This is a genomic window from Paenibacillus hemerocallicola, from assembly GCF_006265175.1.
In the GTDB taxonomy this organism is placed as follows: domain Bacteria; phylum Bacillota; class Bacilli; order Paenibacillales; family NBRC-103111; genus Paenibacillus_AB; species Paenibacillus_AB hemerocallicola.
This window is the reverse complement of record NZ_VDCQ01000010.1, coordinates 1-57,671: the sequence shown is the minus strand read 5'-3', so window position 1 is coordinate 57,671 and position 57,671 is coordinate 1. Positions and strand designations below refer to the sequence as shown.

Sequence of the window (57,671 nt, the reverse complement as noted above, 5' to 3'; positions counted from 1 at the left end):
GAGCAATATCGCGCTGATCGGTCCTACCGGAAGCGGGAAAACGCTGCTAGCCCAAACGTTGGCCAAAATATTGAACGTACCGTTCGCTATCGCGGACGCGACTTCGCTCACGGAAGCCGGCTATGTCGGTGAAGACGTGGAAAATATTTTGCTCAAGCTGATTCAGGCGGCGGATTACGATGTGGAGAAGGCCGAGAAGGGCATTATTTACATCGACGAAATCGACAAAGTGGCGCGCAAGTCGGAGAACCCTTCCATTACCCGCGACGTGTCGGGCGAAGGCGTTCAGCAAGCGCTCCTCAAAATATTGGAAGGTACGGTTGCATCCGTTCCGCCGCAAGGCGGGCGCAAGCATCCGCATCAGGAGTTTATCCAAATCGATACGACGAACATCTTGTTTATTTGCGGCGGAGCCTTCGACGGCATCGAGCAGATCATCAAACGCCGTATCGGCAAAAAAGTAATCGGCTTTAGCAGCGAAGGACACAAGACGGACCTGAAGCCGGGCGAATATTTGTCGCTCGTGCTGCCGGAGGACTTGTTGAAATTCGGTCTTATTCCGGAGTTCGTCGGCCGTCTGCCGGTCGTTTCCACGCTGGAGCCTTTGGATGAGCCTGCGCTCGTGCGCATTTTGACCGAACCGAAAAATGCGCTCGTCAAGCAATACCAAAAAATGCTGGAGATGGATAACGTTTCTCTGGAGTTCACTCCGGATGCGCTCGATGCCATCGCCAAAGAAGCGATCAAGCGGAACACCGGTGCCCGGGGATTGCGCGCCATTATCGAAGGCCTTATGCTGGATGTCATGTTCGAAGTGCCATCCCGCGACGACGTATCCAACTGCGTCGTAACGAAGGAAGTCGTCATGGACAAAATTACGCCGGAATTGAAATTGAAGGACGGCAAGGCCGCCCCTTCCAAAAACAAAAAAGAAGAAAGCGCGTAACGCGCTACTACTACTTACCGACCTTCCTCCAATCCGTCCGAGGCCCTTACGGGGACCCAAGACCGGAGCGGAGGATGTTTGGTATCATGGGAGAGCCGAACATGTACCATCGCACCGAAACGAGATCCGTCCAAGTAGGCAATGTGACTATCGGGGGAAGCAACGACGTCATCATGCAAAGCATGTGTACGACGAAAACGGCGGACGTCAAAGCGACGGTGGCCGAAATACTCCGGCTGGAAGAAGCGGGCTGCCAAATGGTTCGCGTTACCGTCAACAATAAAGAAGCGGCCGAAGCGATCAAAGAGATCAAGAAGCAAATTCATATCCCGCTCGTGGCCGACATCCATTTCGATCATCGTCTCGCGCTGGCCGCAATCGAGAACGGGATCGACAAAGTGCGGATCAATCCGGGCAACATCGGCCGCAGGGAAAAAGTAGAGGCGGTCGTTAAAGCTTGCAAGGAGCGAGGGATCCCGATACGGATCGGGGTAAACGCCGGGTCGCTGGAGAAGCATTTGTTGGACAAGTACGGTTATCCGACGCCGGAGGCGATGGTAGAGAGCGCCTTGTTCCATATCGGCATACTGGAGGAGCTGGACTTCCACGACATTATCGTTTCGCTGAAGGCCTCGGATGTCCCGATGGCGATCGCAGCCTATACGAAGGCGGCAGCGGCGTTCAGCTACCCGCTGCACCTCGGCATAACGGAAGCAGGCACCTTGTTCTCGGGAACCGTGAAAAGCGCAGCCGGTCTCGGTACGCTGCTTCATATGGGGATTGGCTCGACGATCCGGATTTCTTTGAGTGCCGATCCCGTCGAGGAAATCAAAGTAGCCCGCGAGCTGCTGAAAACGTTCGGTCTTATTACGAATGCCGCTACGCTCGTTTCTTGCCCGACATGCGGCAGGCTGGATATCGATTTGTTCTCGGTAGCGAACGAGGTCGAGCAATATATAGAGAAGCTGAAGGTGCCGATCAAAGTATCGGTGCTCGGCTGCGCCGTCAACGGCCCTGGTGAAGCGAAGGAAGCGGACATCGGCATTGCGGGTGCGAGAGGCGAAGGAATGCTGTTCCGTTACGGGGAAATGATCCGCAAAGTGCCGGAAGCGGATCTCGTCAGCGAGCTGAAAAAAGAAATCGACAACATCGTCGCGGAATTCGAGCGCACAGGTACGATCCCCGGGCGCCGGCACTAAGCTCGATTCGCGTTGGGATAGAAGAACCGCAACGGTGTGCTAGCTGGCTATTAAAATGGATGAATAGTGAACCGAAAGGTTACTACTCGGGTGAAGGTTTCCTTATCAGAGATGACCTTTACTAGGCGGACAGGACGGGGAAACGCAGCTGTCATAGGAAGCCCGGGCTAACGGACAGGAGCAAACGCTATTGGGGCGAATGCCCTTCTTCGATCCGGCTAACGGACGGGAGAGCCGTTATCGGCTCGGAAACGGGCCGAAAAAGCGCCTCGTTTCACTTAACACCTAAAGTTACTAATTGTGAATCCAAGTAAGTTCGTAAACAAGAACTTAGTCCGGATGAGCAAAAAACAAATAATCGAGAACGGCGGAGGCGAGAGCCTCCGTTATTTTATTTTGTCCGGCCGATTCAGTCAGCATTTTGCGGTCGTACGCACTGCTGATGTAGCCCATTTCCACAATAATCGCGGGTGTCTTGGAATGCTTCAGCAAATAAAACGTTTTTCCGAGATAGGGAGCGGACGACGTGCCGTAAACGGCGTTTAGCCGATTCGAAAACAGGTGGGCGGCGACGTAGCTCGACTGATTGGATTGATACAGTACACCCGGACCGCTTGCGGACGAATTTTTGGACCAGTTCGTATGCAGGCTGATCGTAAGCTTCGGTTTAAGCGCATCGATAACCAGCTTCCGTTGGGATAAGTCGCGCAGATGGCGGGAACGGGTCCGGTGCCAATCGTTATCGTCGCTTGGAGCGAAGTCTCGGGTTCGGTTCAAGGCGACGCGTATGTTCATTTCACGCAGTTTATCGTACAGCTTTTTGCCGACGATCAAATTCAAATGCTTCTCCAGCAAATCCCCGTGAGACGTTCCACCGTCAATTCCGCCATGGCCGACATCTATAAGCACGTCCACTGTAGAAACGGACGGTGCCGGATCCGCGTAGGCCGTACCGCTGGACATCAGCAAGAGCGACAAAGAAAGGCAGGCTAACCAAACCATTGTAATTTTGCGGCGTATCATCGTCGTGCTTCCCTCCTATCCGGATATCTTGACTATGTATGGTCGGAATGCGCTTCGAAGCCACATCGTCACTTTTGGTGGATGCAGATAGGTTGGCTTAAACATTTTCTTCTCATTCGCCGATTAACGTTTCTGACGCAGGGTAATACTACCATGTATGTGATAGTAAAGCAGTCAGGAGGGATATCGAATGAGTTTAAGCATTATCCTCATGATCATCCAGGTGTTCTTTGCCATCGTGATCGGGTTATATTTTTGGAACTTGCTGCGCAATCAGCAAACGAACCGGACCGCGGTGGATCGCGAATCCCGCAAAGAAATGGATAAGCTGCGGAAGCTGCGTTCCATCTCGCTCACGAAGCCGCTTGCGGAGAAGACGCGTCCGACAACGATGGGGGACATTATCGGTCAGAAAGAAGGGCTGCGGACGCTGAAGGCGGCTCTGTGCGGCCCGAATCCCCAGCATGTGATTATATACGGCCCTCCCGGTGTCGGTAAAACCGCCGCAGCGCGTGTCGTACTCGAGGAAGCGAAGAAAAACTCGGCATCGCCGTTCCGGTTTGACGCCAAATTTGTAGAGCTGGATGCTACGACCGCACGCTTTGATGAAAGGGGCATCGCGGATCCGCTCATCGGTTCCGTTCACGACCCGATCTACCAGGGTGCGGGAGCGATGGGAGTGGCCGGTATACCGCAGCCTAAAGCCGGCGCCGTGACGAAGGCGCACGGAGGAATGCTGTTTATCGACGAGATCGGTGAATTGCATCCGATTCAAATGAATAAATTATTAAAAGTGCTTGAAGATCGCAAAGTATTTCTGGAAAGCGCCTATTACAATTCGGAGGATACGAACATTCCGAATTACATTCACGATATTTTCCAGAACGGTCTGCCCGCCGACTTCCGGCTCGTCGGGGCGACGACGCGGACGGCGCAAGAAATACCGCCGGCGATCCGATCGCGCTGCATGGAAATTTTTTTCCGCCCGCTGCTCCCCGACGAAATTGCCCAGATCGCCCGCAACGCCATAACGAAAATCGGCTTGAAGGAAACGCCGGGGGCTATCGAGGTTGTGCAAAAATATGCGACAAACGGGCGGGAAGCGGTCAACATCATCCAGCTTGCCGCCGGGATGGCCATGACCGAGCAGCGCAGCGAGCTGACCGCGGCCGACGTCGAATGGGTCGTGAACAGCAGCCAGCTGACGCCGCGTCCGGAGAAGAAGGTACCCGCCCTGCCGCAGATCGGATTCGTCAACGGATTGGCCGTATACGGACCGAATATGGGGACTTTGCTGGAAATCGAAGTAACGTGCATCCCGGCCTCTGCACCGCGCACCGGAACGTTTACGATAACGGGCGTCGTCGATGAAGAGGAAATGGGCGGCGGCTCCAAGACGCTTCGGCGCAAAAGCATGGCGCGCGGCTCGATCGAGAACGTGCTGACCGTTCTGCGCCGCTTGGGCATGAGCCCTTACGATTACGACCTGCATATCAATTTTCCCGGCGGCATTCCGATCGACGGACCGTCCGCAGGGGTATCGATGGCAACGGCGATCGCATCGGCCATCCGGCAAATTCCGGTGGATAATACGGTGGCGATGACCGGGGAAGTTAGCATTCACGGCAAAGTGAAGCCGGTAGGCGGCGTCGTCGCCAAGGTGGAGGCGGCTTTTCAGGCGGGAGCGACGAAAGTCATTATACCGAAGGAAAACTGGCAGGAAATATTCGGGGGCTTAAACGGTTTGCAAGTCATTCCGGTCGAAACTGTGGAAGAAGTGCTGCATCACGCTCTGGGAATCGGTAGCGGTGAGCTTTCCTTCAACAACGTGGCGAACGGAGCGGACGTTTTGGTCGCATCGCCGCTGCCATACTTGCAGGCGCGCGAGCCGCGTTGAGAACTCCCCAAAAAGTGAAGTAGACCTGCGAGGTTTACTCCAATTACTTTTGGTGGGGTCCGGAAAAAGAGGAACCGGGAGCAAGAGGTCTGAAAAAGTTGAATGTTTCGCCATGCAATAGACGGTCCCAATCGTTTGCCGTACCCCGCTTTTCGCCTAAAACGCCGAACGGGGTGCGGCAAATTGGTGTTTTAACCGCACTTTTGATAAAATGTTGGGGAATCCCCCCAATAACGAATGGAACATGTCAAGACAGCCCACTATAATTTGGGGACCGTTCTTAGAGAAAGCAACATAACATGCTTACGATTAAGCTTTCAGGAGGTGCAGGAGCATGGGTCCGAATAAGCCGAAGATGCGCCGATTGCCGCTTCTTCCGTTGCGGGGGCTGCTTGTTTACCCTAGCATGGTGCTGCATCTGGACGTTGGCCGGGAAAAATCGGTCAAAGCACTGGAACAGGCGATGGTGGACGATGAAATGATTCTCCTCTGCTCGCAGTCGGAGATTAATATTGAGGAACCGCAGAAGGACGATATTTACCAGGTCGGAACGATTACCAAAGTCAAGCAAATGCTCAAGCTTCCTAATGGAACGATCCGCGTGCTCGTGGAAGGCGTCATGCGGGGCGAGATCGTGGAGTATGTAGCGAATGCCGATTACTACGAGGTGACGGTCAAGGAGCTTGCCGAACAAGTGACGACCGACTCGGAGATCGACGCACTAATGCGTACGGTGCTGAGTCAATTCGAGCATTACATCAACTTGTCGAAAAAGGTAACGCCGGAGACGCTCTCCGCCGTATCCGACATCGAAGAGCCGGGTCGGCTGGCAGACGTCATAACGAGTCATTTGTCGCTCAAAATCAAAGACAAGCAGGAAATACTCGAAACGGTCGAAGTTCGGCAGCGGCTGGAAAAGCTGCTCGGCTTTTTGAACAACGAACGCGAAGTGCTGGAGCTGGAACGGAAAATCAACCAGCGCGTCAAAAAGCAGATGGAGAAAACGCAGAAGGAATACTACCTTCGCGAGCAAATGAAGGCGATCCAGAAGGAGCTCGGCGATAAGGAAGGACGCGCCGGCGAGGCGGAGGAGCTTCGTTCCCAGCTCGAGGAAGCGGGAGTTCCGGATAAGGTGCGGGAGAAAATCGAGAAGGAAATCGACCGTCTGGAGAAAATGCCGGCCACGTCCGCCGAAGGGGCGGTCATCCGCAACTATGTAGACTGGCTGCTCGCATTGCCTTGGTCGAAGCGGACCGATGACGACTTGGATCTCAAAAAAGCGGAAGACGTGCTGAACGACGACCACTACGGCTTGGAGAAGCCGAAGGAGCGGGTACTGGAATATTTGGCCGTCCAGAGGCTTGTCCAGAAGATGAAGGGACCTATCCTATGCCTCGTCGGTCCTCCGGGTGTCGGCAAGACGTCGATCGCCCGCTCGATCGCCCGTTCCTTGAACCGCAAATTTATCAGGATTTCGCTCGGCGGCGTCCGTGACGAGGCGGAAATTCGCGGTCATCGGCGCACGTATGTCGGTGCGATGCCGGGAAGGATCATTCAAGGCTTGAAAAACGCCGGCAGCAACAATCCGGTCATGCTGCTCGACGAAATCGACAAAATGGCGATGGACTTCCGCGGAGATCCGGCGTCCGCCTTGCTGGAAGTGCTGGACCCCGAACAAAACGGAACTTTTAGCGATCATTATATCGAAGTGCCTTTTGATTTATCGAACGTCATGTTCGTCACGACCGCGAATGCCGTTCATAATATTCCCCGGCCGTTGCTGGACCGGATGGAAATGCTGTACATTCCCGGCTATACGGAAATCGAGAAGCTGCAAATCGCCATCCGTTACTTGCTGCCCAAGCAGGTCAAAGACCACGGCCTGACGGAAGAGCAGCTGCAGACCGACGAAGCGACTCTGATGAAAGTGGTCCGGGAATATACGCGGGAGGCGGGGGTCCGCAATCTGGAGCAGCAGATCGCGACAATTTGCCGCAAATCGGCCAAGGTGATCGTTTCAGGCGATCAGCAGTCCGTCACGATTACGACCGACAACCTGAAGGACTATCTCGGCCCGTCCAAATTCAGGATCAGTCTGGCCGATCAGGAGGATCAGATCGGAGCTGTCACCGGTCTTGCCTGGACTGAAGTCGGCGGCGATACGCTGGTTATCGAGGTTACCGTTATGCCGGGGAACGGCAAGCTGACGCTTACCGGGAAATTGGGCGACGTCATGAAGGAGTCGGCCCAAGCCGCATTCAGCTATACGCGTTCCAAAGCCGGGCAGCTGGGCATCGCCCCCGATTTTCACGAGAAAAACGACATTCATATCCATATACCGGAAGGCGCGATTCCGAAAGACGGACCTTCCGCGGGGATTACGATGGCAACGGCTCTCATATCCGCGTTGACCAATATTCCTGTCTCCAAATCGGTGGCCATGACCGGGGAAATTACGCTGCGGGGCCGCGTGCTTCCGATCGGGGGACTCAAGGAAAAATCGTTGGCGGCGCACCGGGCCGGCGTCAAAACGATTTTGCTGCCCAAAGACAACGAGAAAGATTTGCAGGAAATTCCGGAGACGGTCCGCCAGGAGCTGACATTTATTCCGGTCCATCATATGGATCAAGTACTGGAGCATGCGTTAGTGCGGCCGGTTTCGATCGGGTGATGGGAGAGGGGGAAGCCAGATGAATGTAACTCAGGCGGAGTTTATTATAAGCGCGGTCGGGCCGGACCAGTATCCTGAGGACGGGCTGCCGGAAGTCGCTTTGGCCGGCCGTTCGAACGTAGGGAAATCGTCGCTTATCAACAAGATGATCCAACGCAAAAACTTGGCCCGAACAAGCTCGAGTCCGGGTAAAACGCAGACGCTGAATTTTTATAGAATCAATGGGGAGCTGTATTTCGTCGATTTGCCCGGCTACGGCTATGCAAAGGTGTCGAAGAAGCAAAGGGAGGAATGGGGCAAGTTCATCGAATCGTATTTGCTGAAGCGGGACCGGCTCCGCATGGTCATCATGCTGGTCGATGTAAGGCACCCGCCTACGCGGGACGATGCGGCGATGTACGATTGGCTGACCCATTACGAAATTCCGATCTGCGTCGTGGCCACGAAAGCGGACAAAATACCGCGCAGCCGGTGGCAGAAGCATATAAAGCAGGTAAAGGAAACGCTGCTCGTTCGCGGCACCGATTCGGTGGTCCTGTTCTCCTCGGAGACGGGATTGGGTCGAGACGAGCTCTGGGGCCTGATTCTGGAACGTACCGGGCAGCGGCAGAACGGAGAGGGCGAAGCGGACTGAGCAAGTCCGTTTCTTTGTCTGCAAAAGAATAAGCGGATACAAAAAAATGTTGATATGCATGCGCGATTGCGGGAAGTTGGGGAGCGATACGGAGAGATCGAGACAACTTTTCGAGAGGATTGCGTATTGTTGCCGATTTTTCTGAATTTTGCTTGTTTTCAGCGAAAAAAATGCAGGAATAATGGTCGGGGATATAGTATAATAAATTAAGGTAAGACAGATGAATCCATCGGGACGAACATGAGGAATAGGATGGATTCCGGGTTTAAAAAAGAGAATCGAGGGATTTTTATGGCTCAGCGGTTAGCGACGGAATATGTCAAAACCTGCTTGACTTTAACGGAAGCCGAAATGATCCAGTTTATCCAGCTATTTGACGGTGAAGATGTGTTTCTCGAAGCGAAGGTGACAGACAATGGCAACCGGGAGATCGTGCTGCGGGACGATTCCGGCGAAGAAGTCGTATTGACGTTTGAACGAAGCCGGGGCCGCTACGTATGCGAAGGCTCGTGCAGAGTAAGCGATCCTTTGCTCGCAAATTTGATCCGCAAGGCGGTATCGCAGTTTAAGGGCGATGCCATCGTGAACCGGATATACCCGGCCTTCACGATGAAGTACGTGTACAAACGAGGCTCAGTCGTACAAATATCCGAGATCGTATCCGGTAAGCATAAGCTCGTTTACGAATACAAAGACACAGTTGGACAATTTGAACGGTTGTATCGGAAGCAGCATGTGGAACAGCAAATTTCCCAAGTATATTCCCGGATCGACGAGCTGCTTGACGAACGTAACCGTTCGGATAGCTTGGTCGGTCAACGGAACGTGGATGAACAGTTGGCGCGGCTTGCGCATAAACTGTTCGAATTGGAAGCTTAGACGTTATAACTTAGAAAACAAAGGAGCCGAAAGGCTCTTTTTTTTGTATGTGCGCCCAGCTAAGCCCGATTCCCTGCGTCGGTGCCCGAAAGGGGTTCCCGCCATAGGAAAGCCGTGAATGCGGCTTGGAAGGCTTTCTTCGCGGCTGAGCGGAACAAGTATTTCCTTTATTTTTTGTGAAGGGAACGATTAGTTCCCCTATTTCCCGCGAAGGGCGGGTGAACAGCGCAAACGGAACGTTTAATTCCTCTATTCAAGTAAAACGGCTCTCAAACGGCCTGCATTCGGCCAATAAAGGAAATCATTGTTCCTCTACGCACATTTTAGCGGCTCCCCGACGGAATAGCGGAACTTTTTGTTCCGTTTTGCTTGATCGGACAGCCGTCAGCGACCGGGGATGCGGGCCGCAACCGTCATTTTCGATGCCGATTCGATAAGGGGAACGGTTGTAAATAAAGTCCAAACCCGTGTTTGTAGCCTGCGGCCGCTATCCCGTATAATATAAGAAAGTCAAAAAATGAAGTTCCGTTGTGTTTCCTGTAACGATGCATGCTAAGCTAATACAGGGGGGACTGGAGATGAAATGGCTGGACCTGCTGCGGGAAGGAGCTTCCCGTGCGGCCGACAAGGCGCAGCGAACGGTAGAGGTGACGCGGACGAGCGCGCAAATCGCCGGCAAACGCAAGCAAATACGGAACGTGATGCGCCAAATCGGCGCTTCCGTCTACGAGGCATACAAAAACGGAGACTTTACGGCATCGGGTCCGGAGGTTGTCCGGTTATCCGCGCAGATTGAAGAGATGGAGCGGGAGATCGGGAATCTCGAGCTGGAGCTGCAGCGGTTGAACCGGGAAAAAACTTGCTCATGCGGCAAAGTAGTGCCCTACAATGCGCGGTTTTGCCCGGATTGCGGCAAGCGGTTCGAAACGGCGCCGGAGACGATCAACGCCGCCTTGGAAGTGGAAGGGAGTCTGCGCTGCGTGAAATGCGATGCGGAGCTGGAGGCGGACGACCGCTTTTGCATCCGCTGCGGATCCGATCAGAGCGCTTTGTCGAGGCAAGAATAAGCCGACGGGGACAAGAGTAGCGAAAAAAGCTTGGGAAATCGCTTTCAAGCGGGCTCCGCCGCGCACATAACCGCCCGTTCGCACATACTGTGACTACGGGACTTAAGCAGAAATAGACGCTTTTTGCTCCTTAACAAAAAAAACTATTGCATTTCTGGGCAATAGATGTTATTTTTATTCTCGTTGAAAACAATATAGGAACCAGGATTCACTCAGGACATGTAATGTTGCGAGAGATTATTCCCTCGAGAAGTGAATGACGTAGGTCCTAGCGGATGAAATCCAACAATTTTATTCCTAGGAAGGGGGAACCGGAAGATGGAATATTCAACTTTCGGAAGACACGTTGCTGTTGATACTTGGGGTGCTGATTTTGAGCTGCTGAACAATGCGGAATGGCTGCAGGCGCAAATGGTAGAAGCGGCGGAAGTTTGCGGTGCAACGGTATTGTCCGTGCAAGCGAAGCAATTCGAACCTCAAGGAGCGACCGTGTTGGTTTTGCTTTCAGAGAGCCACATCTCTATCCACACGTATCCTGAGAAAGGATTCGCGGCCCTGGATTGTTACACGTGCGGGGAAACGGTAGACCCTCAAGCGGCTATCGATTACCTGGTCTCGGTATTGAAGCCCGAGCGCACTTATGCGAAGAAATTGATTCGCGGACTTGGCGAGCTTACGGTTGAGACGCCAATCATGAATCAAGCGGTATTGGTGAAATAACGACAAGAAACGCAATAAGCCCGGCTAGAAAGCTTTTCTAATACAAATGGACCGATGACCATGGGAAACCATGGTCATTTGTTTTACGTTCGTCCCATACAATGGAACGGGAAGGATGGTGCGTATGGGACGAAGAGCCGGTTGGAGAAAATTCGGAATATGGATCGTGCTGCTGTTGCTTATCGTCTGGCCGATATACCGGATATTCGGATATATGAGCCAGCACAGCGAGTCTTACGACGCTTCTCTGCTGCTGTATCAGGTCGCTCAGTTCCAAATCGAGCTGTTGAACAGCTCGATGGCGGAAGCGGCCAAGGCGAAGGACACGAAGGAGCTCGATTCGCTGCGCGTCTCGGCCTATTCGGCCAACTACACCCACGAACGGCTTGTGCTGGCCGTCGGCGGGAACGAGCTGACCCCGCTGCATTCGATCGAAGCGCTCGTACAGTACGTCCTGAGGCTGCAAATTGCCGGTGAGCGCGTCCTCAAGCCGGAGGAGAAGGAGACGCTTGCGAAAGCCGCGCAAACGTTCAAGGATATTTACGAGGGCTACGGCAAGCTGCTGACAAGCTCGGGCAAGCCCGTCTCGTCGCAAAACGACAAGCTGGCGAAGCTGGACGGAGAACTGGCCGAATCGTTGAAGAAACGCCTGCTGCGATAGCGCGAACGTTGAATACGGAACCCATATTCCGATCACACTACAGTTAGAAAGAATCACTCCGAATATGTCCGTCTGTGTCATCATTTATTCAAACTTTAGTTCTTTTCCGTTTGTCGAACTATGGTATAATGGGAAAAGATTTTAGACAGCCGGAAAGGCAGGTGAACGAGATGCACATCATTGCGGTAGGACTCAACTACAGGACGGCTCCCGTCGAAATCCGGGAACAGTTCGCTTTTGACGAAGGACTTCTTCCTCTTGCGCTGCAGCAGTTGAAAGAAACGAAGAGCATACTGGAATGCGTCATCGTGAGCACCTGCAACCGGACGGAAATATATGCCGTCGTCGACCGGCTGTACATGTGCGGCCACTATGTGCGCAATTTTCTGGAAAACTGGTTCCGGATTCCGCGCGAGCGGATGAAAGATTATTTGTATATTTATGAAGATCGGCGGGCAATCGAGCATTTGTTCCGGGTGACGAGCGGGCTGGATTCGATGGTAATCGGCGAGACGCAAATTCTCGGTCAAGTCCGGGACGCCTTCCTGAAGGCGCAGAAGGAAAAGGCGACCGGCACGATGTTCAATATGCTGTTCAAACAAGCGGTGACGATGGCAAAGCGGGCGCATTCCGAAACGTCGATCGGCGAAAATCCCGTGTCTGTCAGCTACGCTGCGGTCGAGCTCGGCAAACGGATATTCGGCGATTTTCGCGGGAAGACGGTGCTTATCGTCGGCGCCGGCAAAATGAGCGAGCTGACGCTCAAGCATTTGACGGCAGGCGGAGCGGAGAAGGTCGTCGTCGTCAACCGGACGTTCGAGAAGGCGGTCGATCTGGCTTCCAAAATGAAGGGGACGGCACGTCCGATCGATCGGTTGAACGACGAGCTGGAGCAGGCGGACATCGTTATCAGCTCCACGGGCGCACCCGGTTACGTACTCAATCGGGCAGCGGTAAAACAGGCGATGCGCGGGCGCAGGTCGCGGCCGTTGTTCATGATCGACATCGCCGTTCCCCGCGACATCGATCCGGAGATCGCCACGATCTCCAACGTGTATTTATACGATATCGACGATCTGGAGCTAATCGTGGAGACGAATCTTAACGAACGCCAGAAGGAAGCGGCCAAAATCGGCATCATGATCGATAAGGAAATCGAGGCATTCGATCAATGGTACAAGCTTCTAGGAGTCAGTCCGGCGATCCGGGCGCTGCAGCAAAAAGCGGTCGCCATTCATGACGAAACGATGAGCAGCATGCTGAACAAGCTGCCGGAGCTGGGCGAACGGGAAGTGAAAATTATTCGCAAGCTGTCGAAAAGCATGCTCAACCAGATGATGCGCGATCCGATCATGCGCATCAAGGAGCTAGCCGGCGAACGGAAGGGCGAGGAAGCGATCCAAATGTTCACGCATTTGTTCGCCCTGGAGGCGCTGCTGGACGAAGCTAGGGCGGACGAGGAGGCGGAGCAAGCCGCAGGCAAGGCGGCTGCCGCCGAACGGAAGAAGGAAGCCTTGGGCGGATCGGAAGAGCGCGAGCGGAAGCCGCTCGTAGCGCTGGCAGCCGGAGAGCTGCTGGCCGGCACTTGAGGCAATGGATCCGATGCCGGCGAAAACGTGGATTTACGATGCGATTTTATATATATATGCCCTGAGCCTGCTGTTTTCTTTCTCCGACGTGGCGACCAAAAACCGGAGTGCAAAGCGGATGGGAACGGGGCTGCTTGCATTTGTATGGCTTCTGCAAACCGTATTTATCGCGATCCGGGTGTACGAGCACCAATACATGCCCGTATTGACGATGTTCGAGGCCTTATTCTTTTATTGCTGGATGCTTGTTACCGTTTCGTTCATGATGAACTGGTTTTTGCGGCTGGATCTGCTCGTTTTTTTGATCAACTTGGCTTGCTTTGCCATCATGGCGCTGAATTTCTTCAGCGATCCCGCCGTGACCCCGATCAGCGAGCAATGGGAGGCGAAGGACGAGCTCGTATTTATCCATATTACGCTCGCTATCGGCAGCTATGCGGCGTTTCTGGTCGCGGCGCTGCTGTCCGGCATGTACTTGTTCATGCACCGGAAGCTGAAAGGAAAGCAATGGACCGCGGTCATGACCCGATTTCCGAGCCTGGACAAAATCGAAGGTTATACATACCGCGCCGTGCTGATCGGCATTCCGCTCCTGATCCTGTCCGTGGTGCTCGGCATGACCAAGGTCGTGCTCGAAGGGGATATGCATTTATTGGCGGATCCTAAGGTACTCAGCTCCTTGTTCAGTCTGGCGGTGTATGCGTTTTATTTGCTCCAGCGCATTTCGGGCAAGCAGCCGGGATATATGCTCGCATTTTGGAACTTGGCCGCGTTTACGGTGGTCGTGATCAATTTTTCGTTGTTTAACCTGTACTCGGGGTTTCATCATTGGATTTGGATGTGAGCCGGCATGCGATCGTTTTACCCGATCATGGCCGATCTGTCCGGCAAACGGTGCGTCGTAGCCGGCGGAGGACGGGTCGCCGAAAGGAAGATCGGCGGGCTGCTCGAGGCGGGCGCCGACGTTTGGGTGGTCAGCCCCGAAGTGACCGGACAAATCGCCCGGTGGGAAGCGGAGGGCCGCGTAACGGTCTCTCGACGCGAGTATGCGAGCGGAGACGTCGACGATGCCGTACTCGTATTCGCCGCGACGAACAACCCCGAAGCTAATCGTAGAATCGGCGGGGATGCCGTTTCTCTCGGTCTGCACGTGAATGTCGCGGATACGCCCGAGCTGTGCACGTTCGTCGTTCCGGCCGTATGGCGCCATGGGCATTTGCTGGTCGCGGTATCGACGTCCGGCACGAGCCCGATGGCGTCTTCGCGCATTCGCGACAGAATCGAAGCGGCGATCGGCGACGGGATCGACGCTTTTCTCGAATTTGCCGGGGAATACCGCTCGCTTGTATTACGCAAGGTCGGCGATCCCGATTTCCGGAGGCGGCTGCTGGCTGAGCTATTCAGCGACGAGGCGCTCGACGCGGTCCGCTCGGGCTCGTGGGACGAGCTGAGGAGCCGGATGGAAGCCGAGTTGGACAAGGCGGTACTCGGACCCGGCTGCGACAATAATGGGAGGTGAACGGGTAAAAAGATGCGAACCGTAACGGTAGGGACGCGCCAAAGCGCGCTCGCTTTGACGCAAACGAATCAGGTGATCGAGCAATTGAAGCTGCTCGCAGGCAATGCCGGCATCGAATGCCGGTTCGAAATCAAAAAAATCGTCACCCGAGGCGATCAAATATTGGACGTTACGCTTTCCAAGGTCGGAGGCAAGGGGCTGTTCGTCAAGGAAATCGAGCAGGCGCTTCTCGACGGCACAATCGACATGGCGGTTCACAGCATGAAGGATATGCCGTGGGAACGCCAAGAAGGGCTCGCTATCGGAGGCACGCCGGTCAGGGAAGATCCTCGCGATTGTCTCATCACGCGTGGCGGCGTCGCTCTGGCCGATCTGCCCGGAGGCGCACGTGTGGGCACGAGCAGCTTGCGCCGCGCTGCCCAGCTTCTGGCATTTCGCCCGGACCTCAACATCGAATCGATACGCGGCAACATCGATTCGAGGCTGCGGAAGCTCGAAACGGAAGGGTTCGATGCAATCGTTTTGGCGGCGGCCGGCTTGCACCGGATGGGCTGGAAGGATCGCATTTCCGAATATTTGTCTCCGGATATTTGCATTCCTACCGTAGCGCAAGGCGCGCTTGGCATCGAATGCCGGGCTGACGATACGTTCATGTTGGATCTGCTTGGAAAATTCGAGCATGCGGACACCGTGCTCGCCGTGACGGCGGAGCGTCAGTTTCTCGGCCGGCTGAACGGCGGCTGCCAAATTCCGATCGGCGCCCATGTGACCGTCCGCGACAACCCGGCCGGAGGACGGCTGCTGGAAATGACGGCGGTCGTCGGTTCGCCCGACGGAAGCCGACTCATCAAGGAGTGGGGACAAGGAAGCGACCCCGTGAAGCTGGGAGATCTGCTCGCGGACAAGCTGATCGCCCAAGGGGCGGACCGGATAATAGCCGAGCTCGGGGGATGATGGGGCGATGAACAAGGGGAAAGTTTATCTCGTCGGCGCCGGTCCAGGCGATCCGCTGCTCATAACGGTCCGGGGAATGGAAGCGATCCGGAGGGCGGACGTCGTCGTCTACGATCGGCTGGCCAATCCGCGTCTGCTGAAGCAGATGAAGCCGGGAGCCGAGAAAATATTCGTGGGCAAGCTGCCCGATAAGCATATGATCAAGCAGGAGGAGATCAACCGCCTGCTCGTCGATTTGGCTCTGCAAGGAAAGACGGTGACCCGGCTCAAGGGTGGCGACCCGAGCGTGTTCGGACGTGTCGGCGAGGAAGCGGAGCTGCTCGCCGAGAACGGAATCGGCTTCGAGATCGTTCCCGGAATTACGTCGGCAATCGCGGTTCCCGCCTACGCGGGCATACCGGTGACGCATCGGGACTTCACCTCCTCGTTCTCGGTCGTGACCGGGCACGAATATCCGAACAAAACGTATTCGAACGTCAATTGGGACAATTTGGCCCATGCGTCCGGAACGATCATTTTTTTGATGGGTGTCGCCAACATCGAAACGATTTGCAGCCAGCTGATCGATCATGGCCGCGATCCCGGAACGCCCGCAGCGGTTATCCGGATGGGGACGTGGATGGAGCAGCGAACGGTTACCGGCACTTTGGCTACTTTGACGGATCTAGTAAAAGCCGCCAAAATGGAGTCGCCGGCGATCATTATCGTCGGTGACGTAGTCAAGCTGCGCGAGAAGCTGGCCTGGTTCGAGAAGCGGCCGCTATTCGGCAAGCGGGTGCTCGTCACGCGTGCCCGCGAGCAGGCAAGCGAGCTTGTCAGGCTCATCGACGACCAGGGCGGCGAGGCGGTCGAGTTTCCGGTAATCCGCATTCGGCGTCCGGAGCGAGAGGATATTATCCGGACACTGGACGAGGCGCTAAGCAATCTCGAACGATACGATTGGATATTGTTCACGAGCGTCAACGGTGTCGAGTATACGTTCGGGCGAATGGCCGAGCTGCGGGTAGACGTGCGGGCGATGCACCGCGCCAAAATCGCCGCAGTCGGACCGAAAACCCAGGAAGCGCTGCTGGCCCGCGGCCTGATAGCCGATCTGGTGCCGCACAGCTCGTTTCAGGCGGAGACGCTCCTTGATCTGATGAAGCAGTTCGTCCAGCCGGGCGAGCACGTGTTTTTTCCGAAAGGAGACCGGGCCCGTCCGGTGCTGGCGGAAGGTTTGAGCCGGTTCGGCGCTCGCGTAACCGCAGTGGACGTGTATGAGAACACGTTGTCGCTCGAGGGCGGAGAAGAAACGCTGCAGATGCTTCATGAGGGGCATATCCATGCGGTTACCTTCACGAGCTCTTCGACGGTAACGAACTTGCTGGAAGCTCTCCGGACATTGGGAGAGCCGGACCCGGTAGGCTTGTTGAACAAGCTCGAGTTATTCTCGATCGGACCGGTGACGACGGAAACCGCCGCCAAGGCGGGGCTAATCGTCCGGGCAACCGCGGCGGAAGCGACGGTCGCTTCTCTCGTGAACAGGATCGTCGGCTTCGACGCGGTGACGGAATAATTTTGGAAGGATGATATAGCGATGGCTTTTCCTACAATTCGCAACAGGAGACTGCGCACATCGGCCGCGCTGCGCAATATCGTGCGGGAAACGCGGCTTACGGCGCACGATTTCATATATCCGATTTTCGTGACGGAAGAAACCGGCGTCAAAGCGGAAATCGGCTCGATGCCGGGAGTGTACCATTGGTCGCTCGACCTGCTCGAGCAAGAAATCAATGAAATCGCCGCGCTAGGCATTCAGGCGGTGTTGCTGTTCGGCGTACCCGATCATAAAGACGAAGTCGGGTCGGAGGCATACGGCAACAACTCGATCGTGCAGCGCGCCACGCGCAAAATCAAGGAATGGCAGCCGGAGCTGCTCGTCGTAGCGGATACATGCCTGTGCCAATTTACGAGCCATGGCCATTGCGGAGTTATACATCACGACGAACGGACAGGGCGGACGGACGTAGACAACGATACCTCGCTTGCCCTGCTTGTAAAAACGGCCGTCTCGCAGGCGGAAGCCGGAGCCGATATCATCGCTCCATCCAACATGATGGACGGCTTCGTGCAGGCGATACGGAGCGGACTGGACGAAGCGGGCTTCGAGCACGTGCCGATCATGTCCTATTCGGTAAAATACGCCTCCGCCTTCTACGGGCCGTTCCGGGACGCCGCCCACTCCACGCCGCAATTCGGCGACCGCAAGACGTACCAGATGGACCCGGCCAACGTACGCGAGGCGCTGCGCGAAGCGGAGAGCGACGTCGTCGAAGGAGCCGATATGCTGATGGTCAAGCCGGCTCTCGCTTACCTGGACGTTCTGAGGCTGCTGAAGGAGCAGTTCGATCTGCCTGTCGTGGCCTATAACGTGAGCGCGGAGTATTCGATGGTGAAAGCTGCGGCCATGCAAGGTTGGCTGGACGAGAGAGCGATCGTGCTGGAGACGCTTCTCGGCATGAAACGCGCGGGTGCGGACATCATCATTACGTATTTTGCCAAAGACGCGGCTCGCTGGCTGCAGGACAATTAATACCGCTATTAACGATCCGAAATCGGTCCCGAGTAGACCGGTTTCGGATTTTATTTTTGAGCCGGAACGTCCTGGCTTTGTTCTCATGACAGGCTTGCAAAAGTTTCAACTTCATGAAAAGGGGTACATAAAAGGAGAAGCGGTAAAGCCACAAAGCGACCACACACGGCGCTATGGACAAGCCGGCGACTACCGGATCGCGGGAGACTGTCACCCCCCCGGCAATCCCATTCCAATTGAAGGAGGCAATACTTATGGATAACGAAAAGAAGCTCGTAGGCGTGTTTACGGACGAACAGGAAGCGATAAGGGCGATTGAAGGCTTAAAGCGTCAAGGATACAGATCCGACGAAATTTCCGTCATCACCAAAAATCGCGACGATGCGAGGGTCGTAGAGGAAGAAACCGGAAGTATGGCTCCGGAAGGAGTGGCTACCGGTGCGGCGGCAGGCGGGATGCTGGGAGGCGCCGCGGGCTTGCTGGCCGGGATCGGGGCATTGACCATTCCCGGGATCGGGCCGATATTGGCCGCGGGGCCGATCGTGGCGACATTGACGGGAGCGGCGGTTGGCGCCGGAGCGGGATCCCTCGTAGGAGGCTTGATCGGACTCGGCTTCTCCGAGACGGATGCGCGGCAATATAACGAGTACTTGGACGAAGGCCGCATTCTGGTGCTCGTGCCTTCGCGCAATGAGCATGATCATGACGTATACGATACGTTCCGCAGCAATAACACGCTTAACGCATCCACCTACGAAATCGATGCCGGAGCGACACCGGGCGGAAGCAGAAGCCGATATTGAACGAAATTTGAAACTCAGTTGGATATGTGAAAAGGGCTCGCCGGCGCATTCCGGTTGAGCCCTTTTTATGACGATTCCGTTATCAACATACGGTCCCTCCGAAGTTTCTATGCTTACCGGCCTGAAGTCGCGAACCAGCCCAAGACGCCGACTAGAAAGACGACGCTGAAAAACAAATAGCTGAACGTGCGCAACGGCTTAGGCAGCGAGCTTTGCCTGTTTTCGGCGGTATCCTCAACTGTGTTCCGTTCCTCATCGTTAGGGTGCAACCGGGTTCCTCCTTTCTGAGTAAGCGTTTTCATTCCCCCTTGTTATAATAAACGCAGCAGCAGGCGAAAAGTTTCAAAAAATAATCGGGCTATTCGACAAAACTTTCTTTTTGTCATAGTTTTGTCGGATTATAGGCGAGTCCCGAGTTGTTACCGCACCGGAAATCGGGCATAATGAAAATTGGAAACGGGAGAGTGCTCCCAAAAGCGCGGGTAAGAAAGAGGAGAGTCGGATATGGCTTACAACGATACGTTCATCCGGGCATGCCGCAAGCAGCCCGTAGATCGGCTTCCCGTCTGGTATATGCGCCAGGCCGGCCGATACGATCCCGAATACCGCAAGATCAAGGAAAAGTATTCCCTGCTCGAAATATGCCAGCAGCCCGATTTGGCCGCAGAGGTAACGTTGATGCCGGTCCGCAAGCTGGGCGTCGACGCCGCCATTTTGTATTCCGATATTATGAATCCGGTCGCATCGCTCGGCATCAAGTTCGATATCGTCGCCAATGTAGGTCCGGTCATAGACAATCCGATCCGGTCGGCGGAGGATGTCCGCAAGCTGCGTCCGATCGATGTCGACGGCGATTTGTCGCATATTATAGAAACGATCCGCATACTCGACCGCGACCTGGAAGTGCCGCTGATCACGTTCGCCGGCGCTCCGTTTACGATCGCGAGCTACTTGATCGAAGGCAGACCGTCCAAAAGCTACATCCGGACAAAGGAAATGATGTACGCCGAGCCGGAAGTATGGTTCTCGCTGATGGACAAGCTTGGCGATATGGTCATCGCCTATTTGCGCGCCCACATCGCTGCCGGCGCCAAAGCGGTCCAACTGTTCGACAGCTGGGTCGGTTCGCTGTCCCCGGCGGACTTCCGGACGTACGTGCTGCCTACGATTACCCGCATATTCGCCGGATTGTCGGATTTGCCGCAGCCGAAAATTTATTTCCCGGGCGTCAGCTCCGGGGAGCTTCTGCCTCATCTGCACCATATCGAAGCCGATGTCATCGGTCTTGATTGGAGAGTGTCGATCGCCGAAGGACGGAAACGGCTGGACAACCGGTTTGCCGTACAAGGCAACCTTGATCCTTATATTTTGACGGCACCGGCGGAACTGATCGAGCGGCAGGCGCAGGCGTTGATCGACGAAGGCTTGCAAAGCCCGGGCTACATTTTTAATTTGGGCCACGGCCTATTCCCGGAAGCGTCCCTCGACAAGCTGAAGGAGCTGACCGGGTTTATACACGAATATTCGGAGAGCGCCATTAAACGGCTCCGGGTCGCGGAAGGAGCGAACTAAACGATGTCGAAACGGAAAATAGGCGTTCTCGTCATGTCATACGGCACGCCGGAAAGCATGGAGCAGATCGAAGCTTATTACACGCATATCCGGCGCGGTTCCCCTCCTTCCCCAGAGCAGTTGAAGGCACTGACCGATCGATACGGGAAAATCGTCGGCGGGTTTTTCCCGCTGCGCGAAAATACGAACCGGCAGGTGGAAGAGCTGGAGCGGACGTTGAATCGGGAGCATCCGGAGCTCGAATTCAAATGCTATCAAGGCTTGAAGCATGCATCTCCGTTCATAGAGGACGGCGTGAAGCAAATGGCCGCGGACGGAATAAAGGAAGCGGTCGGTGTCGTATTGGCGCCGCACTATTCCGTCATGAGCGTGGGCGGATATATCAAACGCGCCGAGGAAACGGCCGAGCCGCTCGGCTTGAGCATTCGTTTCGTCAAGAGCTACCATCTGCATCCGTTGCTGATCCAAGCGTTGTCGGAACGGGTTACGGCGGCGCTGCAGCGATTCGAGGGCGTGTCCCCCGATAAGGTGAGAGTCATCTTCTCCGCGCACAGCTTGCCGGAGAAAATATTGGAAATGCGCGATCCTTATCCGGAGCAATTGCTTGCTTCGTCCAAGGCGGTCGCCGAGCAAACCGGCGTGACGAGCTGGCAGTTCGCCTGGCAAAGCGCGGGGCAGACGGCTATGCCGTGGCTCGGGCCGGATATTCTGGACGTGCTGGAGACGATTCACCGCGAAGAGCATGTGGAGAACGTGCTTCTGTGCCCGATCGGATTCGTATCCGACCATCTGGAAGTGCTGTACGACGTGGACATCGAGTGCCAGGCATTGGCCGCACGGTTGGGGATGCACCTCGAGCGTACGGCTTCGCTCAATACCGATCCGTTGTATATGAAAACCTTAAGCGATGTCGTGGCGGATCAACTCGGGCAAGCTTGAGCGGGCGTACAGCCGGCGCATTGAAAGCAAGCGGGGGAGGACAATACCGTCATGGAAAATAAGGAAAACGGCCGCAAGCATGTCGTCGTCGTAGGCGGGGGCATCAGCGGACTGAGCGCCGCCTTTTATTTGAAATCGGCGCTGGCGGGCCGGCACGTCGAGGCCGATATATCGATCGTGGAGAAGAGCGATATGTTCGGCGGCAAAATCCGTACGCTGCATCGCGACGGTTTCGTCATCGAGCAAGGACCGGATTCGTTTCTGGCGCGCAAGCTGCCGATGATCGAGCTTACCCGGGACCTAGGTCTGGAGCGGGAATTGACCGGCTTGAATCCGAAGGCGAACAAAACGTATATCGTGCATAAAGGCAAGCTTCACCGAATGCCGCGCGGGCTGTCGCTCGGCGTTCCCACGGAGATCAAGCCCTTTATGACGACGAATCTCATCTCGCCGTTCGGCAAAGCCAGAGCCGCCATGGATTATGTGCTTCCGCGGCGGAAAGAAACCGGCGACGAGTCGGTCGGCGATTTTTTCGAAAGAAGGCTGGGGAAAGAAGTGCTCGCGAATATCGCCGAGCCGATACTGGCGGGCATCTATGCGGGAGATACGTACAAGCTGAGCCTGGAAGCGACCTTCCCGCAGTTTCATCAAGTCGAGCAAACATACGGCAGCCTGATCAAAGGCATGACGGCCGGCAAGCTCAACCCGCCGCCGCCTTCGAAGCTGTCCGAAATCGTCCCGCACAAGGACCGCTCCAGCGTGTTCCTGACTTATCGGAAAGGCCTTGTGACCGTTCTGGAGGGGCTGAGAGGCGCGCTTCAGGATACGACCGACATCAAGGCCGAAGTCAAGGGACTGGAGCGGGACAACGGCAGCTATAAGCTGATGCTGGACGAGGGCGATACGCTGGAAGCGGATGCGGTCATATTGGCGCTGCCGGCTTATGCCATGGCCCCTCTGCTGAAAACCGTACCGGATACGGGATGGCTCGGGGAGATGGACTATGTTTCGGTGGCGAACGTAGTGCTTGCCTTCGACAAGGACAGCTTGAACCATCCGCTCGACGGCTCCGGCTTCGTGATCCCGCGGACGGAAGGCCGGTTTATTACGGCATGTACGTGGACATCGTCGAAATGGCTGCATACCGCACCGGAAGGGAAGGCGCTTATCCGCTGCTACGTAGGCCGTTCCGGCGACCAGGACTGGAAGAGCTTGTCCGACGACGAGATCGTCAGCCGGGTCAGGCACGATTTGCTCGAGCTGATGGGAATACGGGAAGAGCCATTGTTCGTGGAAGTGACGCGCCTGAACCGGTCGATGCCGCAATATCAGGTCGGACATATGGAACGGATCCGACGGTTGAGAGAGCGTCTTGTCGCCGATTTGCCAGGCACCTTCGTGACGGGGGCGGCGTTCGAAGGAGTAGGCATTCCGGATTGCGTGAGGCAAGCAAAAGACGCAGCCGAAGCGGCCGCGTCCTATTTGGCAGGAGTATGATCGTGGTTGGACGTGGTTGGAGGCGGTGTTCAATTACCGCCTCTCAGACGGTCCAAATGAAGCGTAAACTCGTTCATGGCGACGCTGATCACTCCGCGGTCCTCGAGATCGCGCATCACTTGCATGAGCACCGTCTTCTGGACGCCGGCCATGCGGGATATTTCGTCGAAGTTCAGAGCCAGCTTCACATGGATCGTCGTTCCTTTGCGCGTTCCGTTTTTGTTCGCGAGCAGGATCAGATTTTTGACAACTCGGGAACGGGCGTCCAAAAAGGTCAGATCGTGCACGTGCTGGTTCGTATCGCGCAACCGTTGGGCCAGCTCCTGCATGATGCATAGCGTAATCTCGAAGTTCCACTTCAACAGCTCCAGAAAGTTGCCCGCGCCGAGGACGATCATCGTGGAATCTTCGAGCGTCTGCGCGCTGGCGGAGCGGGGCTTGCCATCGATCAGCGATAATTCGCCGAAGCTGTCTCCGGATTTGAAAACGGATAAAATTTTTTCTTCGCCGGCCTGGCTGGACATGAACAGCTTGATGGAGCCGGAATAGACGATGTAGAACGCGGAACCGGGCTCCTTCTCGCGGAACAGCACCGTTCCGGCTTTGAACGGTTTTTTCGTGCAAATCTCCGCGATATAGCTTAATTGCTTTTCGTTCAATTTGTAAAACAACGGGACTTGCTGCAGGAAGTCGATCATAACGGATAAAACCTCGCTTCACCCTTTTGCCATCACCCACACATTTTACCATACGGCAGGAACAGAGGAAATGGCATTTGCCCGGCGGTTACTAAGATTGAACGGAAATTTTCCGAAAAATGAGGAGAGTGAAAAGATGTCGGGACAACAGCAAGCGCGGAAAGACGGGAAGTCGGCGGCGGCGTTCGAGGAAGCGAAGCGGTACATACCCGGGGGGGTCAACAGCCCGGTGCGCGCTTTCAAATCGGTCGGTTTGACGCCGGCTTTCATCGAGCGGGGCGAAGGCTCGCGGGTTTACGATATCGACGGCAACTCGTTTATCGACTATGTCGGTTCCTGGGGGCCCCTCATTATGGGCCATGCGCATCCGGAAGTCGTTGAAGCGATCAAGCGGACCGCGGAGAAGGGGACGAGCTTCGGAGCTCCGACGCTCCTAGAGACGGAGATGGCCAAGCTTGTTTGCGATCGGGTGCCTTCGATCGAAATCGTCAGAATGGTAAATTCCGGCACGGAAGCGACGATGAGCGCACTCCGTTTGGCGCGCGGGTTTACGGGGCGCCACAAAATATTGAAATTCGAAGGCTGCTATCACGGCCATGCCGATTCGCTGCTTATTAAGGCGGGCTCCGGCGTGGCGACGCTTGGACTGCCGGACAGTCCGGGCGTACCCGAAGGCGTGGCGATGAATACGATAACGGTTCCGTATAACGATTTGGATTCGGTCAAAGTGGCGTTCGAGAAATTCGGCGAGGAAATCGCCGCCGTCATCGTGGAGCCGGTGGCGGGCAATATGGGCGTCGTACCGCCACTGCCGGGATTTTTGCAAGGGCTGCGCGACGTGACTCGGCAATACGGAAGCTTGCTCATTTTCGATGAGGTCATGACCGGATTCCGCGTCGGCTTCCATTGCGCTCAAGGCGAATTCGGCATAACCCCCGACCTGACGTGTCTCGGCAAAGTGATCGGTGGCGGTCTTCCCGTAGGGGCGTACGGCGGACGCCGCGATATTATGGAGCGGATGGCTCCCAGCGGCCCCATCTATCAGGCCGGGACATTGTCCGGCAACCCGCTCGCGATGGCGGCCGGTTATACGACCTTGAAGCTGCTTGCCCAACCCGGCGTTTACGAAGAGCTGGAACGCAAATCGGCACGACTGGAGGAAGGCTTTTCGAGCAATGCTCGTGAGCTTGGAATTCCGTCAACGATCAATCGGATAGGCTCGATGGTATGTCCGTTTTTTACGGAGACGAAGGTCATCGATTATGAGACGGCCAAAACTTCCGATCTCGCGCGGTTCGGCAAATACTTCGGCAATCTGCTCGACTTGGGCGTAAGCGTAGCGCCATCCCAGTTCGAAGGGATGTTCGTATCCTCGGTCCATACGGACGAGGACATCGAAACGACGATCGGAGCGCATTACGAGGCGTTGAAACGGCTGTAACCGATACAACGAACAAGACCACCCCGGTTCATAAAGGTGGTCTTTTTTTCATGAAGAAATTATTGGACTTGACCGTCTTCTTGCTCCCCGGAATCGACTTCCCGCGAATCGGACTGCAAATATTGATCCTCGTCGCTTCCCCAGACGCAGTCGTAGTTCGTCAAATCGGGTCTGTTCTTTTGCTGATCGTTGTTCTCGTCCATTCGGGCCACATCCTTTTTCGGCTATATACGTTTGGAGCTCTGCTTCCTACTGGCTGGCAGGGAGGGGGCGAGTGTAGTAAGATGGAGAAAAACCGAATTCAAAGGAGAACGCCATGTGCCGAAACATCAAAACGTTGTTCAACTTCGACCCGCCCGCTACCGAAGATGAAATTCAGGCAGCCTCGCTCCAATTCGTGAGAAAGCTCTCCGGCTTCAACACGCCTTCCAAGGCGAACGAGGCTGCGTTTCATCAGGCTATCGAGGAGGTGGCCGCGGTTGCCCGCAATTTGCTCGATTCGCTTGTCACGAATGCCGAGCCGCGCAATCGCGAGATCGAGATCGAACGCGCTCGAGTCCGATCCGCGAGAAGGTTCGGAACCGAAGCCAACACGACGTCAGCCGATTAAAAAGCCCTATTCCGAGCGGGCTTTTTTCTTTTTGACACAGAGATCGTCCCGACGGCCAGCAATCGGTAAGAAATCGCACCGACTTTTGCATGCTAGAATGAGGAGAGTTTGAACGAGGCAATATCAGTCCAGTCTATCGGGGGGATGGAAATGAAGCGGCAAATCTTATTTATACACAGTGCAGGGGCTCAAGGCCCTCATCAAGGAAGCTCCGATTTGGTCACAAGCCTGCAACAATCGTTAGGAGCGCAATATGACGTGCTCTATCCGAAAATGCCGAACCCGGAAAGGCCATCGTATGAACCGTGGAAAGAAAAGCTGGAACAGGAGCTGGCCGAGCTGGAGGGGGAGCTCATCTTGATCGGACATTCCTTGGGCGGATCAGTTTTGCTGAAGCATATTTCCGAGAATGGATACGGTCAATCCGTGGCGGGATTGTTTCTTGCAGCTGCGCCTTATTGGGGCAACGACGAGGAATGGAGCGTGGAGCAATTTCGATTGCTTGAAGACTTTCCATCCAGACTGGGCCGGATTCCCCGAATTCATATTTACCATAGCCGTGACGATGAAATTGTGCCGTTCGAGCATGCACGCCTTTACGCGGAGAAGCTTCCATGGGCCATTTTGCGCTCATTGGATAATCGAGGGCATGCTTTCGGCAGCGGTATTCCAGAACTGGTCGACGATATTCGAAGCTTGTAGGACTCGGCCATTCGGATTCCGGACCGGCACAAGGTTGTGTTGGCATAACGCTTCTGGGGAATTTACGTGTAGTGGGACAGCACATCGTAGTAAAATTAGGCGACAAAAACGAAAATCCGGGGTGAGTCGGTATGAACGGGGAAGTTAGAATCGAAACGGTTCTTGCGATCGAAGAACGTCTGAACGAGCTTGCGGAGCTACTGATCGAGGTTGTCGAAGATGGCGCATCGGTCGGTTTTTTGCCGCCCTTGCAGCGTTCCGAGGCTATTCGGTATTGGCAACAGGCGGTTGGTCCCGATGCGTCCTATTCGTCGCTCTGCTCGGCAATCGGATAGTAGGAACGGTACAATTGCACCTATGTACAAAGCAGAACGGCAGTCATAGAGCCGAAATCGCAAAATTGATGACAAGCCCGGATTATCGGAGGTTGGGAATCGGTCGCGCACTCATGCAGTCAGCTGAAGAAAGAGCGAGGCGGGAGGAGAGGTCGCTATTGGTTCTCGACACGAGAGAGGGGGATCCGTCCAATCGTCTCTATGCATCGTTGGGGTATATAGAGGCAGGACGGATTCCGATGTATGCGAAGTCGGCAAATGGCACACTGCACGCAACTTTATATTATTATAAAAGCTTGCGGATCCCCTAAAAGTGAAACTGTCTTCGAGGTTTATCCGTAGGCAGAGGGACCGAACGGCATCACTGAAGCAAACTAAATGAAGTTCACAAATAAGCAAATTTGGTTCGTTAATTGCTGAGCGGAATACTCCGCCAAAAAAGCCTCCGCATGCGGCGGAGGCCTATCGGTGGTGTACGGGCGAAGCGACGATGCGGCTTGAACCGCTTAACGCGCAGCCGCATCGTGTCGAACATCGTTGAAGAAGCGGAACGAATACAGCGCGCAGAGGCCTACAACGATATACACTGTACGAGTCAGCCATGAATGACTGCCTCCAAACAGCGAAGCCACGAGGTCGTAATCGAACAATCCGACGAGAAGCCAATTCAATCCGCCGACAATCAGAAGCGCAAGCGCAACAACGTTTAATGTTTTCATCCGTCGATCGATCTCCTTTATTTGCCTAGTAATAGGGTCTTACTTTCATATTTTGTCCAATTGCGGGTATTTATGCATGAAATGCTCTGGGTGACGATTTTTTTCTTCGACATGGGGACATAGATTGCCGAATCCTCCATAAACGAAAAAAGCGGCAGTCTGGAACTTGTCAGTTCCGGACTGCCGCTATTGTATTTGCATAAAGGATTTCAAATCCGTCTTATGTAAACGGTTATTGAGCAGGTGCATTCGTACCGGTCGTAGCAGGAGGCGTAGCGGCAGTTCCGGACGATCCAACTGTTCCCGAAGATACAGCCGAGCCCTGGTTCACCGTTGTAGCGGAAGATGCCGCTGTTCCGGAAGAAGCCGAAGTTCCGGAAGAAGTAGAAGTACCGGAAGTCGATGTGCCGGAGCTGGCAGGCGTGCCGGAATTGCTTGTATTGCCCGCCGCTCCCGAACCGGACGTTCCTGCAGGGCTCGGTGCGCCTGTCGTTGTGCCGCCGCCGCTGCCAGTCCCCGCTGCCGGTGGCGGAGTGGCAGGCGCAGTCGGTTGCCCGCTCCCGCCCCCGCTTGCAGCGCCAGAACTGCCGTTTGTACCGGTATTGCCTGCCGGCGTCGTGTTGTTTGTGCTGCCGGTATTTGCCCCGGTTTCAGGCTTTGTCGCAGGCGGAGTAGTCCCATTCGTTGCAGCTCCGCCGCCGGGAGCGGTTGCTCCCGAGGACGCCCCCCCCGCAGCCGGTGTTCCCGACCCGGCCGGAGGCGTTGCAGTGCCGCCGGAAGGTTCGGCAGGCGGGGTGGCATTCGTGCTTCCAGCCGTACCCGTATTGGAGCTGCCCGTATTGGCCGAACCGGAAGTTCCTGTAGAAGCTCCGTTCCCGGCTCCGCCGGCCGGTTTATCGCTTGTTCCGGTAGTGCCGCCCGTCTTCGGAGGTGTCGTTGTAGTTTTAGCAGGCGAATCGTTGTTGCTCTGCGTCTTGGCAGGCTCCTGCGTTTTCTCCGGCTCTACTTTTGGCGTCTGCGCGGGCGGTTTATTTTTCAGTTCCGCCTGCTCCTTCAAGAAGTCGGGATGGTCATATCTGCCGCCCGGATCGATCTTGTTCAACCCGTCCCATATGCGGTCCGCCTTGTACGAGTCCGGATCGTCGTAGACCAGAATGCCGGAAGGCAATCTGCGTTCGCCATACCGGCTTGACGGCTTCGTCAGAAGCTCTCCTTTCACGACGAGCTCGGAGGAAGCGCCGCCGTCCAGCAGACCGGCGTTGACCGCGCCTTCCTTCAACAGCAAATCCTGAACTTCCTTTAACGTGGCGCCGACGCTGCTCGTCTGGCGGCCGTCGATGATGACGAAAATAAGAGTGCCGTCCTCTTTTTGGCCGATCGCGGTACGGGGAGCGCGTCCCCAGCCGCCGTCGCCGGTCGTAATTTGCGGATTGCCGTTGGCGATCAGGCGCGGAGCCAAAAACGATACCGCATCCTTTACGCCCATTTGCTGCAGCTCTTGCAGGCTGTATTTGCCTACGACGAGCGTTCCTTCCTTGGTGAAGCCGATAATATGCTGAGCGTGGTACGGCTCGGCATCCGTATAAATCGCCTCGAATCCGGACAAAATGAGTCCGATCGGGGCAAACCCGTTGCCCAGCCCATCGGGATCGATAAAGCCGCCGCCGTTAATGCCCGCTACGGCGTCTGTCCGGGTTACCATGGAGCTGATTCGTTCGCCTTCGCCGACCTTGCTCGGCACGACGACGCGAATCGAGGTAGGGTCGTACACGTAAATCATTTTGCCTTTCCAAAACTGGCCGGAAATGTCTTTGGGCTCGCTGATCAGCTCCTCCACGGATCTCGCCTGGCGGACGGGATCGTGTTTGATCATGGCGAAATCCTGCTTTTCCATGGCGGACGTCTCCGTGAATTGATGCGACATCTTGACCATATAATCGCGTTTCTCCGGGCCGACGACGATCCAAGCCCAGTCCCGATGCTGTGTCGAAATGACGGTTTGCGCCAAAAATTCGCGAATCGACAATCCGGGAGGGGTCAAATATAAAAAGCTGGACGTCCCGAATATGAGCAGTGCGAACGTCAGCAATGTTTTTTTGAACCAACTCCATCCTCCTAGCTGTCTTTTGGTCTGAACCAATAGCTGGATGGCTGTACTCACCGCAGTCCTCTCCCTTTTCTATGCATGTGCCCATCACCCACCATCATACCATAATCCCGTTTGGTTTTGGATCGGCTCTTTGATAAAATAATAGGAAAAATCGGAGAAATCAGGTGAAGTCGTGAAGCAGTACTATGTGTTCGATTTTCCGCTCGAAATGTACGGCATCGGACTCGTGTTCGCCGTCCTGCTGCTGCTGATCGTATATAGCGCATACCGCAGGACGAAAGTGGCCGGACAAGCGGCCGGGAAGAGGAAATAGGCTTTTCGAACAAGCTTGAATCTAATAAATACGGTGCGGATTGCTATTTTTCAAAAAAACGTGTCATGCTCTCTTTCCTTCGTCCATATAAATTTATAGAACGGTCTTGACAAACTACCAAGGCAGGACGTTACGGAAGGAGGAATTACCGTGAGCGAACAGCAGCCCGGTCTGCGCTTCGATATTTACGAACGCGTTCATTTGCCGGAAGAGGTGTCCGCCATTTACGAGTTGGACGAGGTCGAGCTCACCCCGCAAATCCGGGTCGCCGTCGAAGGGGATCAAGCGATCGTGAAAGGATGCCTGTTGTTGGTCGGAACCTATTCGGGACAAGCGGACGGCGATTCGCGCGAGACGAAATCGCTCGAGCATACGATTCCGGTAGAAATTACGCTGCCGATCAATCGGATTCGCAGTGTGGACGACATTTCGGTCGATATTGAAAACTTCGACATCGATTTGCTATCTCCGCGCAGTCTAAACGTAACCGGCGTGCTAACCTTGAACGGCATCGAGATGTTGTCGGGCAATTCGGCGGCATGGCAGGATGAGGAAGAGGTTTTGTTCGTGCATGAGCCGGCCAGGGCAGACGAGTCGTCTATTCCGGTCTGGGTAACGGAGGCGACGGACAGAACCGAGCAGTTGGCCAGCGCGGAGCCTCAGCCTGAAATCGAGTCTCAGGAGGAAGCGGAACCGTCGAAGGAGGCCGAGCTCAAGGAACAAAACGAGCCTCAGGAAGAAGCCGAGCCGCAAGGGAAAACCGGGTGGCACGGAATCGGAGGACAGCCGGATAGAACCGAAGCCCAGCCGACCGCGACCGTTGCGGCAAGCTACAAAACCGAGAAAAAACGCGACGAGCTGCCGGAGGGCAATTTCGAGGATTACGAGGCATTGGCTCAATACGATAACGATTCGGCGGAAGCGAACAAAACGACCGGTGCGACGGAATCGGCCGAAGCGCTTGAAGCTTCCGTCCCGGAAGACCCGGATAAGGGCGAGATGAAGATCGCCTTCGGCAGCAAAAAGCCGGATGGCGGCCAGCCGTTCGATCTGAAATCGTATTTGAGCAAGAGCGACGAATACCGCAATCCGTCCCCGCCCGCTCATGCTTCGCAAAGCACCGGCCGGCAGGGCAGGGGATTCCGAAGCGAACCCGTTCCGGAGCCCGTTGCCGAGACTGGCGCCAATGATGTGCTGGAATGGAAAAACTTGTTCTTGTCCGCGAACGAAGAGCAGCAGTTCCGGAAAGTGAGGCTGTGCATCGTACATAAGGACGATACCGTCGAGTCCATCGCGAAGAAGTATGACCGTAAGCCCCAGGAAATCCGCCTGTACAACAGCTTGAGCGATCAAGAGGTAACGGAAGGCCAAGTTATTTACATCCCTTGAACCCCGTGAACATCATAAAGACGCGTCCCGATAAGCCCAGGCTTCCGGTGACGCGTCTTTTGAACGTTATACGATTTGTAAACTCTCGGACCGAGCAACGAAAAGCCGTTCCTCTGGTGGAGCGCCTCGATGAGGGGGAGCGATCGGGATCAGGAACGACGAGTTCCTCTATTCGACGGCGAGGGGAACAAATCGTTCTTTTATGAAGCCGAGAGTGAGCAGGCCCAAACGGAATGAAAAGTTCCGCTAATGGCCGAAAAAAGGCTGTAGAACGGGTTGCTGAGTGGAATACAGGAACGAATTGTTCCGTTACGGCCCTTTTTCGACGCGATGAAGAGCAATAGCGGAACTTTTCGTTCCGTTTCCTGCAAGGATGCGAACTCCTGGAACTGCGCAGTGTCAATATACTTCTAACAAAAATCCGAGGTAGATCAAGAATAGCCCGAACAAAATAAAGACGTCCAGCCCTGTCGGAAGCAGCAGTGTCCGCACGAACTGTATGCATATGAGCGGGAATATGACTCCTTTGACGGTATACCGGATTTTCCACCACCATTTGTCCATGAACGTTTCACCCCGTTTTTTAAAATCGATCCGGCCTATCGCCAGCCCGGTTGTCGGAAACAGTGTATGAAGAATTTCCCCATAAGGCTCCTTACTTCAAGTGTATGAACCCCCGTCCTTTGGATATGCTGATGCTATACGGAAAAACGCGTACGAACGGAGGCGTGCCGATTGTCACCGACGGTTCGCTCGGTTTATCAGGCACTATGGATAACGGCGTTGATCGCGGTAAGCGTCTTTGTCGTGAAACAAATGATCAGGCGGGATTGAATACGGAGCTATCGCCACGAAACCGAGCGTGAATGCCGGTGCGTTCGAATGTTTAAACGGAAGGCTCATTGACTGCATCGTCCAAAATGTTTAATATAGTGTATAAATCCCTATAAAGTGGAGCGAAGCTTTATTGCTTATTCCAAATACTTTACGGGGAGCCCCAAAATCGTATCCCAAAAAGTGAAGTCGGATATGGGGAACGATCCATACTCAAAGACTTTGAAAGGGAGTAGTAGGCAGCCAACCCTTCAGAGAGCGGACCGCTAGTCGCTGTGAGGTTCCGCAGGATGTAACTGTCGAAGTCGCCCCCGAGTCGCCGGAACTGTCGGTCGCTCCGTAACGCCGCCACACGCGGATACGGGACATCCGCATGTCAGCCGGCCGGCCGCAGCCGTTATTTGCTCGAGTGTCGCGCTTTGGCCCTGTGGACCGGCGCGGAATGAAGGTGGTACCACGGAAGCAATGCCTTTCGTCCTTTGCGGCGAAAGGCTTTTTTTGTTTTCTTTCTACGGGCCGCGCTACGACGAGGCGGCGGAATCAAACCGGGAGGTAATTGCTCATGACGGAAATTCAGGACACCACAAAACAGCCGTCGGTATCCATGCCGACGACGTACGACCCGAAATCGGCGGAAGCCAAATGGTACGCTTACTGGCTGGAAAATAACGTATTCGCGGCAGGCAAACGTCCGGATGCCATTCCTTACACGATCGTCATCCCGCCCCCGAACGTGACGGGGATGCTTCATATCGGCCATGCGCTCGATTGCACGCTGCAGGACATTATGACGCGCATGAAGCGGATGCAGGGGTTCGACGCTTTATGGCTGCCGGGTACGGACCACGCGGGCATTTCCACGCAGACGAAGGTGGAGCAGAAGCTGCGCGGCGAAGGCGTCTCGCGCCACGATCTGGGAAGGGAAGCGTTTCTGGAAAAAGTGTGGGAGTGGAAAGAGCTGTACGCGGGCACGATCCACGAGCAATGGGCGAAAGTCGGCTTCTCGCTAGATTACTCCCGGGAACGGTTCACCCTCGATGAAGGGCTGTCCCGGGCGGTGCGCGAAGTATTCGTCAAGCTGTACGAGAAAGGGCTCATCTACCGCGGCAACCGGATTATTAACTGGGATCCGGCGGCGCGGACGGCGTTATCCGATATCGAGGTCGAGCATAAGGAAGTGCAGGGCGGCCTGTACCATCTGCAATACCCGCTCAAGGACGGAAGCGGACATATTACCGTAGCTACTACGCGTCCGGAAACGATGCTGGGAGATACGGCGGTGGCCGTACATCCCGAAGACGAGCGTTATCGCGATCTGATCGGCAAAATGCTCGTGCTTCCCGTAATCGGCCGGGAAATCCCCGTAGTTGCCGACGAGTATGTGGACAAGGAATTCGGCAGCGGGGCAGTGAAAATTACGCCGGCGCACGACCCGAACGACTTCGAGGTCGGCGAACGTCACCGATTGCCGCAAATTCTCGTCATGGACGAATCCGGGGTCATGAACGCGAACGCCGGTCCTTACCAAGGAATGGATCGATTCGAATGCCGCAAAAAGCTTGTACAGGATTTGAAGGAGCAGGGAGTCCTGCTGCAAATCGAGGAGCATGTCCATCAAGTAGGCCACAGCGAGCGCACCGGAGCGGTAGTAGAGCCCTTCCTGTCCACGCAATGGTTCGTCCGCATGGAGCCGCTGGCGAAAGCGGCGATCGATAAGCAGAAATCGGGCGAGGGCGTCAACTTCGTGCCGGACCGTTTCGAGAAAACGTATTTGCAATGGATGGAAAACGTCCGCGACTGGTGCATTTCCCGCCAGCTATGGTGGGGACATCGCATTCCGGCCTGGTATTGCGACGATTGCGAAAGCATTACGGTGTCGCGGGAGGACGCCACGCAATGCTCGCATTGCGGAAGCGCGCACTTGAAGCGGGAAGAGGACGTGCTCGACACGTGGTTCAGCTCGGCGCTATGGCCGTTCTCCACGCTCGGTTGGCCGGACGATACTTCCGATATGAAAAAATATTTCCCGACAAGCCTGCTTGTCACGGGCTACGATATTATTCCTTTCTGGGTATCGCGGATGATCTTCAGCTCTCTCGAGTTCACCGGGGAGAATCCGTTCCGGGACGTGCTCATTCACGGTCTCGTCCGCGACTCGGAAGGCCGGAAAATGTCCAAATCGCTCGGCAACGGGGTCGATCCGCTCGAGGTCATCGAGAAATACGGCGCCGACGCGATGCGGTATATGCTGTCCACGAGCAGCACCCCGGGGCAGGATTTGCGTTTCCGCTGGGAGCGGGTGGAGCAGGCGCGGAATTTCGCGAACAAAATATGGAACGCTTCGCGCTTCGCGCTCATGAACCTGGAAGGCTTTACGGCCGCCGATATCGATTTGGGCGGAGAGCTGGGCACGGCCGACCGCTGGATTTTGCACCGGTTGAACGAGACGTCCGCGGAAGTGACCCGGTTGATGGACCAGTACGAGTTCGGCGAAACGGGTCGGCTGCTGTACAACTTTATCTGGGACGATCTGTGCGACTGGTATATCGAAATCGCGAAGCTGTCGCTGTACGGCGAGAACGCCTCCGCCAAGAAAACGACGCAGTCCGTGCTTGCCTACGTGCTGGACAGGACGCAGCGGCTGATCCATCCGTTCATGCCGTTCATCAGCGAAGAAATTTGGCAGCATTTGCCGCATGAGGGCGATACGATCGTATTGGCGGAATGGCCAGCCTATGACGCCAAATGGGAAGCGCCCGAAGCAGTCGCCGAAATGAATCTGCTTATGGACATCATCCGCTCGGTGCGCAACATCCGGGCCGAGGTGAATGTCCCGATGAGCAAAAAAATCGAGCTGCTCGTCCGCGCCTCGGGCGACGATACGCTGTCGATATTGAAGCGCAACGAAGAATACGTCCGCCGGTTCTGCAACACGTCCAGCCTGGAGATCGGCACCGGGCTCGCGCATCCGGAGAAGGCGATGACCGCAGTCGTCACCGGCGCCGAACTGTTCCTGCCGCTGGCGGGGCTGATCGACATTTCGCAGGAATTGGCACGGCTGGAGAAAGAAGTGCAGACATTGAATGCCGAAGTAGAGCGCGTGGAGAAGAAGCTCGCGAACGAAGGGTTCGTAGCGAAAGCGCCGGCCAAAGTCATCGAGGAAGAAAAGGCGAAAATGCGCGACTATGCCGAGAAGCGGGACAAAGTGCTCGCCCGGCTGGCCGAATTAAAAGGATAATCACCGTGCGAAAAGACGGCTATATCGGAACGGTCTGCGGAGTCGATCGACTTTGCAGGCCGTTTTCCGGAAATAGACCGATGACCAACAATTTCACGGACCAATTTCATATAGTAAAGGGATGAGACGTATGAATGGAGCGACCGAATCGGCACCATCGGCTTTCCGGACGGCGGATGAAGCGGTGAATTGGATCACGGGCCGGATGAAATTCGGCATTCGTCCCGGCATGAAGCGAATGGAGCTGTTCATGGAGAAGCTCGGCTACCCCCACAGGCGGCTGAAATTCATTCATGTCGCAGGGACGAACGGCAAAGGATCGACGTGCGCTTTCTTGACGAAAACGCTGACGGCATGCGGCTATGACGTGGGCACGTTCACCTCGCCGTTTATCGAGCGCTATCAGAACCGGATCCAATACAATGGCCAAGATATCGACGACGAATCGCTCGTCCGGCTCGTCAACGAATTGAAGCCGATCTTCGACGAAATCGCCGAGACCGAATGGGGAGCGCCGACGATGTTCGAAGTATCGACCGTGCTGGCGCTGCTGTATTTCGCCAAAGTCACGTATCCCGATTTCGTCGTCTGGGAAACCGGACTCGGCGGGCGGCTCGATTCGACGAACGTCGTCACTCCGATCGTCTCGGTCATTACGAACGTCGGCCACGATCATATGGAAATATTGGGCGACAGCTTGACCGCCGTAGCCGAGGAAAAAGCGGGGATTATCAAGCCCGGGGTACCGGTCGTAAGCGCGGTAGAGCAGCCCGAGACGATAGAGGCGATCCGCAAAGCGGCAGCCGACCGCAAAAGCACGCTCTACTTGATGCAAGATCAATTCAACTATGAGCCGGTACGTTCCGAGCTGGATGAGCAAACGCTTCATTTTACCGGCCCTTTCCGGCGTATCGAGCAGATCGACATTACCCTTAACGGGGCGCATCAGCTCAAAAACGCAGCCGTCGCCTTGATGACGCTGGAAGTGCTGCGCCAATATTATGCCGTCGTCATGGACGAAGAGCCTTTCCGGAAAGGGATGCGGTCGGCGCAATGGCCCGGCAGGCTCGAGATGGTAAGCAGGACGCCGCGCATGCTGCTGGACGGCGCTCATAACCCGGAAGGGGCGGAAACGCTGGCCGAGGCGCTTCGTTCGATTTACCGGTACGATAAGCTTCATCTGATGATCGCCATGATGCCTACGAAACAGCACGAGGGCGTATTGCGGCACCTGCTGCCGCTGGCCGATTCGCTTATCGTGACCGAGCCCGACTTTTTCAAAAAGGCGGATGCCGACTCGTTGGCCGAAATGGCCCGAAATACGCTCGGAGAGCTGAACAAGACGATCGACGTTACCGTGGAACCGAACTGGAAGACGGCTCTTGGCCTGTTGACGGAACGGACCGGGACGGACGATCTCGCGGTTGTAACCGGAACGCTCTACTTGATATCCGACGTGCGATCCTGGATGCTGTACCGCAAAGATTCTGACAAAGGCTGGTGATCGTGGGCGTGAATACGACGGAGCAGGTGCATTTTATCGGTATCGGCGGATACGGAATGAGCGCAATCGCCAAGGTGATGCTCGAGATGGGCTACACGGTGACGGGATCGGATTTGGCGAGCCAGGAGCTGACCGACAAGCTGGCGGCTGGTGGTGCGAAAGTATTCATCGGGCATGAGGCGAGCCATGTAAGGGGAGCTGACGTCGTCGTTTATTCCACGGCGCTGTCCAAGGATAACGTGGAGATCGCCGAGGCCGAGCGTTTGAACATTCCGATTCTCCACCGTTCCCAGATGCTCGCCAAGCTGATGGAGGCGCGCAAAGGGATCGCCGTTGCCGGCGCTCACGGAAAGACGACGACGACGTCGATGATATCGCTCGTCATGGAGGAATGCGGGCTCGATCCGACCTATATCATCGGCGGGGAAATCATGAACGTCGGCAGCAACGCCAAAGCCGGCAGCGGCGATTACGTTGTCGCCGAGGCGGACGAAAGCGACGGATCGTTTCTCCGGTATAGGCCGCACTATGCGATCGTGACCAATATCGAAGCCGACCATCTGGAAAATTACGACGGGGACTTCGGCAAGCTGAAGCAGGCCTACTCGCAATTTTTGAGCCAGGTAACGGGCGGCGGGCAGGCGATCGTCTGTATCGACGATCCGGACGTCAGGGAAGTTCTCGCCTCCGTTTCCGTCGATTCGATCTCTTACGGATTGGAATGGTCGGCCGATTATACGGCGTCGAACGTTCGTCTGGGAGACCGGCGGGTCTCGTTCGAGGTAGAGCACGAGGGGCAAACGCTCGGAACGCTGGAGCTGTCCGTACCGGGCCGGCACAACGTATACAACGCGCTTGCCGCCTTTATCGTCTGCCGCGAAGCGGGCCTGCCGTTCGCCGACTTTGCCGCGGCGATCAAGCTGTTTCGCGGAGCGAAGCGCCGCTTTCAAGTGCTGGGCGAAACCGAAGGCATTCTCGTTATCGACGATTACGCGCACCATCCGACGGAAATTCAGGCCACGATCAGCGCAGCCAAGGCGACGGGCAAACGGATTATCGCCGTTTTTCAGCCGCAGAGGTATACGCGCACTTATTTTTTGTTCGAGCAGTTCAGCAAAGCGTTCGGCGAAGCGGACGAGGTTATCATTGCCGATATATATTCCCCTGCGGGCGAGCGGCAAATCGAAGGAATCAGCTCGGAGAAATTGGTGGAGCTGATCGGGCGCAACAGCAACGAGAACGTCCGATACATTTCGTCCGTAGCCGAAATAACCGATTATTTGCTGCATGTCATCGCCGGCGGCGATCTCGTGCTGACGATGGGGGCGGGCGATATTTGGAAGGTTTCCCACGCTTTGGCGAAAGCTTTGGCGGAGCGGAAAAGCTGAGCGGGCGACGCTGCATGACAAAAAGCCGACGACTGAAACAGTCGTGCGGCTTTTTTTTGCGAAAGCATCATTCGCGTAGGAAAGTGCATGTACCGCATGATCGGTACAGGCTGGGTACCTCCGCGGACGTTTGCGGGACGGGAATCCATCCAATAGCGGAACTGGCGTACGCTATTGCCCCAGGTCTCCCTGTTGTTTGAAAAATAAAGGAAATCCGTTCCGGTATTCCGCAGTTCACTCCCCATCTTCACCCCGACAGCTCGAGATAACGGAGGAGGTTCCGTTATATTCAAGCGTGTAACGGAATATGGGACAATAGCGGAATCCAGTTCCTCTATTTACGGCAGCAAGTTGCACCGCCTCGTCAAGAGCCACCGATTTGGATGCGGAACATACTGCCGCAGTTTTTTAAAATCGAAATGTCGCGAGCTTTTTTAAAATCGAAATGCCGCGAGCTTTTGCCGACTATTTGCCGGCCTTCATCAGCTTCTCCACGTAGTCCAGGCCTTTGGATTGGCCCATGGCCAACGGACCGAGAATTTCCGTATCGACGACAAACATTTTTTTGTTTTTAACCGCGTTCAGCCCTTGCCATACCGGATTCGTTTCCAGATCTTTCAGTGTGATCTCGCTGGAATTCGTATAATCCTTGCCGATAAAAATGTACTCGGGATTCAGCTCCGCGATTCCTTCCAGAGTGATCTCTCCCGTATTTTTCATGCCGTCAAACGGCTTGAAGCCCAGCTTGTCGTAATATAGCGCCATGCGGGAGCCGCTCCAATACGTAAAGCCTTTTTTCCATGGCATGATGAACAAAGCCGTCTTTCCTTTTTGGCCCGACTGCTCCATAAGCGCGGCAATTTCGCTCCCCTTTTTATTGAAGCCGTCGATATATTGCTTCGCTTTCGCCTCTTCCCCGACGACGGCCGCTACCTGGACAATCGTCTCCTGCCAATTGAGGGTAGTATTGATTGTGACCGTTTTGGCGATTTTGGACAATTGCTCCGCGATTTTCTCGTCGAACTGCGAAGCGATGATGAGATCCGGATTCAGTGCGATGATTTTTTCCAGATTCGCCTCATCCCCCAGGTCGACTATAGCTCCGTCCCGGAGAAACGGGTCGTATACGGAAAATTGCTTCAAGGAGCTCAAGCCGACGACCCCTTTGACCGCCCCCGCTTGTCCGATTGCGAATAAATGCTCGGCGTAGGGGAAATAGGTGACGGCGATTTTTGGGGCTCCGGACTTTGCCGGCTGCGGCGAGGCTGGCGGTGCCGGAGATGCCGGAGATGCCGTTCCGGCGTTATTGTTGGTCATTCCGCCTCCGCAGCCTGCCAGTAAAACAAAGCATAAAACAATCAGTGCGGCAATGGGCGGCCAGCCGTGTCTACTTCTAAACATGTGTTACCCTCCGTGATAATGATATTCATTTTCAATAAATTATATCAAGGAGCGAGCGGCTGTGAGAATGGACAAATGCCGAAACAAAGGTGGATTATTTTCCAAATGCATGGCTTATCCTCGCGAATCGATCGCCAGCCTATCTGGTCAGACTCCGGAATTCGGTCGGTGACAGACCGGTATGCTTTTTGTATAGACGGCTGAAATAATGGGCATCGCCGTACCCTACGCTGACGGCAATTTCGCCGATCGTACAGCGGCTCGTCGTCAGCAGCTCCTCCGCGCGCTTCATCCGGTGGTGGATCAAGTAGTCGATCGGGGATATTCCGACGAATTTGGTGAACAAATAGGCGAAAGGCTTCGCCTCCATGCCGTAGCGGGCAGCCATTTCCCCAACTGTGAGCGGCTCCATAAAGTGATCCTGAATATAGGCAATCGCCTGTTCGATCGAACTTCCCGATTCGCTGTGCAGACGGTTACGCGAGTACGCGAACAACTCATGCAATATGCCGTGGAACAACTCCTTGGTCCGGATAGCGGCCAAATTTCCGGGAGTCCTGGAAGCCTGGTGAAGCTGTCTGAGCCTTTCGATCAGCTTCGGGTGTTCTCCCGGCTCCAGTGCGAAGTGGGTCTGCATGTAATCCGTAGGCAACTCTGCCTCAGCGGCAAGCTGCTTATAGTTCGGAGTATAATGTATCAGAAAAAACTCGAACTCGTCGGCAGAAGGGGCGATCCGAAGCTCCATCTGTTTGCCCCCGTGAACGACGGTGCCCGGGCTCATCTCGTAAGATGTTCCGTTAAAGGCAAAGGTCGTATGACCTCTGATCGCAAAAAGGAAGCCGGCTTTGGGCGTCAGGCGATCGCCCGTATGTTCATAAAACGGTTCGTTCGGATGCCTGATCGTATGATAAACCGCATCCACCGTAAGAAGAGCCCGGGCGAATTGCCCGGCTAGTTCGTTCAAGTCGACGATCATCCCGCAGTCCCCCCGATCCTTCGATTATACATGAGTTTGAAAAGCGAATGAAGCCTCATGGAGGCCGGATAGGCCGCGCTTCCTCCCTTTCCGAAATTACCTGTATCATAAAAAAATATTATTTTTCTAATCGTGATTCATTAAATTAAAATTGACAACGTTTACAGCGTAAAATATGATGAGGTTGACACCTTGTTCTACCCGTATTGACTATCCTGATTCATAAAATGAGAAGGCTGTGAATCAGTGGCCGGATTTGGAGCGCATTCGGACGAGGGGGGAGCCGATGGGTTAACTTTAAAGAAATGAAATGGAGTGCTGCATGATGAGAAGAAGACCGACTAAAGAACAATTCATGAGCTCGTTGGAGGAAATGATTCGGGCGCTGCGCAGCGAGATCATCGAAGGCACGTATGCCCCTGGCGACTATTTGCCGCCGGAAAGGCAACTTGCCGCGAAATTCGGCATGAGCAACAATTCGTTGCGCGCCGGTCTCGAGCTGCTGGCGGACGAAGGCTGGATCGAGAAGGTGCCGCGGGTCGGCAACCGGGTGGCCATGAGCCGTCCCCGGGTCAAGCTGAAGCTGGCCTGCACGTGGACGCCCTTCCGCAATATGGCGTTGTCGGAGCAATTGGAGCATTTTCACCGGCTGTATCCGTGGATTACGGTCGAAACCGCAGACATCAATTACCGCGATAAGACGGAGCTGTTCTCCAACGATTTGATCATGCTCGAGAACACCCAGTTTTACGGCCTGGTTGAAGATGGGGAGGCGTTTATGCTGGAACCGCTTGCGGCGAAGCCGGAGCTTTTTCCGAAAATATCCGATCTGTTTTGCGCGGATGGCCGGTTGTGGATGCAGCCGATCATTTTTTCTCCGATCGTCCTTTGCTACAACAAGGCGCATTTCCGCGAACGCGGCATGCTGGAGCCGGACGGCAGCTGGACGTGGGACGATCTCGTCCGGCATGCGGAGCTGCTGTCCGACGGCAAAGGCCGCTATGGATTTTTCTTCCATGTTCCGGCGTTGAACCGTTGGCCGGTATTTTTGCTGCAGAGCGGGGAACGTTTCGAATGGGAAGACGGCAAGCTGAGAAGCTTGTACGGAACGAAAATGCTGGAGAGCATGAAAGTAAGCAAACGCATCTTGCATAACCGGAAAGCGTTCCCGATGCATATGTCCGAAGACAATGACGATTCCCACCGGATGTTTCTGGAAGGGAAAATTTCCATGACGCTAACGAGCTACATGGGATTGAATGTATGGAATGATACGGACCTGGAGTACGATATTTCGCCTGCGCCATATACAGAAGAATTGCGGACGCTGCTCATTTCGATGGGCTTGGGGATCAGCAGTCGTTCCAGACATAAGGAGGAGGCGCAGCTGTTCGTCGACTTTTTGACGTCCGGCGAAGCCCAGGTCAGGATCAGGGATCGCACGATGAGCATTCCGAGCCTGGGGACAGTTCCGGGCAATACGGTCCCGGGCAAGATGAATCGTCCGTCCCGTTATATGCAATACCGGGAGACGATGTCTTCGTTCCGCACGCTTCGCGATTTGAATATGCCAATGAAGGCTATGAAGGAATTGGAGAAGCAATTGAAGGCGTATTGGGCGGATATGATGGACGAAGAAGAGCTTTGCAGCCGGTTAAGCAGCATTATGTCCGGGCACCCCGTACATTCATGACGCTGAACATTCTCTTCCTGCCTACCCGCAAGGAGGGAGATCACATGCGCAAATGGTTGTTATGGACAATCGTGCTGGCGCTTGGCATTCCGGTCGGTTTGATCCAACCGGCGCGGGCTTCGGCGAATACGGAATCAGAAACGGGGGCGCCTATAACGATGTATGCGAACAAATGGACGGTGCTGCCGGAAACGCTGACCGCGCCAGTCATCGACGGCGTGCTGTCGGACAGCGTCTGGAGCGGCGCGGCCGCGCTCGACGATTTCCGCACGGCATACTACAACGAGCCCGTGCCGGACGGTCCGTCCTACAAGATGTTTTACGATTCGACGAACCTGTACTTCGGGGGGACGTTCGCTTCGGAGGATAAAGCGATTTTGGAAAAGATCGAATTGGTCGTCAGTACGCAAACGTACGGCGAACCTCATTATGTCGTCACTTTACCGGTGACACCTTTGGCGAGAGCAACGAATACGGACTGGAACAACGGGCGTGAAATCGCCAAGGAAAATCCGCAGCGGGTCAAAGTGAATACGTTTACAACCGCTACGACGGATTCGGGCGGAAGAACGGCCGTGGAAGTATCGGTCCCGTTATCCGCCTTGGGCGCCGCGGTGCCGGCGCCGGGAACGGAGTGGCGGGTCAATGTCGTACACGTCCATCATCTCGGCACGAAGCCGCTTCTTACATGGGTCCCCATCCGTACCTCCACGTTCTGGGATACGGGCGGCACTGTCACCTTCAAAGGCAATATCGTCGACGAAGGGCGGTTGGGCAGCGTATTTTTCGGCCAGACGCCGATAGGGCAAAGCTGGTCGCCGGCGAATACCGAGCTGCGATACGACGGTTTCACGGAGAAGACGCTCTCGTTCGAACGGAGCAGCGCGCCTGATCCCGATGACGCCCTGTTTGCTCTAAAGTGGAAATCCCCGACGGGCGACTGGGAGCCGTTGAACACCGTCACTAGCGTTACGTACGGCAGCCGCTATGAAATAACGTTCGAGCATCCTCCCGTACTCGATTTCGGCCTCGTGGAGCTGCAGGTCTACTCTTATCGGGCGGATAGTCCGTCAGGAGGGAAGTTTGCGATCGTCTCGTTCGACCGGGACAGCCTGATCGAAGCGGGGCTGGCCTTGGCAGTTCCCGCCAACCCGCCAGCGGGAACGGTCCAAGTCGTGTATGCGCCCGCTTCCCAGCTCGTATTGGACACGCTGGAGCTGATCCCGGACAAAACCGGGTTTATTTTCACAGGGCTTCCGGAAATGCCCGAATTGCATCCGGACCAGCTGTACAAGCTGTCGACCGACAACAAAAGCCTCGTCTCGGTCAAGACCGGCACCGTATATCCGAACTCGCAGTACCCGGAGACGAATGTCGTGACGGCGATCAACCGGAAAGGCGAAACATTGGAATATCCTTACTACGAGGATGCCGAGGGCAAACGTTATTTTCTGTCCGCCCACCTGTGGTATTTGCAGAAAAATTACGCTACCGGGCAAACGGAGAAAATCGCCAAAACGGATGCGCTGGGCGCGGCGAGGCTGCTGTACCGGTTCGCTCGGGCGTACGAAGGCTACGTGCCGACGACCGACTACATATGGAGAAATTATCCGATCAACATTACGTCCGGCCCTCCGTTCAACTATTGGGGCGGCATGTGGTACCGCTGGTCCGTCGCCGATCTGAACAGCCTGCGCCCGCTGCTGCGCGCTTACGCGGAAGTGAAGAAGACGAACGCCCTATCGGTGCTCAGCCAGGAAGTCGGCGAGGACGTCGAGAAAAAGCTTGTCGAACAAATGTTCATTCCGTCGATGCAATATGCTCTCAGCTATCCGTATACGCTCGGCAATATGAATTATACCCAGTGGCTCGGCTTGATCGATGCCGGCAAAATGCTGAACGAGCCCGACTATATCCACAATGCGTTCGAATGGATGCAGGATTATGTCGAAACCCAGTTTTTATCGGACGGGTATTGGAAGGAAGTGGCCCCGTCGTATCACGTTCAGTCAACTAACGGATTGGACCAGGCCGTGAACGCGCTCGACGGATACACCGATCCGGCCGGTTACGCGTCGCCCCGCACAGGCAGGCGATTCGACAATTTGGATATGGCCAAAGATTATCCGATTATCGAGAGGTCGCTCAAGGACAACAACCTGCTCGTCTATCCCGACGGGAAAATGCTGCCGCTTCAGGATTCGTGGGCATCCGATAAAGCCCAGTCGCCTATTCAGAATGCCGGCTCGTTCTTGATGCCGGCCGCGGGAATCGGACGTCTGACCGCAGGCTCGGGAACCGCCCAATCGCAGCTGTGGCTGCAATTCGAGCCGAAATACGGCCATAATCATTTCGCGCCGCTTCAACTGAACCTGTATGCGGAAGGGCAGGAGCTGCTTCCCGACTTGGGCTATACGTACACGAGGGACCGGTCGTTCTCCTTGTCGGCGCTGGGACATAACACCGTAGTCGTAGACAGCAAAGATATGAAAATCGACAGCGTCTCCAAGCACGGCGGAAAAATCGGCATATTCGCTCCCGTCGGCACCGTTCAGGCGATGCGGGCGGACCAGAAGGAGGCTTACGCCGGACTGGAGCAGTACAGCCGGGAGCCTTGGTTCATATCGTTCCCGGGCGCGGATGGCGACCAAGGCTACGTAATCGACTTGTTCCGCGTATCCGGCGGCAGCCGCCACGAGTATACGCTGCAGGGAGACGCCAACCGCGACGCCGTATTCGAAACCGACATGACGCTGGACGAGTACGGTCCGTATTTGCTGCCGCCCGGAACCCAGGTGCAGGAGCCGGAGCAATTCAACGATAAAGGCAGCGCCGAGGGGCATTATTACGGTTATATTTCGGTCAGGGACGTGCAGAAGGCGCAGCTGCAAAGCGACCGTTACGATGTCACGCTCGTTACGAGCGAGAACGGCGCCGAAAAAGCGAAAATGAAAATAACCGGCTTGCTGGAGCCGGGTAGCAACGAGCTGTATTTGGGCCGATCCCCGTCGATTCGCTCGACGAGGCTGTCGGGAAAGAGCAAGGATACGAACGACGAGGCGGACAAATACGACATGCCGAAGCTCGTGCTGAGGCGAGACGGCAGCAGCCTGAAGAGCACATTCGTAACGGCAATGGAGCCCTATAAAGGGACGGCCGGACCGCGCCTCGATACGGTCGATCGGCTGCAGCTGACCGAAGGTCCGGAGGGGGCCGCAGCGATCAAGGTCACCTACGGCAATACGACGGATATTTTGATCAGCTCGCCCGGAGGAACGAACGCACCGGTAGTCGTGGACGATATGACTCTTCGGGGGAAAATGGGCTTTATCCGTATGGTAGACGGCGTCGTCCAGTCGATGTATTTGATCGGCGGCACGCAGCTGTCGAAGGGCGGACAAACGTTGACGGGAGCCGGTACGCTCCAAGGCGTCATTACGGCAACGAAACGGAAAGTGAACGGCGATCCCTATGACGGCATCGTCACCGCCGCTGCGATCGACGCCGCCTCGCTTCGGGGTAAATACGCCGTCGTGACGCATCCCGATCAGACGACGGGCGGTTACCGGATCAAGGAGATCGTCTCCGAACCGGGAGGGGCCATTATCGTATTCGACGAGCACGATCCGGGCTTCGAAATCCGTCCGGACGGATCGTCCAAAATGAACTATTATCCGGCCAAATCTTGGACCGGCACTCATTCTTTCCTAATCGACAACGTGGACGTCTATGACACGAATCCGCTGCAGTCGGTCAGCCTGCAAGCTTCGAAGAAAGATTTGCTCGCCGGCGAGAGCGCGAGCCTGACCGTCCAAGCGGCGCGCAGGGACGGATCGGCGCTTCCTCCCGGGGCGGCCAAGGCGACCTATGCGAGCAGTGACGAAAACGTGGTCCGGGTAGACCCGGAGGGAAACGTAGAGGCGATAGGGGAAGGGACGGCCAACATTACCGCTGTCGTCGATTGGAATGGTGTGACGAAGACGTCGAGCCTGCTGTTCACTTCGCAGAATCGGGCGTACCGTACGTTCGATTTCGTCAATTTGCCGATCTTGCAGCAGTCGGCTTCCACCCTGTACGTTTCCGGCTCCAACACGGTTCAATTTGAAGCGAATCAGGCGGGGGAATCGATCACGTTCGAATTCGAGGTCGACGAAGAAGCACCATTCGACATCGGGATCAAGCCTTTTTCGGCTGCCAGCTACGGGATTTACCAGATTTCGATAGATGGGAATCCGATCGCCTCCTTTGACTTTTACGCGGCCAGCGCGGGAGCGAGCGCCGTTTTCCGGCCTCTCGGCACGATGACCCTAGCCCCCGGCAAACATACGATGACGCTGGCGAATATCGGGAAGCACGCAAGCGCCACGAACTACAAGTTCGGAGTCAGCCGGCTGGAAGTAAAGGAGAAGCTCCTGGAACCGCCGGCATTGTCGCAGCAATCGGGGAGCGTCTACGCCGAAGAGGCTGTCGCGATAAGCTTTGTCGACGATCCTGTCTGGCGAGGGCGCTTGGCTTCCGTCGCGGTGAACGGCGTGCCGCTTTCGAGCGGACAATATACGGTCTCTTCGGGCAGCATCGCTTTCGCTGCGGGGGCGCTCGGAGGTGCCGGTCCGAAACGAATTTCTATCGGCGCCGAAGGATACCGGCACGCCATTACGGAGCTGGGGCTGATTGCTTCTTCGGCATTGTCCGGTCTGGCGGTTGTTCCGGGCCCGATCGTACCGTCGTTCGATCCGGGAATTACCGAATATGCCGTATCCGTAAGCAATGCCGTATACTCCGTGAACGTTACGGCTTCAACGTATAAGCCGAGTGCGCTGTTGTCGGTTGCGGGTCAAATTTACTCGAGTGCGGGGACCTTTACGCTTCCGCTGCAGGTTGGGGAAAATCCGTTTCCGGTTGTCGTACAGTCGGCTGGCGGACAATCTTCCGTGTATAAGTTGACCGTTTACCGGGCGGGTACCGATCTTTCGCCGACCGGCACCGTAACCGGCACGGTATATGTGCAGGGCAATGAGCCGCTCTCCGGAGCAGAACTCCGATTGGCCGGATATTCGCGATCTGCCGTCACCGGGGGGACGGGCGGCTATGCGATGACGGACGTTCCCGCGGGGCAGCATCGCCTGATCGTGACCCATCCCGAACACGGGCGAACGGAATCGGAGCTGTTCCGAGCGATCCAGGGGCAAAGCGTGGCTTTATCCGTATACTATCCGTTTATCGATACGGTTCCGCCCGTCTTGACGGTCGCCCGGACGCAAGTGTCGGCAGGGATGCAGGTGCTCGCGACGGCCGATGAAGCGGGCAAGCTGTACTTGGTGCCGGATGCCACGGCAGCCGATGCCGCTTCGATCATCGCCGCGTCGGCGGCCCCGAACGGCTCTTCCGCGAATGCGTCGGCGCAGGCGGAGGCGGCCCTGAATACGATCGGGTTCGCCAAAGGCAAATACAAGCTGTACGGCATCGATACATCGAACAATTTGTCCTTGGAGCCCGTAAGCATTACGATCGTCCAAGCGGCTTTGGGTGCTATTGACGAAACGGATCCGACTTTGACCTATGCCGGACTATGGAGCTCTTATTCCGGCAATTACGTAGGAGGGAAAATGCTTCTCTCGAGAGATATAGCCGGATCCGTGGAAATTCCGTTTTTCGGTACCCGTGCGAAATGGGTGGGGGCGAAAAACGCCGCCTACGGGATCGGCAACGTCTATTTGGACGGACAGCTCGCGTCGACGGTAGATTTATATAATCCCGCGCTGTTGACGAAGCAGGATTTGTTCGATACGGGGACGCTTGCGCCGGGCATGCATGTGCTGAAAATCGTGCCGACCGGCCAGAAGAACGCGTTGGCCAGCAATACCTACGTATCGTTCGACGCCGTGCAAGTAACCGAGCTCGGCTATGCCACGCCGGTCGTTTCGCAAGTTACGGCCGGGCCGGTATATGCGGGTACGCCGATATCGGCGGTCAGCTCGGAGAACGGCTTGCTTTACCTCGTACCGTCCGGAACCGCTGCGAGCTGGGGAGCGCTGGAGCAGGCCGTATCGACGACCGGCCAATCCGTTAACGGGGTGAAGATTACGGCGACGGCCGGAACCCCGGTATCGTTCCAGACGGCGAACATGGCCCACGGTCAGTACAAAGTGTACGCGGTCAATCCGGCGGGCGTCCTGTCGGCCGGCTCCGCTCCTGTTACGGTCATCGCGACGACCTCGTCCGTTATCGACAGCGCGAATCCGTTGGTCGCGTATACCGGCAGCTGGACTACGTCGACGAATGCCGGCTATTACGGCGGGACGGAGAGGATCGGAACGGCTGCCAATTCCACGGTAGAGATCGAGTTTTACGGAAGCCGGGGAGTCCTCTATGGCACGCTTGCTTCCAACGGAGGGTTGGCCGACATTTATCTGGACGGGCAATTCATCGAGACATACGATTTCTATAGAGGCGGAACCGGCGTGCTCAAATCGAAAATATGGGATACGGGTTTGCTGCCTCTCGGCATGCATTCGCTCAAAATCGTGAACACAGGCGACAAACACCCGCTGTCCAAAAACACTTGGATCCGTTTCGATTACTTGCAGACGACGGCTCCCTGAAGCGGTCGGCCGCGAAACAACGGCAATATGGTCGCGGCCGATCCAGCCAAGATCATGCATATCGCCATCTTGTCCCGCATATAGATGAGAACAAGCAGTTTCAGGGACAAGGAGTGGAGCGGGCATGAACAAGGCCAGAATTACGTACCGATTCGACGATCCGGGACGGGATGCGGTCCGCAAGGAGCCGAAGCCGGTTATCCCTTTGTTCAAGGAGGAGTTTACCGTCGTAGAGGATGACCGCTCGTTCGTGGCGGACATCCATGCGGCGGAGCATGCTTGGCCGAACGAGACGTCGGGCCGCACGCGCCGGGATTTTATCGATACGCAGCCGCTCAACCAATTCACCACCGACTTCGGAGCTTGGAAAAGCCCTTTCGAAGCGGAGACGGAAAAGGTCGAGCGGATGATTCGCGAATCTTCGGGCCCGCGTCAGCCCGATCGCAATCCAGATCGCCACCCAGATCGTCACCCAGATCGTCACCCAGATCGTCACCCAGAGCGCCACTCCGAGCGCCACTCCGAGCCTTTTCCCGGGCAAGAGCGATTTCCGGTCGAACGCGAGGCGCGATATGACGGACATATCGGATATTATGGACCTGAAGAAACGGAGCGGCAGCACGGTGAGCATGATGGCAGATACGTTCCGGCCGCCGTCACTCACGGCAGATACGAACGGCATAACCGGACCCCTTGGCTGAAAATCGTCGCTTCCGTTTCGGGGGCGGTCGCAACGGGCGTCTTGATCGGATTTTTCGTTTTGTCGATGTTCGGGGGGGACGAGCTCCCGGGCAGTCAAGCGGGAACGACCGGAGGCTCGGGAAAATCGGCCTCGACCGTTCCGGTACAAACGAAGACGCCGGCGGCGGACCCGTCCGGCGCAAAGGACAATGCGGCTCCCGCATCGTCGGCCGCCGCCGCGACCGTGTCCGTCAACATCGCCGCTCAATCGTACACGCTGCTGCAAAACGGCGTCTTCTCGAATCAGCAGGGCGCCGACGCGGCCGCGGCCGATTTGAGGAAGAAGGGCCTTGCGGCACACGTGCAGCAGTCGGACAAATTTTATGTTTATGCCGGAATGGCACCGAGCCATGATGACGCGCTTGCGCTCAGCAATGTGCTGAAGGAGCAGAAGATGGAGCTGTTCCTGAAAGGATTGACACTGCCCGCGGCGACCAAAATCAAATGGACGGGCGATTCGGCGGGGCCTGCGGAACAGTTTTTCGCCCAAAGCCATACGCTCGTTCAGACGATCGGCAATTTCGCCGCCGCCCGGCTGAAGGAGAAGACGCCGTCGGCCATCGACGACAAGACGCTGCAGACGATTCATACGGCTCATCAGGCGTGGACCGGGGCGAGCGGTCCGTTCGGCGCGGGTCTTGCGCAGGAGCAGAAGGCCGCGCTGCAAAAATGGACGACGGCGATGAATACCGCGGTAACGTCCATGGACGAGTACAAAAAAAATCAGTCTTCCGCGTTTTTGTGGGAAGCGCAGTCGTCGTTGATGCAAGTGCTGTTCGCGGAAAACGAGCTGCTCGCGGCAATCAAAGCGCAGTAAAACACGAAAACCGCCCCGGATATCGATGCCGGGGCGTTTTTTTTATACGATAGTCAAATTGGATACGGGAGTGCAGTGTGCCGCATCATCGGGGAAGGTCGGCTGTCTTTGCCGGTGCCTTGCGGTACCGCGAATCCGACAAATAGCGGAACCGGAGTATGCTAATGACCCGAGCAATCGCGTTAATGGCAAAATAACGGAAAACGGCTCCGCTATTTCGCGGTTCATGATCCTTTTCCCCTCGACAGATCGAGATAACGGATGTCTGTTCCGTTAACTTCAAATGTATAACGGAATTCGGGACCATAGCGGAATATCGTTCCTCTATATTGACGGCAACACGTGGTAACCGCTTCATCAAGGGGCCCCCAGATTGTATGCGGATTCCGCGGTCGTAGTTTTTTATGGAATGCGGAATTGGATTCAGGATGATGACTCCGTATAGGATTCATTCTGATTGCTGACGTCCGTGCCCTTCTTGGCGGAATCGGCCTATTTTGAATCGTTGGCTGTACTGACGGGAACCTTGGCGGCAGTCGAGTCTTTGAGTGCGTTCGCGGTCAATGCGCCTTTCGCTTCTTTCGTTGCCGAAGCGGCGACATAGCGGTCTATCATCGCGGCCATTTCCGCCCGGGTCATACTTCTCGCAGGCGCGAACGTTTTCTCCGTTATGCCGTTGAGGATGCCTTTTTGCTTCATTCTGTAAATCGATCCGGACGCCCAATACGTTAAGGGAACATCCGTAAAATCGGCGGCTTTCGTCCATGGCGACGAATTGGGGCCGTCGGTCATTCTCTCCAGCAGCGCGGCGACTTCCGATCTTGTGACGGCCTGGTCCGGACGTACCGTTCCGTCCTCGTATCCGCTTATATAGCCGAGGCTGATGGCCCGGCGGAACGTTTCATAGGCCCAATGCTTGCCGTTCAAATCTTTGAAAGTCGTCTCGGCATTGCCGTAAACGGTTTGCCGAACGGTTTGATTCGCAGTTTTGCTTTGGATCAATGTGTCGAAATGGAACAGCCTGTCGGCAATTGTCAGCCATTCCGCCCGGGTCATCGGCTTGTCGGGCTCGTATCGGTTGCCGATACCGCCTTCCACCAGACCTTTGTCCTTCAGCCGGACGATCGCGTCGGATGCCCAATGGCCGGAAATATCGGAAAATCCTCCGGGCAAGGCTTGAGGCAAATACGCCGCGATTCCTTTGGCGATTCCCGTCGCCAGCTTCATCCTTACCGATTCGTCCGCGAGCAAGGCGGCATCGGACTTGTTGCTCAAAAATGCGGTTTCGACCAAAATGCTCGGAACCTGTCCCATCCGGATGACGTAGGCGGCGCTCGGGACGATGCCTTTATCGGCAAAACCGGCCTCGGATACCATGTTTTGAAGCACGAGGCTGGCGAGCTGCTTGCTCTCCGGCGAGAGAGCCGTCATCGCATCGGTTGCGGGATAGCTTTCCTGCGGGTAATCTTTGTCGTAATAAAGGACAAGCGAGCCGTTCACGTTCGCATTGGTATGCGAGTTGGCATGGACGGATACGAACAGCGCGGGCGTTGCTCTCGCAGTCATGTCGACGCGCTCCGCAAGGCTTATGTACTCGTCGGAATCCCGGGTAAGTACGACGTCGTATCCGAGCTTGATCAACAATTGCCGAAGCTTTGTCGCAATGTCGTAATTGACGGTTTTTTCATAAAGTCCGTTTACTCCGACCGCTCCCGGATCGGAACCGCCGTGTCCGGCGTCCACGACGACCGTTTGAGCGGCGAACGCCTGCACGGGTGCGGCGATGAGGACGACAGCTGTTAGCAGCAGGTTGCATAGTCCGGTTCTCATTCGTCTCATGCGTACAAGTCCCTCCCCACTTTATTTTACATGCAACGCGTGTGTGAAGTATGCAGGAAAAATGAACCAGCAGGCTCATACGGGCGTGCAGTCGGGTGCGCTTCGATGTCGTTGTCAAAGTTTGGCGTTCCGCTGTATAATTAGGTCCGTGTCAACATACAAACGCGCATGCGCATGGTCGCGTGGGGGGAGGACGGCTTCGATGAAAAAATCCGGATTCATGCTCGTATTGTTTTTGCTGCTCGGGTTATTGGCCGCCGCCATCGTTACCCAGCTTTTGGCGTCCGTCCCTTGGCTCGGCTTCCTGACCAAATCGGCGCAAATTTCATGGGAACCGAAAGCGGATTTGAATGTAATCAAGTACGATTTGTACATTCTGGTCAAACTGAATGTGATCAGCATTTTGGGAATTGCGGCAGCAATTTGGATATATCGGCGGATGTAGCCGGGAAGGCGGAGAGACATGGTACAACCGACACTTATACTGGCTTCGGGGTCGCCGAGAAGGCAGGAGCTGATCCGGACATTCGGGCTTGCCGTGCGGATCGATCCGGCCGACGTAGACGAATCGATGCCGGAAGGAACCCCTCCGGACGTATTGGTCGAACAGCTGTCCTTGCGCAAGGCGCAAGCGGTAAGCAGCCGCGGCGGTCACGAGGAAGGCGGAATCGTCATAGGCTCCGACACGGTCGTCGTGCTGGACGGGCGCATATTGGGCAAACCGCGGGACGAACGGGACGCCATCGATATGCTGTGGGCTTTGGCGGGGCGGACGCATCGGGTGTATACCGGAATAGCTTGCATCGGCATCGGCTTGCCCGATAAAGGTGGATACGATGGAACAGCCGCTGACGTACGCTTCGGCGATCTTGGTCAATACCGTACCGTAGCGGATTCGACAAGCGGCCACCCTCTTGCCATTCTCGGTCATACCGTCAGTTCGGTAACGTTCCGGCCGATGAGCGACGAGGAGATCGCAGCATACGTAAAAACGGGCGAGCCGCTCGATAAAGCCGGCTCGTATGGCGTACAAGGGCTCGGAGCCGTATTCGTGGAAAAAATCGTTGGGGATTTTTACGGCATTATGGGTCTCCCGTTGAACCTTCTTTATACGATGCTGCTGCGATTGGGCGTCCGTTTTTTCGATCATTCTTAGTGGCAAGCGGATAAAGAAAATGAGATTTGCTGCGTCCGGCAATACGGGAATTCGGTCAAGCGGGAAGGGCCGCACATTCAATTTGGCATTCGCGATACCGGCGTAGGAATGCCGGCGGTTCTGACGGCACGCTGCTCTCCGGCAAACAGAATTCGGGGGTTGCGTTGAAGAACATGCAGGCTCGGCTGATGAATTTGTGCGGGAGCGAGATTGCGATCGGCAGAATGGAGGAACAGAGGACGGAGGTCGTCTTTGCAATACCGGCGGAAGCGGACGGTAAATGCAGGGCTTAAAATAAAAGTACAGGGTCTTTATTCCTGTTTTTTATTAAAATTTGTTCAAGAAGGCGCTTCATGAAGAGCGTCTTTTTTGGTGTCCCCAAAATGCGGTCTTTCCGGATTTCATGCGACTATCGCTTTGCTGTATAAGGGATGTCGGGAATAATGCGGTTTTCGAAGGCGTTCGTCTATCTCATTCATCATTAATTTTGCATTAAGAAAAATTGAAGCCGCTAGCACCTTGGCTGTCGGTAGTTAGAAGGCTATAATTTGGTAGGAAAGTACTAGGGTTTGTCGGAAACAATCGCCAATTCCGGGTGATGGCTCGGCAGTCCCGGAAGGAGACGGACGGATGACAAGCATCATCTTGCTGGCACAGCACGCAGCGCTTCTCAAACAATGTCTCTCCAGAATTTTGATGCATACCGACGGGGCCTTTGAGGTGATCGTGGTCAACGACGGGGCATCGCATGAGATCGCGGCATGGCTCGGTAAGGCGGACGACACGAAAGTCGTGACGCCGGAAAATCTCGCCGGGGTGGCGAAAGGCTATAACCTGGGAGCCGCTTCCGCCGCCGGAGACACGCTCGTGTTTATTCGAGACCACATGTATGTTGCGGAAGGGTGGCTGGACAGCTTGACCTCGTGTCTGGGCAAGAACCCGGACGCCGCGATGGTCGGTCCGGTATGCAACGACGGGGTTAGCGGAACGCAGCGACTTCCGTTTAGTTGCGATTCGATGCAGCAATTGAACAATGCCGCCCAAGCGGTCTCTTTGACCAGGGAGGGACGCGCTCGGCTTGCGACTAGATTGATCGGCGGTTTGCTCATGATCCGGCTCGAAGTTTTTGATGAGTTGGGCGGGTTTGACGAGCGATTCGAGCTGGAAACGTACGAGGATGACGATTTGTGCTTCCGCGCCTTGAAGCGGGGCTACCGCTTGTATGTGGCCGAAGACTGCTTCGTCCGATACGAGACCCCTCCGGCGCTTTTTTCCGAGGATCCCGATTGGTATACTCGTCAAATGCAGAAGAACAAAGCGGCGGCGACGGAGAAATGGGGCTTCGATATAACGGAGGCGCTGTCCGGTTGGCGTTACCGGCCGACGGTCAGTTTATGCGTGCTCGTCGGCAATTCGGAAGCGTCGCTTGAAGAATGCTTGTCCAGTGTATCGGGGCTCGTTGATGAAATTATTTTGATGGATATCGGATCTACGGGCGGGACCAGACATATCGCGGCAAAATATGAGGCCAAGATAGCGGAAATCGAGAGCGGCGTCGACCACGCCCATGCCAGAAACTTGGCGGGAGACTTGGCCACTCGCGACTATTTGTTGTGGCTGGAACCGGATGAATTTCTGCGCGCCGCGGACGTTGAACGATTTAAGGACCTTCTGTCTTCGCTGTCCGGCGATACGGATTACGATTACGTATCGATACGGTATGAGCTTCCGATCGACGATGCGGACTGGGCGACGGCAAGCTTGCGGCGCGTTGGTCTGGTCAAGCGGAAAAAGCGCTTTCGATGGATCGGCACCGATTGCGAATATTTGGATGCGGGTGGAAACGGGCTTCATTCGGATATTGATATCGCTCGTTCACGAAGACGCGTCGGTTCGCATCGAGATTTGTCCGGGTATGAGGCGTTATGGTCGTCCGGAGGGGATTTCCCGTTTGAGAATCTGCTGGATTTCGCCGATGGACTGGCGGACAACGGACTGCCGGAACAAGCTTTGAATGCATACGAGCGGTTCCTGCAAAATCCGGATGGAAGCGCCGAGAAGCGGATTCATGCCTGCGCACGTTCAGCCGATTGTCTGATGGAGTTGGGCAGGACGGAAGAGGCCAGGGGCAAGGCGATGCAATCGTTCGCATACGCTCTGCCGAGAGCGGAGCTATGCTGCAGGCTCGGATTTTACTTTGTAAAGGAGGGGAACTACGAGGAAGCGATTACTTGGTATAAAGCGGCCCTGGGAGTGCCGAGGTCGGACGCCCCCGAAGCGGGACTGCACCATTCAAGCTGGACCTGGCTTCCGCACCTTCAGCTGAGCGCCTGCTATGACCGCTTGGGTCAATACGATTTGGTACGCGCGCATATCGAGGCGGCAAGGGACAGTGCGCCGCAGGACGACATCCGGATATCGGCATTCTTGCGGCAACCGTATTCATTCATTTCATTCGTTGGAGGTAAGAACAATGAAAGACGCGAAGAAGAAGAAGGAATTGAAACAAACGCTTTATAAGTCGTCCGTCGCGTTTATGCTGGCAAGCCAGCTGACCGCCATTTTTCCATCCATAGGCTCGTTGAACGGCGGAGTCGCCTATGCGGCCAGCTTCTCCGATGTGGACGCCTCCTCTTGGGCATACAAGTACATAGCGAAGCTGTCCGCTTTGGGTGCCGTGGAAGGGGACTCCAACGGCAACTTCAATCCGAATAGCCCGGTCAATTATCAGGAAGCGGTCGTCATGGCTTTGAGGTTCATCGGCGTCGAGGAAGCGAACCCGATGTTGTCGAATTCTCCGTTGAAAGCCGACCTGTGGGCCGAGAAATGGGTGCAGCTCGCCCTCGAGAAAGGACTTCTGGTAGCCAGCGAGGAAACGTCAAGCGCCAATGGCGAATGGGGCACCCAGCAGGCTAGCCGCGAGTGGGTCACCAAGCTGGTCGTACGCGCCATGGGCAAGTATGCGGAAGCGACGGCTTTGTCCAACGTGCAGGCTCCGTTCAACGACGCATCGAGCATTTCTCCTTGGGCCGTCGGCTACATCAATGCGGCTTCGCAGCTTAAAGTCATTAGCGGTTACCCGGACAATACGTTCAAGCCTACTCAACAGATTACCCGTGCGGAGTTCGCGGCCGTGCTGAACAATGCGGAGCTGTACGCGAATAGCCACACGAACCGGATTACGCGCGGCAATGTCGTGGAGTTGACCGGCAGCAGTCTCGTCTTGCTTAACAGTGCGGGGACGAGGCTTTCGTTCCAGATCAGCCCGGATGCCGTCATTTTCGGACAAAACGGCGCGGGATCGTCGATCAAGGCCGGCACGGCGGTTACCGTCGTTCATAGCGGCAATACCGCCTTCTTTGTGGAAGCGGCGGCCGAGGCGGTTGCGCCATTGGATATCGAGAGCTTGAAAGGTGCGACGGGTGCAACCGGCCCTGCGGGGGAAACCGGGCCTGCGGGAGCAACCGGGTCTGCTGGGGCGACAGGCCCTGCGGGAGCGACGGGTAATTCCGGCAGCAGGGGCGATACGGGCGATACGGGCCCTCAAGGCATTCAAGGGCCGGTAGGTCCGCAAGGGGAAGTAGGCCCGCAAGGGATTGCGGGTGTGACGGGTGCTACAGGTCCGCAAGGAGACATCGGTCCGACGGGTCCTCAAGGAGCGGCAGGCCCGCAGGGGATTACGGGAACCACGGGCGCAACGGGAGCGACCGGCGCTACTGGCGAGACGGGTCCGACGGGCGCGCAAGGGATTCAAGGTTTGATCGGCCCTGAGGGAGCGATTGGAGTAACGGGAGCGACGGGTGCAACGGGTGCCGATGGAGCGGCAGGAGTAGCAGGCGTTACGGGCCCGACGGGAGCCGCAGGAGTAGCAGGCGTTACGGGCCCGACGGGAGCGACGGGAGCCGCAGGGGTAGCAGGCGTCACGGGTCCGACGGGAGCGACGGGAGCCGCAGGGACAGCAGGCGTCACGGGCCCGACGGGTCCGACGGGAGCCGCAGGGACAGCAGGCGTAACGGGTCCGAC

The 57,671-nt window shown here is 55.8% G+C and carries 44 protein-coding genes and 1 pseudogene (1 of these 45 running past the window's edge); 35 read left to right on the top strand and 10 right to left on the bottom strand.

From position 1 onward, the window contains the following. Nucleotides 1-946, top strand: partial view of an ATP-dependent protease ATP-binding subunit ClpX gene (clpX, locus tag FE784_RS09450; protein ID WP_139601950.1) — the 3' portion only. 326 nt of this gene lie to the left of the window's left edge; the window shows 946 of its 1,272 coding nt (coding positions 327-1,272); its start codon lies off the left edge, out of view; it ends in the stop codon at nucleotides 944-946. A gap of 101 nt (nucleotides 947-1,047) precedes the next feature. After that, nucleotides 1,048-2,145, top strand: a complete 1,098-nt coding sequence (gene ispG, locus FE784_RS09445) for a flavodoxin-dependent (E)-4-hydroxy-3-methylbut-2-enyl-diphosphate synthase (RefSeq protein WP_139601949.1) — start codon at nucleotides 1,048-1,050, stop codon at nucleotides 2,143-2,145. 330 nt (nucleotides 2,146-2,475) lie between these two features. On the opposite strand, the gene FE784_RS09440 is transcribed toward ispG, so the two are convergent. Further along, on the bottom strand, nucleotides 2,476-3,168 hold the full coding sequence (locus FE784_RS09440) for an N-acetylmuramoyl-L-alanine amidase family protein (RefSeq protein WP_139601948.1): 693 nt from the start codon (nucleotides 3,166-3,168) through the stop codon (nucleotides 2,476-2,478). A gap of 190 nt (nucleotides 3,169-3,358) precedes the next feature. Between FE784_RS09440 and lonB the strand changes: the two genes are divergently transcribed. The 14 genes from lonB (at nucleotide 3,359) to FE784_RS09370 (ending at nucleotide 19,134) form a co-directional block, all read left to right on the top strand. Beyond that, nucleotides 3,359-5,065, top strand: a complete 1,707-nt coding sequence (gene lonB, locus FE784_RS09435; RefSeq protein ID WP_139601947.1) for an ATP-dependent protease LonB — start codon at nucleotides 3,359-3,361, stop codon at nucleotides 5,063-5,065. A 334-nt stretch (nucleotides 5,066-5,399) separates the two neighbouring features. Next, nucleotides 5,400-7,736 (top strand): endopeptidase La, encoded by a 2,337-nt coding sequence (lon, locus tag FE784_RS09430; protein WP_139601946.1) that lies wholly within the window; start codon nucleotides 5,400-5,402, stop codon nucleotides 7,734-7,736. A 19-nt stretch (nucleotides 7,737-7,755) separates the two neighbouring features. Beyond that, on the top strand, nucleotides 7,756-8,370 hold the full coding sequence (yihA, locus tag FE784_RS09425; RefSeq protein ID WP_139601945.1) for a ribosome biogenesis GTP-binding protein YihA/YsxC: 615 nt from the start codon (nucleotides 7,756-7,758) through the stop codon (nucleotides 8,368-8,370). Nucleotides 8,371-8,661: 291 nt separating this feature from the next. Then, nucleotides 8,662-9,249 carry a non-ribosomal peptide synthetase module gene (locus tag FE784_RS09420; protein ID WP_176706085.1) on the top strand — a complete coding sequence of 196 codons (588 nt, stop codon included), beginning with the start codon at nucleotides 8,662-8,664 and terminating at the stop codon, nucleotides 9,247-9,249. A 578-nt stretch (nucleotides 9,250-9,827) separates the two neighbouring features. Beyond that, the gene (locus FE784_RS09415) at nucleotides 9,828-10,316 is read left to right on the top strand and encodes a zinc ribbon domain-containing protein (protein WP_176706084.1); all 489 of its coding nucleotides are present in this window, start codon (nucleotides 9,828-9,830) and stop codon (nucleotides 10,314-10,316) included. A gap of 318 nt (nucleotides 10,317-10,634) precedes the next feature. Further along, the gene (speD, locus tag FE784_RS09410; protein ID WP_139601943.1) at nucleotides 10,635-11,036 is read left to right on the top strand and encodes an adenosylmethionine decarboxylase; all 402 of its coding nucleotides are present in this window, start codon (nucleotides 10,635-10,637) and stop codon (nucleotides 11,034-11,036) included. Nucleotides 11,037-11,160: 124 nt separating this feature from the next. Further along, entirely contained in the window at nucleotides 11,161-11,697 is a 537-nt protein-coding gene (locus tag FE784_RS09405; protein ID WP_139601942.1) for a hypothetical protein, read from the top strand. A gap of 170 nt (nucleotides 11,698-11,867) precedes the next feature. Further along, nucleotides 11,868-13,286, top strand: a complete 1,419-nt coding sequence (gene hemA / locus FE784_RS09400; protein WP_139601941.1) for a glutamyl-tRNA reductase — start codon at nucleotides 11,868-11,870, stop codon at nucleotides 13,284-13,286. Between the two features lie 13 nt (nucleotides 13,287-13,299). Next, complete coding sequence (locus FE784_RS09395) at nucleotides 13,300-14,130, top strand: cytochrome C assembly family protein (protein ID WP_139601940.1); 831 nt, start codon at nucleotides 13,300-13,302, stop codon at nucleotides 14,128-14,130. A 6-nt stretch (nucleotides 14,131-14,136) separates the two neighbouring features. After that, entirely contained in the window at nucleotides 14,137-14,805 is a 669-nt protein-coding gene (locus FE784_RS09390) for a precorrin-2 dehydrogenase/sirohydrochlorin ferrochelatase family protein (RefSeq protein WP_139601939.1), read from the top strand. Between the two features lie 12 nt (nucleotides 14,806-14,817). Further along, nucleotides 14,818-15,759: a hydroxymethylbilane synthase gene (gene hemC, locus FE784_RS09385; RefSeq protein ID WP_139601938.1), complete on the top strand. Its 942-nt coding sequence runs from the start codon at nucleotides 14,818-14,820 to the stop codon at nucleotides 15,757-15,759. Between the two features lie 7 nt (nucleotides 15,760-15,766). Beyond that, nucleotides 15,767-17,314, top strand: coding sequence for a uroporphyrinogen-III C-methyltransferase (cobA, locus tag FE784_RS09380; protein ID WP_139601937.1), 1,548 nt, complete (start codon nucleotides 15,767-15,769; stop codon nucleotides 17,312-17,314). A gap of 21 nt (nucleotides 17,315-17,335) precedes the next feature. Continuing rightward, nucleotides 17,336-18,331, top strand: a complete 996-nt coding sequence (hemB, locus tag FE784_RS09375; protein WP_139601936.1) for a porphobilinogen synthase — start codon at nucleotides 17,336-17,338, stop codon at nucleotides 18,329-18,331. 254 nt (nucleotides 18,332-18,585) lie between these two features. After that, the gene (locus FE784_RS09370) at nucleotides 18,586-19,134 is read left to right on the top strand and encodes a general stress protein (protein ID WP_139601935.1); all 549 of its coding nucleotides are present in this window, start codon (nucleotides 18,586-18,588) and stop codon (nucleotides 19,132-19,134) included. A 113-nt stretch (nucleotides 19,135-19,247) separates the two neighbouring features. Here FE784_RS09370 and FE784_RS40760 read toward each other — a convergent pair whose 3' ends face one another. Continuing rightward, nucleotides 19,248-19,403: a hypothetical protein gene (locus FE784_RS40760; protein WP_176706083.1), complete on the bottom strand. Its 156-nt coding sequence runs from the start codon at nucleotides 19,401-19,403 to the stop codon at nucleotides 19,248-19,250. A gap of 235 nt (nucleotides 19,404-19,638) precedes the next feature. On the opposite strand from FE784_RS40760, the gene hemE reads away from it, so the two are divergent. The 3 genes from hemE to hemG are packed head-to-tail and all read left to right on the top strand — an operon-like array spanning nucleotide 19,639 to nucleotide 23,142. After that, on the top strand, nucleotides 19,639-20,706 hold the full coding sequence (gene hemE, locus FE784_RS09365; RefSeq protein WP_139601934.1) for a uroporphyrinogen decarboxylase: 1,068 nt from the start codon (nucleotides 19,639-19,641) through the stop codon (nucleotides 20,704-20,706). Nucleotides 20,707-20,709: 3 nt separating this feature from the next. After that, on the top strand, nucleotides 20,710-21,645 hold the full coding sequence (gene hemH, locus FE784_RS09360) for a ferrochelatase (RefSeq protein ID WP_139601933.1): 936 nt from the start codon (nucleotides 20,710-20,712) through the stop codon (nucleotides 21,643-21,645). Between the two features lie 51 nt (nucleotides 21,646-21,696). Beyond that, nucleotides 21,697-23,142, top strand: a complete 1,446-nt coding sequence (gene hemG / locus FE784_RS09355; protein ID WP_139601932.1) for a protoporphyrinogen oxidase — start codon at nucleotides 21,697-21,699, stop codon at nucleotides 23,140-23,142. Nucleotides 23,143-23,171: 29 nt separating this feature from the next. Here the strand turns inward: hemG and FE784_RS09350 are convergent, their stop codons facing one another. After that, nucleotides 23,172-23,840, bottom strand: coding sequence for a Crp/Fnr family transcriptional regulator (locus FE784_RS09350; protein ID WP_139601931.1), 669 nt, complete (start codon nucleotides 23,838-23,840; stop codon nucleotides 23,172-23,174). Nucleotides 23,841-23,976: 136 nt separating this feature from the next. Between FE784_RS09350 and hemL the strand changes: the two genes are divergently transcribed. Continuing rightward, the gene (hemL, locus tag FE784_RS09345) at nucleotides 23,977-25,281 is read left to right on the top strand and encodes a glutamate-1-semialdehyde 2,1-aminomutase (protein WP_139601930.1); all 1,305 of its coding nucleotides are present in this window, start codon (nucleotides 23,977-23,979) and stop codon (nucleotides 25,279-25,281) included. A gap of 59 nt (nucleotides 25,282-25,340) precedes the next feature. On the opposite strand, the gene FE784_RS40755 is transcribed toward hemL, so the two are convergent. Further along, nucleotides 25,341-25,484 (bottom strand): hypothetical protein, encoded by a 144-nt coding sequence (locus tag FE784_RS40755; RefSeq protein WP_176706082.1) that lies wholly within the window; start codon nucleotides 25,482-25,484, stop codon nucleotides 25,341-25,343. A 113-nt stretch (nucleotides 25,485-25,597) separates the two neighbouring features. On the opposite strand from FE784_RS40755, the gene FE784_RS09340 reads away from it, so the two are divergent. The 3 genes and pseudogenes from FE784_RS09340 (at nucleotide 25,598) to FE784_RS09330 (ending at nucleotide 27,239) form a co-directional block, all read left to right on the top strand. Then, nucleotides 25,598-25,891 (top strand): DUF2277 domain-containing protein, encoded by a 294-nt coding sequence (locus FE784_RS09340; protein WP_139601929.1) that lies wholly within the window; start codon nucleotides 25,598-25,600, stop codon nucleotides 25,889-25,891. A gap of 150 nt (nucleotides 25,892-26,041) precedes the next feature. Then, the gene (locus FE784_RS09335; RefSeq protein ID WP_139601928.1) at nucleotides 26,042-26,593 is read left to right on the top strand and encodes an RBBP9/YdeN family alpha/beta hydrolase; all 552 of its coding nucleotides are present in this window, start codon (nucleotides 26,042-26,044) and stop codon (nucleotides 26,591-26,593) included. 131 nt (nucleotides 26,594-26,724) lie between these two features. Then, nucleotides 26,725-27,239 (top strand): annotated as a pseudogene (locus FE784_RS09330) (N-acetyltransferase family protein). A gap of 195 nt (nucleotides 27,240-27,434) precedes the next feature. On the opposite strand, the gene FE784_RS09325 reads toward FE784_RS09330, so the two are convergent. Beyond that, entirely contained in the window at nucleotides 27,435-27,647 is a 213-nt protein-coding gene (locus tag FE784_RS09325) for a DUF378 domain-containing protein (protein WP_139601927.1), read from the bottom strand. A 232-nt stretch (nucleotides 27,648-27,879) separates the two neighbouring features. Further along, nucleotides 27,880-29,808 (bottom strand): phosphodiester glycosidase family protein, encoded by a 1,929-nt coding sequence (locus tag FE784_RS09320; RefSeq protein WP_246131966.1) that lies wholly within the window; start codon nucleotides 29,806-29,808, stop codon nucleotides 27,880-27,882. Between the two features lie 121 nt (nucleotides 29,809-29,929). Here FE784_RS09320 and FE784_RS40750 point away from each other — a divergent pair, with 121 nt between their 5' ends. Beyond that, complete coding sequence (locus FE784_RS40750; RefSeq protein ID WP_176706081.1) at nucleotides 29,930-30,070, top strand: hypothetical protein; 141 nt, start codon at nucleotides 29,930-29,932, stop codon at nucleotides 30,068-30,070. Between the two features lie 150 nt (nucleotides 30,071-30,220). Continuing rightward, nucleotides 30,221-31,459, top strand: a complete 1,239-nt coding sequence (locus tag FE784_RS09315; protein WP_139601926.1) for a LysM peptidoglycan-binding domain-containing protein — start codon at nucleotides 30,221-30,223, stop codon at nucleotides 31,457-31,459. Between the two features lie 399 nt (nucleotides 31,460-31,858). On the opposite strand, the gene FE784_RS40745 is transcribed toward FE784_RS09315, so the two are convergent. Then, entirely contained in the window at nucleotides 31,859-32,023 is a 165-nt protein-coding gene (locus FE784_RS40745; RefSeq protein ID WP_176706080.1) for a hypothetical protein, read from the bottom strand. A gap of 832 nt (nucleotides 32,024-32,855) precedes the next feature. Here FE784_RS40745 and FE784_RS09310 point away from each other — a divergent pair. From FE784_RS09310 to murC, 3 genes are all read left to right on the top strand, one after another. Continuing rightward, entirely contained in the window at nucleotides 32,856-35,531 is a 2,676-nt protein-coding gene (locus FE784_RS09310) for a valine--tRNA ligase (protein WP_139601925.1), read from the top strand. 130 nt (nucleotides 35,532-35,661) lie between these two features. Beyond that, nucleotides 35,662-37,035 carry a bifunctional folylpolyglutamate synthase/dihydrofolate synthase gene (locus FE784_RS09305; protein ID WP_139601924.1) on the top strand — a complete coding sequence of 458 codons (1,374 nt, stop codon included), beginning with the start codon at nucleotides 35,662-35,664 and terminating at the stop codon, nucleotides 37,033-37,035. A gap of 8 nt (nucleotides 37,036-37,043) precedes the next feature. Continuing rightward, nucleotides 37,044-38,423: a UDP-N-acetylmuramate--L-alanine ligase gene (murC, locus tag FE784_RS09300; RefSeq protein WP_139601923.1), complete on the top strand. Its 1,380-nt coding sequence runs from the start codon at nucleotides 37,044-37,046 to the stop codon at nucleotides 38,421-38,423. Nucleotides 38,424-38,888: 465 nt separating this feature from the next. Here murC and FE784_RS09295 read toward each other — a convergent pair whose 3' ends face one another. Together FE784_RS09295 and FE784_RS09290 are read right to left on the bottom strand one after the other, a co-directional pair. Continuing rightward, the gene (locus tag FE784_RS09295; RefSeq protein ID WP_139601922.1) at nucleotides 38,889-39,824 is read right to left on the bottom strand and encodes an ABC transporter substrate-binding protein; all 936 of its coding nucleotides are present in this window, start codon (nucleotides 39,822-39,824) and stop codon (nucleotides 38,889-38,891) included. 139 nt (nucleotides 39,825-39,963) lie between these two features. Next, a complete protein-coding gene (locus tag FE784_RS09290) occupies nucleotides 39,964-40,800 on the bottom strand; it encodes an AraC family transcriptional regulator (RefSeq protein WP_139601921.1) in 837 nt (278 codons plus the stop codon). A gap of 322 nt (nucleotides 40,801-41,122) precedes the next feature. Between FE784_RS09290 and FE784_RS09285 the strand changes: the two genes are divergently transcribed. From FE784_RS09285 to FE784_RS09275, 3 genes are all read left to right on the top strand, one after another. Continuing rightward, nucleotides 41,123-42,493 (top strand): extracellular solute-binding protein, encoded by a 1,371-nt coding sequence (locus FE784_RS09285; RefSeq protein ID WP_176706079.1) that lies wholly within the window; start codon nucleotides 41,123-41,125, stop codon nucleotides 42,491-42,493. Nucleotides 42,494-42,537: 44 nt separating this feature from the next. Further along, nucleotides 42,538-49,095: a hemoblobin-interacting domain-containing protein gene (locus FE784_RS09280; RefSeq protein WP_176706078.1), complete on the top strand. Its 6,558-nt coding sequence runs from the start codon at nucleotides 42,538-42,540 to the stop codon at nucleotides 49,093-49,095. A gap of 124 nt (nucleotides 49,096-49,219) precedes the next feature. Further along, a complete protein-coding gene (locus FE784_RS09275; RefSeq protein WP_139601918.1) occupies nucleotides 49,220-50,653 on the top strand; it encodes an SPOR domain-containing protein in 1,434 nt (477 codons plus the stop codon). A gap of 492 nt (nucleotides 50,654-51,145) precedes the next feature. Here the strand turns inward: FE784_RS09275 and FE784_RS09270 are convergent, their stop codons facing one another. Next, nucleotides 51,146-52,492 (bottom strand): N-acetylmuramoyl-L-alanine amidase, encoded by a 1,347-nt coding sequence (locus tag FE784_RS09270; RefSeq protein WP_246131965.1) that lies wholly within the window; start codon nucleotides 52,490-52,492, stop codon nucleotides 51,146-51,148. 202 nt (nucleotides 52,493-52,694) lie between these two features. Here FE784_RS09270 and FE784_RS09265 point away from each other — a divergent pair, with 202 nt between their 5' ends. The 4 genes from FE784_RS09265 to FE784_RS42360 all read left to right on the top strand — a co-directional run. Further along, entirely contained in the window at nucleotides 52,695-52,937 is a 243-nt protein-coding gene (locus FE784_RS09265) for a DUF4321 domain-containing protein (protein ID WP_139601917.1), read from the top strand. Between the two features lie 18 nt (nucleotides 52,938-52,955). Further along, nucleotides 52,956-53,648, top strand: coding sequence for a Maf family protein (locus FE784_RS09260; protein ID WP_139601916.1), 693 nt, complete (start codon nucleotides 52,956-52,958; stop codon nucleotides 53,646-53,648). Between the two features lie 630 nt (nucleotides 53,649-54,278). After that, nucleotides 54,279-56,168, top strand: a complete 1,890-nt coding sequence (locus FE784_RS09255; RefSeq protein ID WP_139601915.1) for a glycosyltransferase — start codon at nucleotides 54,279-54,281, stop codon at nucleotides 56,166-56,168. After that, nucleotides 56,122-57,671, top strand: a 1,550-nt coding sequence (locus FE784_RS42360; protein WP_176706077.1) for an S-layer homology domain-containing protein, incomplete at its 3' end; no start/stop codon positions are given. The genes FE784_RS09255 and FE784_RS42360, both read left to right, overlap by 47 nt.

What these genes read in the sequence shown, in the direction of transcription:
- ispG (WP_139601949.1), top strand. Translation starts at nt 1,048, where the DNA reads ATGTACCATCGCACCGAAACGAGATCCGTCCAAGTAGGCAATGTGACT.
- FE784_RS09440 (WP_139601948.1), bottom strand. Translation starts at nt 3,168, where the DNA reads ATGATACGCCGCAAAATTACAATGGTTTGGTTAGCCTGCCTTTCTTTG.
- lonB (WP_139601947.1), top strand. Translation starts at nt 3,359, where the DNA reads ATGAGTTTAAGCATTATCCTCATGATCATCCAGGTGTTCTTTGCCATC.
- lon (WP_139601946.1), top strand. Translation starts at nt 5,400, where the DNA reads ATGGGTCCGAATAAGCCGAAGATGCGCCGATTGCCGCTTCTTCCGTTG.
- yihA (WP_139601945.1), top strand. Translation starts at nt 7,756, where the DNA reads ATGAATGTAACTCAGGCGGAGTTTATTATAAGCGCGGTCGGGCCGGAC.
- FE784_RS09420 (WP_176706085.1), top strand. Translation starts at nt 8,662, where the DNA reads ATGGCTCAGCGGTTAGCGACGGAATATGTCAAAACCTGCTTGACTTTA.
- FE784_RS09415 (WP_176706084.1), top strand. Translation starts at nt 9,828, where the DNA reads ATGAAATGGCTGGACCTGCTGCGGGAAGGAGCTTCCCGTGCGGCCGAC.
- speD (WP_139601943.1), top strand. Translation starts at nt 10,635, where the DNA reads ATGGAATATTCAACTTTCGGAAGACACGTTGCTGTTGATACTTGGGGT.
- FE784_RS09405 (WP_139601942.1), top strand. Translation starts at nt 11,161, where the DNA reads ATGGGACGAAGAGCCGGTTGGAGAAAATTCGGAATATGGATCGTGCTG.
- hemA (WP_139601941.1), top strand. Translation starts at nt 11,868, where the DNA reads ATGCACATCATTGCGGTAGGACTCAACTACAGGACGGCTCCCGTCGAA.
- FE784_RS09395 (WP_139601940.1), top strand. Translation starts at nt 13,300, where the DNA reads ATGCCGGCGAAAACGTGGATTTACGATGCGATTTTATATATATATGCC.
- FE784_RS09390 (WP_139601939.1), top strand. Translation starts at nt 14,137, where the DNA reads ATGCGATCGTTTTACCCGATCATGGCCGATCTGTCCGGCAAACGGTGC.
- hemC (WP_139601938.1), top strand. Translation starts at nt 14,818, where the DNA reads ATGCGAACCGTAACGGTAGGGACGCGCCAAAGCGCGCTCGCTTTGACG.
- cobA (WP_139601937.1), top strand. Translation starts at nt 15,767, where the DNA reads ATGAACAAGGGGAAAGTTTATCTCGTCGGCGCCGGTCCAGGCGATCCG.
- hemB (WP_139601936.1), top strand. Translation starts at nt 17,336, where the DNA reads ATGGCTTTTCCTACAATTCGCAACAGGAGACTGCGCACATCGGCCGCG.
- FE784_RS09370 (WP_139601935.1), top strand. Translation starts at nt 18,586, where the DNA reads ATGGATAACGAAAAGAAGCTCGTAGGCGTGTTTACGGACGAACAGGAA.
- hemE (WP_139601934.1), top strand. Translation starts at nt 19,639, where the DNA reads ATGGCTTACAACGATACGTTCATCCGGGCATGCCGCAAGCAGCCCGTA.
- hemH (WP_139601933.1), top strand. Translation starts at nt 20,710, where the DNA reads ATGTCGAAACGGAAAATAGGCGTTCTCGTCATGTCATACGGCACGCCG.
- hemG (WP_139601932.1), top strand. Translation starts at nt 21,697, where the DNA reads ATGGAAAATAAGGAAAACGGCCGCAAGCATGTCGTCGTCGTAGGCGGG.
- FE784_RS09350 (WP_139601931.1), bottom strand. Translation starts at nt 23,840, where the DNA reads ATGATCGACTTCCTGCAGCAAGTCCCGTTGTTTTACAAATTGAACGAA.
- hemL (WP_139601930.1), top strand. Translation starts at nt 23,977, where the DNA reads ATGTCGGGACAACAGCAAGCGCGGAAAGACGGGAAGTCGGCGGCGGCG.
- FE784_RS40755 (WP_176706082.1), bottom strand. Translation starts at nt 25,484, where the DNA reads ATGGACGAGAACAACGATCAGCAAAAGAACAGACCCGATTTGACGAAC.
- FE784_RS09340 (WP_139601929.1), top strand. Translation starts at nt 25,598, where the DNA reads ATGTGCCGAAACATCAAAACGTTGTTCAACTTCGACCCGCCCGCTACC.
- FE784_RS09335 (WP_139601928.1), top strand. Translation starts at nt 26,042, where the DNA reads ATGAAGCGGCAAATCTTATTTATACACAGTGCAGGGGCTCAAGGCCCT.
- FE784_RS09325 (WP_139601927.1), bottom strand. Translation starts at nt 27,647, where the DNA reads ATGAAAACATTAAACGTTGTTGCGCTTGCGCTTCTGATTGTCGGCGGA.
- FE784_RS40745 (WP_176706080.1), bottom strand. Translation starts at nt 32,023, where the DNA reads ATGGACAAATGGTGGTGGAAAATCCGGTATACCGTCAAAGGAGTCATA.
- FE784_RS09310 (WP_139601925.1), top strand. Translation starts at nt 32,856, where the DNA reads ATGACGGAAATTCAGGACACCACAAAACAGCCGTCGGTATCCATGCCG.
- FE784_RS09305 (WP_139601924.1), top strand. Translation starts at nt 35,662, where the DNA reads ATGAATGGAGCGACCGAATCGGCACCATCGGCTTTCCGGACGGCGGAT.
- FE784_RS09295 (WP_139601922.1), bottom strand. Translation starts at nt 39,824, where the DNA reads ATGTTTAGAAGTAGACACGGCTGGCCGCCCATTGCCGCACTGATTGTT.
- FE784_RS09290 (WP_139601921.1), bottom strand. Translation starts at nt 40,800, where the DNA reads ATGATCGTCGACTTGAACGAACTAGCCGGGCAATTCGCCCGGGCTCTT.
- FE784_RS09285 (WP_176706079.1), top strand. Translation starts at nt 41,123, where the DNA reads ATGATGAGAAGAAGACCGACTAAAGAACAATTCATGAGCTCGTTGGAG.
- FE784_RS09280 (WP_176706078.1), top strand. Translation starts at nt 42,538, where the DNA reads ATGCGCAAATGGTTGTTATGGACAATCGTGCTGGCGCTTGGCATTCCG.
- FE784_RS09275 (WP_139601918.1), top strand. Translation starts at nt 49,220, where the DNA reads ATGAACAAGGCCAGAATTACGTACCGATTCGACGATCCGGGACGGGAT.
- FE784_RS09270 (WP_246131965.1), bottom strand. Translation starts at nt 52,492, where the DNA reads ATGAGACGAATGAGAACCGGACTATGCAACCTGCTGCTAACAGCTGTC.
- FE784_RS09265 (WP_139601917.1), top strand. Translation starts at nt 52,695, where the DNA reads ATGAAAAAATCCGGATTCATGCTCGTATTGTTTTTGCTGCTCGGGTTA.
- FE784_RS09260 (WP_139601916.1), top strand. Translation starts at nt 52,956, where the DNA reads ATGGTACAACCGACACTTATACTGGCTTCGGGGTCGCCGAGAAGGCAG.
- FE784_RS09255 (WP_139601915.1), top strand. Translation starts at nt 54,279, where the DNA reads ATGACAAGCATCATCTTGCTGGCACAGCACGCAGCGCTTCTCAAACAA.